This is a genomic window from Salinispora fenicalii, from assembly GCF_000514815.1.
GTDB lineage: Bacteria > Actinomycetota > Actinomycetes > Mycobacteriales > Micromonosporaceae > Micromonospora > Micromonospora fenicalii.
This window is the reverse complement of the sequence record NZ_AZWQ01000018.1, coordinates 170,419-228,089: the sequence shown is the minus strand read 5'-3', so window position 1 is coordinate 228,089 and position 57,671 is coordinate 170,419. Positions and strand designations below refer to the sequence as shown.

The 57,671-nt window shown below is 70.4% G+C and carries 42 protein-coding genes, 2 pseudogenes and 3 riboswitches (2 of these 47 only partly in view); of the genes and pseudogenes, 29 read left to right on the top strand and 15 right to left on the bottom strand.

Annotated features, from left to right (window positions below; genetic code table 11):
- Window positions 1–715 carry the 5' portion of a right-handed parallel beta-helix repeat-containing protein gene (locus B116_RS24865; RefSeq protein ID WP_027659881.1) on the bottom strand. Its footprint begins 848 nt before the window's first position, so the window shows 715 of its 1,563 coding nt (coding positions 1–715); its start codon is at window positions 713–715; its stop codon lies off the left edge, out of view.
- A 518-nt stretch (window positions 716–1,233) separates the two neighbouring features.
- Here B116_RS24865 and B116_RS0109065 point away from each other — a divergent pair.
- The 5 genes from B116_RS0109065 (at window position 1,234) to B116_RS0109045 (ending at window position 5,735) form a co-directional block, all read left to right on the top strand.
- Entirely contained in the window at window positions 1,234–1,617 is a 384-nt protein-coding gene (locus tag B116_RS0109065; protein WP_027659880.1) for an RNHCP domain-containing protein, read from the top strand.
- Between the two features lie 20 nt (window positions 1,618–1,637).
- A complete protein-coding gene (locus B116_RS0109060) occupies window positions 1,638–2,069 on the top strand; it encodes an RNHCP domain-containing protein (protein WP_026322025.1) in 432 nt (143 codons plus the stop codon).
- Window positions 2,070–2,266: 197 nt separating this feature from the next.
- Complete coding sequence (locus B116_RS0109055; protein ID WP_027659879.1) at window positions 2,267–3,415, top strand: cytochrome P450 family protein; 1,149 nt, start codon at window positions 2,267–2,269, stop codon at window positions 3,413–3,415.
- A gap of 122 nt (window positions 3,416–3,537) precedes the next feature.
- On the top strand, window positions 3,538–4,368 hold the full coding sequence (locus tag B116_RS0109050; protein WP_027659878.1) for a helix-turn-helix domain-containing protein: 831 nt from the start codon (window positions 3,538–3,540) through the stop codon (window positions 4,366–4,368).
- Window positions 4,369–4,784: 416 nt separating this feature from the next.
- Window positions 4,785–5,735: an alpha/beta fold hydrolase gene (locus B116_RS0109045; protein WP_027659877.1), complete on the top strand. Its 951-nt coding sequence runs from the start codon at window positions 4,785–4,787 to the stop codon at window positions 5,733–5,735.
- Between the two features lie 155 nt (window positions 5,736–5,890).
- Here B116_RS0109045 and B116_RS29095 read toward each other — a convergent pair whose 3' ends face one another.
- The gene (locus B116_RS29095) at window positions 5,891–8,020 is read right to left on the bottom strand and encodes a cellulase family glycosylhydrolase (RefSeq protein ID WP_027659876.1); all 2,130 of its coding nucleotides are present in this window, start codon (window positions 8,018–8,020) and stop codon (window positions 5,891–5,893) included.
- Between the two features lie 238 nt (window positions 8,021–8,258).
- Between B116_RS29095 and B116_RS0109035 the strand changes: the two genes are divergently transcribed.
- From B116_RS0109035 to B116_RS0108985, 11 genes are all read left to right on the top strand, one after another.
- Window positions 8,259–8,894, top strand: coding sequence for an ABC transporter ATP-binding protein (locus tag B116_RS0109035; RefSeq protein WP_027659875.1), 636 nt, complete (start codon window positions 8,259–8,261; stop codon window positions 8,892–8,894).
- On the top strand, window positions 8,891–10,420 hold the full coding sequence (locus tag B116_RS0109030) for a DUF6297 family protein (protein WP_027659874.1): 1,530 nt from the start codon (window positions 8,891–8,893) through the stop codon (window positions 10,418–10,420). Before B116_RS0109035 ends, B116_RS0109030 begins: the two co-directional genes overlap by 4 nt.
- A gap of 443 nt (window positions 10,421–10,863) precedes the next feature.
- Complete coding sequence (locus B116_RS0109025) at window positions 10,864–11,073, top strand: MbtH family protein (RefSeq protein WP_027659873.1); 210 nt, start codon at window positions 10,864–10,866, stop codon at window positions 11,071–11,073.
- A gap of 347 nt (window positions 11,074–11,420) precedes the next feature.
- Window positions 11,421–16,556 (top strand): non-ribosomal peptide synthetase, encoded by a 5,136-nt coding sequence (locus tag B116_RS0109020; protein WP_027659872.1) that lies wholly within the window; start codon window positions 11,421–11,423, stop codon window positions 16,554–16,556.
- Window positions 16,553–17,914, top strand: a complete 1,362-nt coding sequence (locus B116_RS0109015) for an FAD-dependent oxidoreductase (protein ID WP_027659871.1) — start codon at window positions 16,553–16,555, stop codon at window positions 17,912–17,914. The genes B116_RS0109020 and B116_RS0109015 overlap by 4 nt, the downstream gene beginning before the upstream one ends.
- Window positions 17,915–17,919: 5 nt before the next feature.
- The gene (locus tag B116_RS0109010) at window positions 17,920–18,654 is read left to right on the top strand and encodes a DUF6875 domain-containing protein (protein ID WP_018723974.1); all 735 of its coding nucleotides are present in this window, start codon (window positions 17,920–17,922) and stop codon (window positions 18,652–18,654) included.
- Window positions 18,651–21,965 carry a non-ribosomal peptide synthetase gene (locus B116_RS0109005; RefSeq protein ID WP_027659870.1) on the top strand — a complete coding sequence of 1,105 codons (3,315 nt, stop codon included), beginning with the start codon at window positions 18,651–18,653 and terminating at the stop codon, window positions 21,963–21,965. The genes B116_RS0109010 and B116_RS0109005 overlap by 4 nt, the downstream gene beginning before the upstream one ends.
- A complete protein-coding gene (locus B116_RS0109000) occupies window positions 21,962–26,464 on the top strand; it encodes a non-ribosomal peptide synthetase (protein ID WP_027659869.1) in 4,503 nt (1,500 codons plus the stop codon). Before B116_RS0109005 ends, B116_RS0109000 begins: the two co-directional genes overlap by 4 nt.
- Window positions 26,457–27,863, top strand: coding sequence for an MFS transporter (locus tag B116_RS0108995; RefSeq protein WP_027659868.1), 1,407 nt, complete (start codon window positions 26,457–26,459; stop codon window positions 27,861–27,863). The genes B116_RS0109000 and B116_RS0108995 overlap by 8 nt, the downstream gene beginning before the upstream one ends.
- A 12-nt stretch (window positions 27,864–27,875) precedes the next feature.
- Window positions 27,876–28,940, top strand: a complete 1,065-nt coding sequence (locus tag B116_RS0108990) for a methyltransferase (RefSeq protein WP_018723978.1) — start codon at window positions 27,876–27,878, stop codon at window positions 28,938–28,940.
- 62 nt (window positions 28,941–29,002) lie between these two features.
- A complete protein-coding gene (locus B116_RS0108985; RefSeq protein WP_027659867.1) occupies window positions 29,003–30,751 on the top strand; it encodes a galactose-binding domain-containing protein in 1,749 nt (582 codons plus the stop codon).
- Here the strand turns inward: B116_RS0108985 and B116_RS0108980 are convergent.
- Window positions 30,673–31,176, bottom strand: a complete 504-nt coding sequence (locus tag B116_RS0108980) for a helix-turn-helix domain-containing protein (RefSeq protein ID WP_027659866.1) — start codon at window positions 31,174–31,176, stop codon at window positions 30,673–30,675. The two genes, B116_RS0108985 and B116_RS0108980, sit on opposite strands and share 79 nt — an antisense overlap.
- 176 nt (window positions 31,177–31,352) lie before the next feature.
- Here B116_RS0108980 and B116_RS0108975 point away from each other — a divergent pair, with 176 nt between their 5' ends.
- Window positions 31,353–33,392 carry an ABC transporter ATP-binding protein gene (locus B116_RS0108975; RefSeq protein WP_033667444.1) on the top strand — a complete coding sequence of 680 codons (2,040 nt, stop codon included), beginning with the start codon at window positions 31,353–31,355 and terminating at the stop codon, window positions 33,390–33,392.
- Between the two features lie 71 nt (window positions 33,393–33,463).
- Here B116_RS0108975 and B116_RS24860 read toward each other — a convergent pair.
- Window positions 33,464–33,742: pseudogene (locus B116_RS24860) on the bottom strand (hypothetical protein); the annotation flags it as partial.
- A 112-nt stretch (window positions 33,743–33,854) separates the two neighbouring features.
- On the opposite strand from B116_RS24860, the gene B116_RS0108965 reads away from it, so the two are divergent.
- The 4 genes from B116_RS0108965 (at window position 33,855) to B116_RS0108950 (ending at window position 39,829) form a co-directional block, all read left to right on the top strand.
- Window positions 33,855–36,536 carry a penicillin acylase family protein gene (locus tag B116_RS0108965; protein ID WP_027659864.1) on the top strand — a complete coding sequence of 894 codons (2,682 nt, stop codon included), beginning with the start codon at window positions 33,855–33,857 and terminating at the stop codon, window positions 36,534–36,536.
- A 149-nt stretch (window positions 36,537–36,685) separates the two neighbouring features.
- A complete protein-coding gene (locus B116_RS0108960; protein WP_027659863.1) occupies window positions 36,686–38,098 on the top strand; it encodes an alpha/beta hydrolase in 1,413 nt (470 codons plus the stop codon).
- A gap of 178 nt (window positions 38,099–38,276) precedes the next feature.
- Window positions 38,277–38,687, top strand: coding sequence for a YciI family protein (locus B116_RS0108955; RefSeq protein ID WP_027659862.1), 411 nt, complete (start codon window positions 38,277–38,279; stop codon window positions 38,685–38,687).
- On the top strand, window positions 38,684–39,829 hold the full coding sequence (locus B116_RS0108950) for an RNA polymerase sigma factor (protein WP_027659861.1): 1,146 nt from the start codon (window positions 38,684–38,686) through the stop codon (window positions 39,827–39,829). The genes B116_RS0108955 and B116_RS0108950 overlap by 4 nt, the downstream gene beginning before the upstream one ends.
- A gap of 15 nt (window positions 39,830–39,844) precedes the next feature.
- Here the strand turns inward: B116_RS0108950 and B116_RS0108945 are convergent, their stop codons facing one another.
- On the bottom strand, window positions 39,845–40,315 hold the full coding sequence (locus B116_RS0108945; RefSeq protein ID WP_027659860.1) for a Dps family protein: 471 nt from the start codon (window positions 40,313–40,315) through the stop codon (window positions 39,845–39,847).
- A 187-nt stretch (window positions 40,316–40,502) separates the two neighbouring features.
- Complete coding sequence (locus B116_RS0108940; RefSeq protein WP_027659859.1) at window positions 40,503–41,336, bottom strand: alpha/beta fold hydrolase; 834 nt, start codon at window positions 41,334–41,336, stop codon at window positions 40,503–40,505.
- 353 nt (window positions 41,337–41,689) lie between these two features.
- On the opposite strand from B116_RS0108940, the gene B116_RS0108935 reads away from it, so the two are divergent.
- Window positions 41,690–42,082: a winged helix-turn-helix transcriptional regulator gene (locus B116_RS0108935; protein ID WP_027659858.1), complete on the top strand. Its 393-nt coding sequence runs from the start codon at window positions 41,690–41,692 to the stop codon at window positions 42,080–42,082.
- On the opposite strand, the gene B116_RS0108930 is transcribed toward B116_RS0108935, so the two are convergent.
- Entirely contained in the window at window positions 42,083–42,490 is a 408-nt protein-coding gene (locus B116_RS0108930; RefSeq protein WP_027659857.1) for a RidA family protein, read from the bottom strand. It lies immediately after the preceding gene.
- 135 nt (window positions 42,491–42,625) lie between these two features.
- On the opposite strand from B116_RS0108930, the pseudogene B116_RS28970 reads away from it, so the two are divergent.
- A pseudogene (locus tag B116_RS28970) lies at window positions 42,626–42,808 on the top strand (hypothetical protein); the annotation flags it as partial.
- Here the strand turns inward: B116_RS28970 and B116_RS0108920 are convergent.
- From B116_RS0108920 to B116_RS0108895, 6 genes are all read right to left on the bottom strand, one after another.
- Entirely contained in the window at window positions 42,784–43,719 is a 936-nt protein-coding gene (locus tag B116_RS0108920; RefSeq protein WP_027659855.1) for an ECF transporter S component, read from the bottom strand. The pseudogene B116_RS28970 and the gene B116_RS0108920 overlap by 25 nt on opposite strands.
- Complete coding sequence (locus B116_RS0108915) at window positions 43,716–45,350, bottom strand: ABC transporter ATP-binding protein (protein WP_027659854.1); 1,635 nt, start codon at window positions 45,348–45,350, stop codon at window positions 43,716–43,718. The genes B116_RS0108920 and B116_RS0108915 overlap by 4 nt, the downstream gene beginning before the upstream one ends.
- On the bottom strand, window positions 45,347–46,495 hold the full coding sequence (locus B116_RS0108910; protein ID WP_027659853.1) for a CbiQ family ECF transporter T component: 1,149 nt from the start codon (window positions 46,493–46,495) through the stop codon (window positions 45,347–45,349). Before B116_RS0108910 ends, B116_RS0108915 begins: the two co-directional genes overlap by 4 nt.
- Window positions 46,488–47,417 carry a hypothetical protein gene (locus B116_RS0108905; protein ID WP_027659852.1) on the bottom strand — a complete coding sequence of 310 codons (930 nt, stop codon included), beginning with the start codon at window positions 47,415–47,417 and terminating at the stop codon, window positions 46,488–46,490. Before B116_RS0108905 ends, B116_RS0108910 begins: the two co-directional genes overlap by 8 nt.
- Window positions 47,414–48,859: a prenyltransferase/squalene oxidase repeat-containing protein gene (locus tag B116_RS0108900; RefSeq protein WP_027659851.1), complete on the bottom strand. Its 1,446-nt coding sequence runs from the start codon at window positions 48,857–48,859 to the stop codon at window positions 47,414–47,416. The genes B116_RS0108905 and B116_RS0108900 overlap by 4 nt, the downstream gene beginning before the upstream one ends.
- A 136-nt stretch (window positions 48,860–48,995) precedes the next feature.
- A riboswitch (cobalamin riboswitch) is annotated at window positions 48,996–49,134 on the bottom strand.
- A gap of 88 nt (window positions 49,135–49,222) precedes the next feature.
- Complete coding sequence (locus B116_RS0108895) at window positions 49,223–49,714, bottom strand: hypothetical protein (protein ID WP_018723998.1); 492 nt, start codon at window positions 49,712–49,714, stop codon at window positions 49,223–49,225.
- Between the two features lie 100 nt (window positions 49,715–49,814).
- Window positions 49,815–49,983, bottom strand: a riboswitch (cobalamin riboswitch).
- 147 nt (window positions 49,984–50,130) lie between these two features.
- Between B116_RS0108895 and B116_RS0108885 the strand changes: the two genes are divergently transcribed.
- Entirely contained in the window at window positions 50,131–50,523 is a 393-nt protein-coding gene (locus B116_RS0108885) for an SCO5389 family protein (RefSeq protein WP_018724000.1), read from the top strand.
- 272 nt (window positions 50,524–50,795) lie between these two features.
- Here B116_RS0108885 and B116_RS27385 read toward each other — a convergent pair whose 3' ends face one another.
- Both B116_RS27385 and B116_RS0108875 read right to left on the bottom strand, forming a co-directional pair.
- Entirely contained in the window at window positions 50,796–50,942 is a 147-nt protein-coding gene (locus tag B116_RS27385; protein WP_018724001.1) for a hypothetical protein, read from the bottom strand.
- Window positions 50,943–51,012: 70 nt separating this feature from the next.
- A complete protein-coding gene (locus tag B116_RS0108875) occupies window positions 51,013–51,489 on the bottom strand; it encodes a hypothetical protein (protein WP_027659850.1) in 477 nt (158 codons plus the stop codon).
- A 107-nt stretch (window positions 51,490–51,596) separates the two neighbouring features.
- On the opposite strand from B116_RS0108875, the gene B116_RS0108870 reads away from it, so the two are divergent.
- The 5 genes from B116_RS0108870 to B116_RS0108850 all read left to right on the top strand — a co-directional run.
- Entirely contained in the window at window positions 51,597–52,790 is a 1,194-nt protein-coding gene (locus B116_RS0108870) for a serine hydrolase domain-containing protein (RefSeq protein WP_027659849.1), read from the top strand.
- A 129-nt stretch (window positions 52,791–52,919) separates the two neighbouring features.
- The gene (locus B116_RS0108865) at window positions 52,920–54,128 is read left to right on the top strand and encodes a glycosyltransferase (RefSeq protein ID WP_027659848.1); all 1,209 of its coding nucleotides are present in this window, start codon (window positions 52,920–52,922) and stop codon (window positions 54,126–54,128) included.
- A 29-nt stretch (window positions 54,129–54,157) separates the two neighbouring features.
- Entirely contained in the window at window positions 54,158–54,958 is an 801-nt protein-coding gene (locus B116_RS0108860; RefSeq protein WP_027659847.1) for an inositol monophosphatase family protein, read from the top strand.
- 46 nt (window positions 54,959–55,004) lie between these two features.
- Window positions 55,005–55,802 carry an alpha/beta fold hydrolase gene (locus B116_RS0108855; RefSeq protein ID WP_027659846.1) on the top strand — a complete coding sequence of 266 codons (798 nt, stop codon included), beginning with the start codon at window positions 55,005–55,007 and terminating at the stop codon, window positions 55,800–55,802.
- Window positions 55,803–55,850: 48 nt separating this feature from the next.
- Window positions 55,851–56,070, top strand: a riboswitch (cobalamin riboswitch).
- 133 nt (window positions 56,071–56,203) lie between these two features.
- A protein-coding gene (locus tag B116_RS0108850) for a ribonucleoside-diphosphate reductase subunit alpha (RefSeq protein ID WP_027659845.1) crosses the window boundary here: on the top strand, window positions 56,204–57,671 show its 5' portion. Its footprint extends 1,019 nt past the window's final position; the window shows 1,468 of its 2,487 coding nt (coding positions 1–1,468); its start codon is at window positions 56,204–56,206; its stop codon lies off the right edge, out of view.

The window sequence follows — 57,671 nt, the reverse complement described above, 5'->3', positions numbered from 1 at the left end:
TGAGGGTGAGGTCGCCGCCGGTGTTGACGGTGAGGATTCTGAATTCGTCGACGGCGGCGGCGCGTTCGATGGTGGTGTGTTTGCCGCCGTTGAGGGTGATGGGGGTGGTGATGGCGGGGAGNCCGGCGCCGTCGATGTCGGCGGTGAGTAGGTAGGTGCAGTCTTTGGCGAGGTCGAGCACAGCGCCGCCGCGGGCGTTGGCCAGGGTGATGGCGGCGATGAGCGCGTCGGCGTCACAGGGCACGGGGGTGCCCTTGGGCTTCTGCCCCTTCTTCCCCTGGCTCTCTTCCTTGCTTCCCTTGTTCTTGTAGTCGTGCTGGTGTCGGTTGTCTTCCTGGTGTCGGTTGTCTTCCCGGTGCCGGTTGCTTTCCTGGTGCTGGTTGTCTTCCCGGTGCCGGTCGCCTTCCTGGTGCCGGTCGCCTTCCCGGTGCCGGTTGCTTTCCTGGTGTCGGTCGCCTTCCTGGTACTGGTTGTCTTCCTGGTGCCGGTCGCTTTTCTGGTCCCGGTCGTCGTGGGAGGGTTGGTGGGTTTTCTCCGTGCGGTCGTCGGTGGGGAGGGGGTCGGCGGCCGGGGTAGTGGCGACACCGACGGCGGTGAGGGCCAGGCCGGCTACCCCGACCAGTCCGATGGCCCACCACCGTCGTCGGGACCATGCCCGGTATCCGCCAGGGTGGTGGTCCGGTTCAGGTTCGTGGGTGTGCTCCTGCTGGTTCATCGCGGTTCGGTGTCCTTCCCCCATGGGCGGCGAGGAGGCGCCAACCCGGGGACAGGTCGGGTGGTGCCCCTCGGCTACCGGGCCGGCGGTAGCATCCACTCCGCACCGTAAACCGACAGAAGCCCACATTCCTGGACAAACGCGAAGAAAACGCCCTTATCGGGCATGCTGTGACTCTCGTTCCTGGGTCACGGAGGGTGAGGTGGACGCTTGATAATCCGGGTGACAGCGGCGGTGCGGGCTGCCTACCCTGACGAAAGTTCCGTCCACCCTGCTCTGGGCCGCTGCCCTGGGAGAGAGAGGTTTTATGTTCCAGCCCGCGCCGAGTGCGCCTCGCTGCACCGTCCAGTCGTCCGTCTCCTGACGCCGCTCCCTCCGAGCGGTGAGTGACCGGACGTTTACCCTCCGGTGCCTGACTCAGCCACCCATTCCCGGCCCGCGAATGCCACGGGTGGGGGCGAGGCTTGCTCGGCCTGCTCTTGCTGTCATTACCGACATCTCAGCAAGGAGCACCCCGGGTGTCCAACACCAAGAAGACTCTCTCGCGCACGTCGCAGAACATCCTGAAGATCGGTACGTTCTCCTGCATTCGGTGCGGCCTCACCGTGTCCGCCGCCGCCGGGGACGGCGTCCGGCGTAATCACTGCCCGTCCTGCCTACACTCCCAGCACGTTTCCGATCATATCGAGGGCGGTCCCAGTGACTGTCAGGGCCGAATGTCGCCGATCGCCATCGCCGTGCTCCGCACTGGCGACTGGATGGTCATCCACCGCTGCGTGCGCTGCGATGAGCTGACCTCCAACCCCGTCTGCGTCGACGACAACCAGCTCATCTTGATGCGTATCGCCGTGCGCCCACTGGCACAGCCCCCGTTTCCGCTCGAAACCTTCGGCGACCTCTGAAGTGACTGGAGGTATCGACGATGCCAAGGCGTAGCAGAAGCACGCACGAGCGGGCGCGAGCAAACCGGCGGCCACAGCGACACAAGGATGTTCTGCACCGTCCGGGCGGGCATCGGGCGAACGACTTCCGATGCGTGGGCTGTCGGCTGGACGTGTCGGTCGAGGCACCCGGCACCACGCACCGCAATCACTGCCCGAACTGCCTGGCCAGTCTGCACGTGGACCGGCGAATCCCCGGCGACCGGGCCGCGAGCTGCCGCGGCCGGATGGAGGCGTTGAGCATGTCGGTGCGGCCCGACGGTGAATGGATGATCATTCACCAGTGCCGCTCCTGCGGCGAGCTCAGCGCCAACCGGATCGCCGGCGACGACAACGCACTGATCCTCGTACGGTTGGCGGTCAAGCCGTTGCGGGATCCCGGCATCGCCCGGCGCATGTTTCTCGTACCGTGATTGACCGATCGTCAGCTGACCGTTGAGGTCGGTCGGCAGTGGGCTCGGCGAGCTGATCCTGACCGGTTCGGCTCGTCGAGCAGCCCCACGTCGGCTCGTCGAGCAGCCACGCCGGCTCGTCCGCCGGCTCCACGTCGACTCGCCGACCGGCCTTATGCCACTTCGGACTGTTGGCGGATCGCCGCTACTCTGGCGTGATGTCCCAAGACCAGCCGACGAGGGCTGAGCTGGCCCCGATTCCCCGTTCCGGCGCGCAACTCGGGCAGGAGTACGACGAGTTTCGAAATGCCGGAGACGTGCATCAGGTGCTGCTGCCGGACTCCTCCCTGGCCTGGCTGGTCACCAACCCGGAACTGGTCTCCCGGGCGCTGGCCGACCCCCGTCTGGCCCTCAACCGAAGGCACAGCCAGGGTGGCTGGTCCGGGTTCGCGCTGCCGCCGGCCCTCGATGCGAACCTGCTTAACCTGGACGCACCCGATCACACCCGGCTGCGCCGCCTGGTCGGCCCGGCGTTCAGCCCGCAGCGGGTCGCCGCGCTACGTCCCCGGATCCGGCGAACCGCCGAGCATCTGCTGGACATCTTGGTCGCCACGACCGATCCCGTTGACCTGGTCACCGGCTACTGCACGCCGCTCTCCGTCCGGGTCATCGCCGACCTGATGGGCGTACCGGAAGCTGGTCGCGCAGATCTGCGGACCTGGACCGACACGATGCTCACCAGCTACCCGCCGGACCGAGCTGCGATTCGACAGGCGGTCGTCGAACTGCACGGCTACGTCGTCAGCCTGATCGCCGCGAAGCAGCAGCAACCCGGCGACGACCTGCTTAGCGTCTTGGCCACCATCGAGCAGGACGGGGACCGACTCACCCGGGACGAGCTCACCTCACTGGCCTTCCTGATCCTGTTCGCCGGGTACGAGAACACCGCCAACCTGATTGCCTCGACCGTGCTACGCCTACTCGATCACGGTGGAATCCGCGACGTGCGAGTTCCTGCGGCGATTGAGGAGACGCTGCGTCTCGAACCTCCTGCACCCGCTGCCGTTCGTCGTTTCCCCACCGAGGAGATGACCATCGGGGGTGCCACCATCCCGGCCGGCGATACCGTGCTGCTCAGCATCGCCGCCGCCACCCGGGGGGCGGACGGCAGCACCACGCGGCTGGCCTTCGGCAATGGCCCCCACTTCTGCCTCGGCGCCGCCCTGGCCCGCGTCGAGGCTGAGGAGGCGCTGACCGTGCTGGCTCGGCGGCTACCCGGTCTGGCGCTCGCCGTACCCGTGGCGCAGGTCCGTTGGCGTCCGACCTTCCGCACGCACGGCCCCGCCGAACTCCTGGTCACCTGGTGACGGGTGGGGGCTGACCGGTGGCGCGGGACTGACCGGTGGCGCGGGGCTGACGGTGCGTGGCTGACCCGGTGGTGTCAGCCACTGGCTGGCCAGCGGGCGTATGGCGCGCTACCTCGCAGGTAATGGACAGCGAGAAGTCGGCGACGGACGATGCTGGCATGACCATGACGAGACCGGCCGTTGGCGTGATGTTGCGGGACTGGCGTCGTCGGCGCCGACTCAGCCAGCTTGAGCTCTCCATCCGGGCCGACATCTCCACCCGGCACCTCAGCTTCCTGGAGACCGGCCGCTCGTCGCCGAGCCGGGAGATGGTGTTGCAACTGGCGGATCGACTGGACCTGGCGCTGCGAGAGCGGAACCGGCTGCTGTTGGCCGCCGGGTTTGCGCCGGTCTATTCAGAGAACGCGCTGGACGCTCCGCCCATGACCGTTATCCGCTCCGCTATTCGACAGGTGCTTGACGGACACGAACCGTACCCCGCCGTCGTCGCTGACCGAGGCTGGAACCTGGTAGCGGCCAACGAGAGTCTGTCGGTGCTCACCGACCTGGTGGCACCCCGGCTGCTCGTACCGCCGGCGAATGTCCTCCGGGCGAGCCTGCATCCGGACGGACTGGCTCCGCACATCGTGAACCTTGGTGAGTGGCGGTGGCATCTGCTGCATCGGCTGAGCCGGCAGGTGGAGTTCAGTGGTGACCCGGATCTGGCCGACCTTGAGGAGGAACTGCGTAGCTATCCCGGCGATGAAACTCATGCCGACAATTCAACGGTAAACGACATCGTGGTGCCGGTGCGGCTGCGCCGAGACGGCCGGGTGCTCAACCTCTTTACTACGGTGGCAACCTTCGGTACGCCGTTGGACGTAACCCTCTCCGAGCTGTCGATCGAATCGTTCTATCCCGCAGACGAGGAGACCGCACGAGAACTGAGAGGCCGGCGCTCGGCTTCCGACTGAAACTGACCCTGTGGTTCCGGCACGGCGGCGGTGGTGTGGACTGCTGGCCGCGAGTGGTTTCCCGTGATGTGGGTAGGTCTTGCTGCCACCTTTCCGGCGCCGCAGGCAAGGTGGTGTGTGGGGTGCCGTCGAGCTGCCCTCGTGGATGGGGCGTGAAGATGCGCGGGCTGGCGGCGCTGGTGGAGTTTGGTGGTTCCGGTGGCGCGGCTCCACTCGGCGAGGTAAGGAAGGACGACGCTGTTCCCAGCGAGGCGGCTCTGGTCGCTGAAACGGGCTCACTACCTTGCAGGTAATCGACAGGGTGTTATTGGGCTGTCACTGTCGAGCCATGACATGCGTACTGCCGGCGGGAGTGGCGGTGCGTGCTCTCCTCCGGTGGCTTCGCCACGCCCCATTATCTTGATAGGAGTGAATCGATGCCTGATTTTACCGCCGCGCAGGCCGCCGATCTCTTCCGCGCCCGGCCGGACCGTTTAATTGATGTGGATCGAGGTCAGGTTGCGGTTCGCAGTATTGGGGAAGGGCCAGACGTGCTATTCGTGCACGGATGGCCAGTCAGCGGGGCAACGTTCCGCGGTCTGCTGCCCTTTCTCGTTCCACACCTGAGATGTCACATCATTGATCTTGTTGGAGCGGGTGATAGCCGCTTCGATCGGACCGCTCGCGTCGATGTTGCTGCGCACGTGGCGGCGGTGCGGCGCGTCGTGGACACCCTCGCCCTGGACGACGTGGCAGTTGTCGGCCATGACAGTGGTGGACTTATCGCACGATACGCCCTGGCGGGGGATCCTCGCGTCCGCTCCTGGGGCCTGATCGACACCGAGCAGCCGCAGGGGGCCCACTGGCGCCTCTCGCTGCTGATCGCCACCCGCCACCTACCCGGATTCGAGCGTCTGCTCACGGCGGCGTTGAATATTAGACGACTGCGGCGAAACAGGTTCGTTCTCGGCGATGCCTTTCAGGACCGAAACCTGCTGGACGGAGACTTCGCGGAGTTCTTCCTGCGGCCCCTCAAGGTGAGCGCTGACCGGCGTTGGGCCTTCGGCCAGTTCCTCCGGACCTTCGACTTCTCGGCCTTCGACGCTCTCGCTGACCTGCATTCCCGCATCACCGTTCCCGTCCAGCTGGTCTGGGGTGCCGACGACCCCTACTTCCCGGTGGGCTGGACCCGCGGGATGAGGTCCGGTTTCCGGGGTCACGCTCGCCTGCACGAAGTTCGGCGCGGCAAGCTCTTCGTCCACGAGGAGTTCGCCGAGGAAGTCGCCGCCGCGCTGACGCCCACGCTGGCCGCGCCCCGCCCCCCGGTCCCGGACCGCGGCGGCCACGGCTCAGGAAGAGTCACCCCGGATCGGACCACGCGCGGGTAGCCAGCTACGGCGGCAGCCACGCCGGGAAGTAGACCTACGCCCCCGTGGTGGCGGTAGGACGCGCCCGTACACCTACGGTGGCCGTGGCCGGCGGCGGGTCAGGCTGGAGAAAGCCACCCGCCGCCGGCCACGAGCCAACCGGCGTCAGGCCGAGGTCAACTCGTCGGGAAGTTGTCGGGGGTGCTGATCCGGCTGCGGAGGAGATTGCCGGAGGCGGTGAGGTTCGATGTCCCGGAGAAGTTGCCGCTGTTGCAGGTTCCGGGATTGAACGCTCCGCTGCCCTCGTTGGCGTCGGAGTAGGTCCAGTTCGCGTAGCCGATCTTCAACTGGTCGAGCAGGTTGATCCAGGCGTTGGTGCTGCCCACGTCGACCCCGCCGTCGCCGGTGTAGTCGACGGTGCCGAACTCGGTGACGAACAGCGGGAGTGTCGTCGCCGCACGCTGCACCTCGGCGCGGTAGAAGTCCTGGTGGGACGCGGCGTAGAAGTGGAACGCGTACATGATGTTGCTGGCGTTGACCGGATTGTTGATGACCTCGTCGGCGTTGGATCCCTCGGAGACGCCGAGTGAGGACCAGCCACGGGTGCCAACGATGATCACGGCGTCCGGATCGTTGGCCCGGATCACCGGGATGACCTGCTCGGCGTAGCTCTTGATGGTGCCCCAGCCGACCCCGTTGGGCTCGTTGGCGATCTCGTAGATGACGTTCTTCTTGTCGGCGTTGCGAGAAGCGACGGAGGCGAAGAAGGTCTTCGCCCGGTCGAGGTTGTACATCGGATCGCCCGGCGTCAGCGTGTGGAAGTCGATCATTGCGTAGAGGCCGCGCTCCTCGGCCTCGTCCACGAGCTCGTTGACCCGGTTGGTGAACCACGGTGGGTTGGTCTCGTAGCCCCCCTCCTGTACGTACATGGCGATCCGGAACAGGTCAGCCCGCCACTCGTCGGCCAGCACGTCGAGCGAGGCGTCGTTGTAGCAGTTGTTGAACCACTGCAGGCCGTGGGTGCTCATGCCGCGTAGCTGGATCGGCTGGTGGTACTGGTTGCACAGGTTCACCCCGCAGACGTACAGCTGGCCGTTGATCGCCAAGGGAGTCTGGTCGTCGCCCGGCGGCGTGCTGCCGCCGTTGACCGTCCAGACCTGGTTGGGCTGGGTGCCGCCACCGCCGAAGCAGTCCCAGATCTGGATCCGGGTGCCGTTGCCGGTGCCCCGCTCCACCGCGTCAAGGCACTTGCCCGACTGTGGGTTGGTGATGGTGCCGTCGCCGTTGACCTGCCAGTTCTGGGCTCCGGTGCCGTTACAGGTGTAGAGCTGTACCCGGGCGCCGTTAGCGGTGGAGCCGCCGGAAACGTCGAGGCACTTGCCGGTCTGCGGGTTGACGAAGGTGTTGCCGGTGCGGTTCCAGAGCTGGTTCCAGTTTGCGGTGCAGTCCCAGAGCTGGATCGGGGTGCCGTCGGCGGTGCCGAGGTCCAGGATGTCCAGGCATCGTCCGCTGTCCTGGCCGACGACCGTGCCGCCGTCACCGGGCGGGGGCGGGGGGCTTGTTCCGATGTTCACATCAGCGGAGAAATTGTTGACGGCCAGCCCGACGCCGCCGTTCCACGGTTCGAAGCCGGCCTGGAGGCTGGTCAGGTACCAGTCGTTGGTGACCTGGGTCCGCGCGACGACGTCGTCGATGAAGTCCTTGACGTTGAACGACCAGCTGTTGATAGTCGCGGGTGCGAGGTAGGAAACAACGTCGTTGCCGCCGTTGTTGCCCTGCCAGACCTCCCAGTTACGTCCCCCCACCGAGGTGTTGCCGACCGGACCGCCGATCGGCTGGATCGAGCCCTGTCGGTGAAACCAGATCATGATCTCCATCTGGCTTACTCCGTCAGTCTTCGGAGTCGGGTCCATCCAGATGTCGTACGTGGCGTTGTAGGTCCCGCCCGCGTATCCGTAACTGATCGCGGACGGGACGCTGCTGACCTGGCTGAGCTGCGCCGGCAGGTTGGTCCCGGGTGAGCAGTTCTGGTAGTGGCAGCCGAGCACCACCGACGGGAAGGAGAGCAGCGGTCCGGAGGTGGAGGTGGAGCCCTGCTGCGAGGTGATCCGGAAGCCACTGTTGGTGGTTTCGATGCACTGCTCGGCGGCGCTGCCCCAGCGGTTGTTTTGGACGATGTACTTGTCCTGGATGGTGGTGGTGCCGTACTGCTCGCAGATCGTTGCGGCTTGTGCCGGCGCTGCGGCGACCAGCGCAGCGGTGGCAGCGACCGCGAGTACGGTCAGCGCCTGGAACAGGCGTCTCATGCCCTACCTCCTAGTATCGGGTGTACATGGGAGCGCTCCAATCAACGACACATACAGATGTAACCATGTTGCTTCGGGATCGAGAAGAGCTGATGAAAACTTGTTCAGGCGAGTGTTGTGGGGGTCTGGTTGCCATTCACGCTGATCTGTTCCGGTTACCGGACTTCTGCCATGATGTCCGGGCGAAGCGCGCGAACTCGCGCGACGGGGATGGAGGTATGACGGTGAGATCGCGCCGATGACCATGGTGGTTGACGTTCGGCAGGTGACGGTCCGGTACGGCTCGACGCTGGTTCTGGACCGCATCGACCTCCAGGTCCCCGAGGGCGGCGCCGTCGCACTGGTCGGCGAGAACGGGGCCGGAAAGTCCACTCTGCTGCGGTGTGTCACCGGGCTGCAGGAGCCAACCGCCGGTGACATCTCCGTCTTCGCGGCGGTGCCGGGCCGTGGTACGGAGTTCTGGCGACAAGTCGCCACCACAGTGGAGTCTCCGAGCTGGTATCAGGGCCTGACCGTGCGGGAACATCTCGATCTGGTCCGGGTGGTCAACGGCGGCGACCCCGACGATGGACACATCGCCGAGCTCTGCGTCACCCTCGGTTTGTCCGGGCTCTCCGACAGCCTGCCCAGCACTCTCTCCTCCGGGCAGCGGCAGCGCTTCCTGCTCGCCGCGACCCTCGTGCGGCCCAGCCGACTCCTGGTCCTGGACGAGCCCGAGCAACGCCTCGACACCCGGATCAAGGGTGCGGTCGCCGCACACCTGCGTTCGTACGTGGCGGACGGCGGCACGCTCGTCATGGCCAGCCACGATGACGGGTTCCGGGTCGGCGTCGGCGCCGGCGAGGTCGTACTCGTCCGGCCGGAGGCGGAGTGACTCCGGTCGCGGCCCCGGCCCGGCCAACGGCCCCAGCCACGGTTGATGCCCGCCGCTGGGTGCGCCGCCGCCGGATCGCCGCTGAGGGCCGCGTCGAAGTCAGCACTGTCTACGTCGTGACCCTCACGGTACTGATGGCCGCCGCGCTGGTCGGGCAGCCGGTGGTGCGGGTGGTCTGGCCACCGGAGGTATCCGGCGATCCGGCGGTGACCCCGTTCGTCGGAGCGGCGGCTGCCCTCGCCGCCTTCTTCGTCGTGCTGCGCCAGCTCGGCCCGCTCTCGGTCAGCCGCAGCGATGCCACCTGGTTGCTGCTCGCGCCGATACCTCGGCGTACCCTGCTCGCGCCGGCGCTTACCCTCACCACCGTCGCCGCGCTCGTCGTCGGCGCTGCCATCGGGATCGCGGTGACCGGACGTAGCGTTTCTCGCCCAGCCGAGCTCCCGGTTCTGTGGGCCGGCGGCACCACCGGCGCGGCTGCGGCGGTCTTCGTGGCGTTGCTCGCCATCGCCGGCCAGCCGCGGCCCACCGCGGCCCGCTTCGCTGACGGCGGCGGCGTCGCGGTCGGCGCGGGCAGCCTCATCATGGCCGCCGCGCTAGGCGCTTCCGGCGGGCCTGGCCTGCCCGCCTTGCCGGTGCCACCCGTGGTGGTGCTCGCCGTCGGTGTCGGCGCCCTGGTCGCGGGGCTCTTCGCGGTCGGGTTGACCTCGCGGGCGGTGGAGGGTTGGCCCGCCGCGCCGATCGCCGAAGCGTCGATCAACGCGGGCGCGTATGCCGATGTCGTTTACGCGGTTGAACCCTCCTACCTGGCCGAGATGAGCGCCCGTCGGTTCTGGCGCGGCCGGACCCGGGTCCGGACGACACGGCTGCTGTTGGCCCGCTGGCTTCCTCCGCTCATCGCCCAGGATTTGATCATTTTGCGCCGGAAGGCGCCGCGGCTCTGGTGGCCGGTTGGCGCGGTAGCCGTCCCGGTCTACCTTGCCGAGGGTCCGGCCTGGCTGCTGCTCGGTGTGGTCCTGATCGGTGCGCTGGGCGCCGCCGGCTTCACCGGCGAGTCCACGCACAGTGACGCCGCGAACCCGGCGATGCTGCGGCTGCTCGGTGTCACGGGCCGTCGCGTGACCGCCGCGCGACTCGTGGTCCCCGCTGTCATCGCCGGTGGCTGGCTCGCGATCACCCTGGCCGTGTTGCAGGGCCTCGGGGCGCTCACCGGGCCGTGGTGGGCGCTCGGTCTGCTGGCGGGACCGGCTGTGGCGGCGGCTGCCTACCAGCGGGCGAAGGCGAGTGCCGCCTCGATCGGCACCATCCTGATCGATACGCCGCTCGGGGCATTTCCGGCCGGGATGCTGCTCTGGCTGCTCAACGGAGTTGATGTTCTCGCCGTGCTGACCCTGCCGGTCTCGGTCGGGCTAGTGCTGGTGCCGGCGCCGGAGGTGCTCGGTTGGCCCTGGCTGTTTGCCCAGGCAGCCAGTTCGGCGCTGGGGTGTGCCCTGCTGGTGCGACTCGGCACCAACCAGACCGGGGTTTGACTGATTGGAATATGTCGATCACACTTGAGAGCGCTCACTGTCACCACCGTCGATCTGGGGGCCCCATCATGCTGGCAGCTCGCCTGATCTCCCACCGTTCGCGTTGCTGTCCCGCGCTGGCGGTCGCGGTCTCACCTGTCCTGCTGTCACCCGGGTGGCGGTTGCGATGAGTGAACACCGTAGCTGTGGGTGCGATGCCTCCGTTCGTGCCACCTATTTGGCCTGACAAATATCTACCGACTTCTCAGATAGCTCGAATGACCTGAATCGGTCTTATAGCTATGTTTCCGAGTCTTTCCGCTTAACCGATTGCATTCCCATTCCCGGTCTGTCTTTCATGGACGATCGGATGGTTTAATGGCGACGATCGGTCAATCCGGCCCAGTCGAATAGGGCGTACAATTCCCGGCTAACTTATGGTTGTCTTCCCGTGGAGAATATCGATGGAAGAATCCGAGGATCCGCGCCGATATCACGTCGTGGTGAACGACGAGGAGCAGTATTCGATCTGGCCCGACGGGTCGGAGATTCCGGCTGGTTGGCGCATGGTGGGCTTCAGCGGCGATCGCACCAGCTGCCTTGCACGCATCGACGAGGTCTGGACCGACCTGCGCCCACGCGGGCTGCGAGAGTGGCTGGAAACCCAGAGCTGACGCCTGCCCGCACTGCAAACCGCCGCGGGCGCACCGGGAAACCGGGGCGCCCGCGGCTACTTATTTCGGCCCACTGTCACTTTCTTCGCCCGCGGTGCTTTCATGTGACATGGGGTCAGGAGATGGTTACCAACGTTCCGAAAATCGCGGATCGCCCGCCGGCTGGCCGCTAATGATCCAGGTCAGCGATGGTTGGTTGACAGATCCTGAAATTTTCTCGTAGCTTCTCTCCATCTCCGGCCCATGAGTTCCACTCAAGGCAGGGTCGGCGGAATTGCCATCCTCTGTTCCTCCGTTCCACTGTTTCTGTAGCTGTCTTTCGGTGTTGTGACGCTAAGGAGTGCACAGTGCGGGCAGGGCCCCTCGACACCGCCAACGACCCGACACCCACCGCCAACGACCCGACGCCCACCGCCGTCGGCGACACCGTGCCGGACCTCGTGGCCGCTGCGGCGCGGCGGCAGCCGAACGCGGTCGCGGTGGCCGATGGTGACGGGGCAACGCTCACCTACCGTGAGCTGATCGAGCGGGCCGACACCCTGGCCCACCGGCTCGTCGCCGGAGGCATCCGTCCGGACGAGCCGGTGGCGGTGGTCCTCCCCCGCTCGGTGGAGCTCATCGTCACCCTGCTCGCCGTACTCAAGGCCGGTGCTGCGTACCTGCCGCTGGACCCGGCCGACCCGCCAGCGCGGATCCGGCAACTGCTCGCCGTTGCCGGGGACCCGCCGGTGCTGGCTGCCGGCGAGGTGCCCGGCGCCGGGCGACTGTTCCGCCTGGACCAGCTCGGTGCCAGAGCAACGGGAGCCGCCGCGTCAACCGGTGCCGCGCCGCGGCGGCTTCACCCCGCCGGCCTCGCCTACATCAACTTCACCTCCGGCTCCACCGGCACGCCGAAGGGGGTCGCCGTTGCCCACTCCGCCGTGGTTCGCTTGGTCCACCAGCCTGGCTACCTGCGCCTAGGGCCCACCGAGACGGTCCTTCAACTCGCTCCGGTCGCCTTCGACGCGGCGACCCTGGAGATCTGGGGCGCGCTTTCCAACGGGGCTCGGCTCGTGCTGGCCCCACCCGGTGCGCTGGAACTCACCGAGCTGGCTCGGCTGCTCCGCCAGGAACGGATCACAGTCCTTTGGCTGACCGCCGGGCTCTTTCACCAACTGGTGGAGTTTGACCCGGACTGCCTCGCCGGGGTCGGGCAACTCCTCGCGGGCGGGGACGTACTTGCCCCGGAGGCGGTCCGCCGGGCACTGCGAGTGCGCGACGGGGCAGTCCTGATCAACGGATACGGGCCAACGGAGAACACCACCTTCACCTGCGTGCACCCGATGACCGATCCGGAGGCCGTGCCGAGCCCGGTGCCGATTGGCCGGCCCGTGCCTGGGAGCACCGTGTACGTTCTCGATCCGGCCGGACGGCAGGTGCCGGTCGGGGTCCCCGGCGAGCTGTACACCGGCGGTGCCGGGGTCGCCCGCGGATACCTCGGTCGCCCGGGGGCCACGGCGGCGGTGTTCCTTCCTGACCCGTTCGACCCCCGCCCGGGGTCCCGGATGTACCGCACCGGGGACCGGGTCCGCTGGCGGCCGGACGGCACCCTCGACTTTCTTGGTCGAATCGACGAACAGGTAAAGATCCGCGGGTTTCGGGTCGAGCCGGGCGAGGTCGCGGCGGCGCTGCGGGCCCACCCCGCTGTCGGGGACGCCGCTGTCCTGGTTGACGGGGAGGGGGAACGGCGCCGACTGCTGGCGTATCTGACCCCCCGTCCCGGCACGCCGGCCCCGACCTCGCAAGAACTGACCGAGTACGCGGCTGACCGGCTCCCGGCCCACCTCCGACCGGGGGCGTACCTGGTCCTTCCCAAGCTGCCCCTGACCCGTAGTGGCAAGATCGACCGGCGGGCGTTGCCCCGGCCGGAGCCGCCCGTGGCTCGGCCCGGTACCGAAGTGACCGATCCGGTCCAGGTACGTCTGGCGGCCCTCTGGGCCGAGCTCCTGGGTAGCAGCCCCTCCGCCCCGGACGACGACTTCTTCGCGCTGGGCGGGAATTCCCTGCTCGCCACTCGGCTGACTTTCGTCGTCGCCGACCGGTTCGGGGTGGACCTGCCGGTACGCCTCGTCTACGAACACCCGACCCTCGCCCGGCTGGCCGGCGTCCTCGACGAGCAGGCCGGCGCGCGGCCGGTCCACACCGGGATCCGTCGATCGGCGGATGAACCGACGGCAGCGCGGTCCGGTGCGGGTACGAGCACCGAAGCCCACCTCCCGCCGACGTCGCTGAGCCAGCGCCGATTGTGGATGCTCGATCAGCTGGCGCCGGGGACGGCGACCTACCACATCGCCTGGGCGGTCGAGCTGACCGGCCCGCTCGACGCGGCCGCGTTGGAATCGACGCTGAGCTGGCTGGTTGACCGGCATGAGACCCTCCGGACCCACTTCACCTCGGTCGACGGAGAACCGGCCCAGAAGGTCTTGCCCGCCGCACCGGTCCGGCTGTCGGTTGTGGATGCCGCCTCCGACGATGCCGAGCGGGAACTGGTGGACGCGGCGGCCCGCGAACCCTTTGACTTGACGGCCGGCCCGTTGGCCCGGTTCGGGCTCGTCCGACGGAGCCGTGGGAAGCACATTCTCACCGTTGTGGTGCACCACAGTCTCGCCGACGGATGGTCGTTCGGGATCTTCTTCCGTGAGCTGTCCGCTGGGTACGCGGCAGCGGTCGCCGGTGCCCGCCCCGACCTGCCCGCACCGGAGGTGCGGTACGCGGACTTCGCGGTCTGGCAGCGGGAACGGGCCGACCGCGGCGCCTTCGAGGCCGACGTCGACTTCTGGCACGCGGAGCTGGCCGGCGCCCCGACCCTGCTCGAGCTCCCCGCCGACCGGCCCAGCCCAGCTGAGCAGTCCGACGCCGGCGGCGAGCTGGTCTTCGACGTCCCCGACGAGTTGACCGCCCGGCTGCGGGCGAGCCGGGACGGCACCCTGTTCACCCGGCTTCTGGCCGGCTTCCAGACCCTCCTGCATCGGCTCACCGGGGTCGACGACTTGTTGGTGGCGGTCCCGGTGGCCGGGCGCACCCGACCCGAGACCCGGAACGTGGTGGGCTTCTTCGCCAACACCCTCGCCCTGCGGGCCCGCTTCGCCGACCAGTCCAGCTTCGCCGATGTCCTCGCCCAGGCCCGGGCCTCGAGCATCGCCGCACAGACGCGGCAGGACGTGCCCTTCGACCAGATCGTGGACCGACTCGCCCCGACTCGCAGCCTCGCCCACAGCCCGCTGGTGCAGGTGATGTTCGCCCTCGACGAGCCACCGCCGGAGACCACGTCGGCGGGGCTGCGGATCGCCCCCCAGCTCTGGGAGAACGGCACGGTCAAGTTCGACCTCACCCTCACCGTGGAGGACCGCCCCGAAGGGCTGCGCGGTCGCCTCACCTACCGCACCGATCGCTTCGAGGCGAACCGGATCCGTCACCTCGCGCAGCGGTATCTCACCCTGCTCACCAACGCCCTCGACCGGCCCGACATCCCCGTCCGTGAGCTCCCCCTGCTCGACCCGGCCGAACGGGCGCGGATCCTGCGGGACGGCAACGACACCGAACTGCCCCTACCTGACGTGGCCAACGTCGGTGAACTACTCGACCGGTTTCCACCGGCCGACCCGGGCGCGGTCGCGGTCATTGGCCCGGACGGCGCACTGTCCCACCGGGACCTCGCCATTCGCGTCAACCGCCTCGCCCACCTGCTCCGCGCCCACGGTGTCGGCCCGGATGTTCCGGTTGGGCTCTGCCTCGGCCGGCACACCGACCTGGTGGCCGCACTCCTCGCCGTCTGGCGGGCCGGCGGTGGGTATCTGCCGCTCGACCCGGCATTGCCCGTCGGTCGGTTGGCCACCGTGCTGGCCGACGCGGCCCCGCCGGTGCTGCTCACCGATCCTGCCGGGATACCCCTGATCAGCGATGCCATCGCCACTTCCGGCACCACCCCGGTGGTGCTCCGGGTCGACCAGCTCGACCCGGACCTGCCGACCGACCCGCCACCGGTCGTCGGCCACCCGGACGGCCTCGCCTACCTGCTCTACACCTCCGGTTCGACGGGTGCGCCCAAGGGTGTCGTGGTCACGCACCGCTCGGTGATCAACCACCTGGTCGGCTGTCACCGGCTGTTCGGGCTCACCGCCGACGACCGGGTCGCGGCGATCACCACCCCAGCCTTCGACATCTCCGTGGTCGAGCTGGTACTGCCGCTGTTGGCCGGGGCGCGCATCGAGATACTGGACGCGGCGACGGCCCGAGACGCCGTATTGCTGCGGGCTGCCTGCGCGCAGCGGGGTGTCACCGTCCTCCAGGCGACCCCGGCGACCTGGCGGATGCTGGTTACCGCAGCCGGTGTACCGGCCGGGGTGCGGTTGCGGATCAGCGGTGGCGAGGCGCTGACCCGCGACTTGGCCGACACGTTGCGCGTCGACGGTGCCCGGGTCATCAACGGGTACGGGCCGTCGGAGACCACCGTCTACTCCTCGGCAGGGCTGGTGGGAGAAGACGGACCGGTCGACCTGGGGCGTCCCCTCGCCAACACCCGGATCCAGCTGCTCGACTCCGCCGGCCAGCCCGTCCCCGACGGTGTGATCGGAGAGATCCACATTGGGGGCACCGGAGTGGCCCGGGGCTACCACGGTGACCCGGGCCGTACCGCAGCCCGGTTCCGCCCCGACCCGTTCGGCCCGATCCCCGGCGGACGGCTCTACGCCACCGGCGACCTGGCCCGTCGGCTCCCAAACGGGCGTCTCCTCTACCACGGCCGCGCCGACCAACAGGTGAAGGTGCGGGGATTCCGGATCGAACTCGGCGAGATCGAGTCAGCGCTGCGCGACCAGCCCGGCATCCGGGATGCCGTGGTGACCACCTGGGGCGCCGACTCCGACGTCCGGCTCGCCGCGTACGCGGTCACCGAACCCGCCGCCGCCGACCCGGCATCGGTCTGGCCGGCGCTCCGTGCTGGTCTGGCCCGGCGGCTGCCGGAGTACATGGTGCCGGCCACCCTGGTCCTGCTCGACACGCTTCCCCGCACCGCGAGCGGCAAACTGGATCGGCGGGCGCTGGCCGAGCCGACCTGGCGGGAGACCACCGGGAGCGGCCCGACCGCCCCCCGTAACCCGGTCGAAGCGCAGCTCAGCGCGCTTTGGCAGGACGTGCTCGGCCGCACCGAGGTCGGCGTGCATGACAACTTCTTCGCCCTGGGTGGACACTCCCTCACCGCGACCCGGCTGATCGCCCGCATCCGCGCGACTTTCGGTGTCGAGCTGGCGCTGCGGAGCCTCTTCACCGCGCCCACCGTCGCCGAACTCGCGGTCCATATCGCCGCTGCGGGCTCCCCCGGCGAACCGCACGGGATCGGTCCTGCCGATACCAGCCCCAAGCACCTGCTCGCCTCGCTCGACGACCTCTCGGACCGCGAGGTTGACGAGCTCCTGGAAAGTCTGATCGCCGAGGAGGGCGTATGAATAGGCGCAGAGAACGTGTGGTCGTCGTCGGGGCCGGCCTAGCCGGTTCGCTCGCCGCGCTATACCTCGCCCGTCAGGGCCACGAGGTGGATGTTTTCGAGAGACGTCCGGACCCCCGTTCCGCGCTGGCCCGACCAGAGGGTCGGTCGATCAACCTGGGGCTATCCGCCCGAGGCATGCGGGCGCTGGACGGGGTGGGGCTCCTTGCCGACGTACTCAAGCACAGCGTGCCGATGCGCGATCGGGTGGTGCACTCGCCGGATGGTGGAGTACGCGTCCAGCCGTACGGGGTACGCGAGCACGAGATTCTCCACTCGGTACTCCGGGAGGAGCTGATCTCACTGGTGGTGAACGCCGCCGAGGCCGAACCGGGGGTGCGGTTCCACTTCGATCGCCTCCTGACCGGCCTGGATCGGGAGAACGGCACCGTACACGTCACGCCCACCGCCGGCGGCGAGCCGACAACAGTCACCGCGGACCTGATCGTCGGTGCCGACGGGGCTTTTTCCACCGTCCGGCAACAGCTGCAGCACGGGCTGCGCGCCAACTACGCTCAGGAGTTCCTCCCCTGGGGATACAAGGAGCTGACCATCCCGGTCGGTGTCGACGGTCAGCCCCGGGTTCGGCTGGAGGCGCTGCACGTCTGGCCCGGTCACGAGGCGATGATGGTCGCTCACCCCAACCGGGACGGCTCGCTGACCTGCACGCTCTTCATGGCGCACGAGGGTCCGGTGAGCTTCGCCGCCCTCGACACCCCGACGGCGGTACGGGACTTCTTCCGCCGGCGCTTTCCCGACGCGGAGGAGCTGATGCCCGACCTGGTCCGGGACATCGCCGAGCACCCGGTCGGGCACCTGGTCACCGTTCGGACCGCTCCCTGGCGGTACGCGGACCGGGTGGTCCTGATCGGTGATGCCGCACACGCTGTCTACCCGTTCTACGGCCAGGGTATGAACTCGGCCTTCGAGGACTGCGTGGTCCTCGACGAATGCCTCACCGCCCACTCCGACCGGGCCACCGCGCTGGCCGCGTACGAGGCGGCCCGGAAGCCGCACACCGACGTGCTCGCCGACCTGTCCACCACGAACTTCGAAGACTTACGAGATCGGGTGCACCGGTTCGGCTACAGCGCCTCCGCTGCCGCCGATCGCCTGCTGGCCCGGCTGTTGCCGCAACACTGGGTGCCGCTGTACGCGATGGTGGCGCACAGCACCATCCCGTACGCCGACGCGCTGGCCCGCGCCAACCGTCAGAACCGTATTCTGCGGCAGGCCGGTGCCGGGCTCGTCCTGGCCATCGGCCTTGCCGCCACCGCCGGCGCCCGCCGCGTCGGCCGTCGTAGCGCGATTGGGCGGTGAGGGCTGTGCTGACGCATCCGATGAACGCCGAACAGATCCTGCTCACTGAGTCCGACCTGCACGCCGACCCGCTGCACCCGCTGTTGGTCGGGGCGGTCGACCAGGTGCGGTCCGTGGTCGCCTGGGCCCGGGAGTACCTCTGTCAACCCCATCCGGAGCTGGGCCGCAAGGGCCCGGTCTGTCCGTACGCCCAGGGCTCCCTGGACCGGAAGATCTTCTACCTGGCCGTTCATCGGGGGAAGACCGCCGACGAGGCCGAGCTGGACAAGGTGCTCGCCGTCTACCGGGAGTGGTTCCACCACTTGGACCCGCTCACCGGTCCGTCCGCCCAGTTCAAGACGATCTTGCTGACGCTCCCGGACCTGCCGGACGATGTCGCCCGGGAGGTCGTGGATCGGACCCAGGAGCGGCTCAAGCCGCACTACACCGATCAGGGGTTGATGCTCGGTGAGTTCCACGACGGACCGCCGGCCAAGGGCGGCCTGTGGAACACGGACTTCCGGCCGCTGCGGAGCCCGGTGCCGATGCTGGTGGTCCGGCACATGGTCGCCAGTGATCTGCCATTCCTCGCCGACGACCCGGCGACCTTCGCCAGCTACCTGCGGTATTTCGGGCACGGGGGCCCGGCGTCGCTGCGTGGGCAGGTCCAGGCGGCAGCGCAGCGGCATGGCCTGCCGATACCCGAACCCCGCGCCGATGCCGGCACCTCGCACGCGAACACGAATCAGGGGGTTCGATGACGACCGCCGACTCCACCACGCCCGGCAGCGGCGGCAAGCGTGCCCTGCTGGCCCGTTTGCTCGCCGAACGGGCCCAGGCGCCCCGTAGCTACCCGGTCTCCTTCGGCCAACAGCGGCTGTGGTTCCTGGACCGCTTCACCGGGGGCATCCCGGTCTACAACATCCCGGTCGCCTTCCAGGTGCACGGGCCACTGGACGTCGCGGCGCTGCGTACCGCGCTGACCACGCTCGTCAACCGGCATGCGGCGCTGCGTACCACGTTCAGCGAATCCGGCGGCGAACCGGTACAGGTGGTGCGACCGACCGGCGAGGTGGATCTCACCGAGACAGACCTGACCGGGCTGCCGGCGGAGCAGCGTGAGGTCGAGGCCACCGCGCTCGTTCGAGCGCACTCCGGGCAACCGTTCGACCTGGCCGCAGGCCCGCTGCTGCGGGTGGCGGTGATCCGGACGGACCCGGATCGGCATCACGTGGCGTTCTGCGTGCACCACATCGTCTTCGATGCCTGGTCGATCGGGGTGCTCTTTCAGGAGTTGGAGACCGCGTACGCGGCCGCACTGGCGGGTGTCCCGGCCGACCTGCCCGACCTGCCCACGCAGTACGCCGACTTCGCCGTCTGGCAGCGGGAGCGGCTCGCCGGTGACGCGCTGCGTCGACAGCTCGACCACTGGGTTTCGCATTTGCGTGGGGCGCCGGCCCTGCTCAGCCTCCCGACCGACCGGCCCCGCGCGGCCAATCGCTCGTATCGGGGTGCCTGTCACTACGTCACCGTCCCGGCGGCGACCGTTCGCCGCGTTGAGGAGTTCAACCAGGGTGCCGGGGTCACCATGTTCATGACCCTGTTCGCCGTGTTCCAGGCGGTGTTGTCCCGACACAGCGGGCAGGACGACATCGTGATCGGTACCCCGGTCGCCGGCCGGGAACATCCCGACCTGGAGCGGCTGGTCGGCTTCTTCGTCAACACGCTTGCCCTGCGGGTGTCGTCCGCCGGCTCCCCATCGCTACGGCAGCTTGTTGAGCGGGTACGGGAGGTCACCCTCGTCGGTCTCGGCAACGCCGAGGTGCCGTTCGAGCGGGTGGTTGAGGAGATGCAGCCAGAACGCAGTCTGGCCCACGCACCGATCTTCCAGGCCCAACTGATCCTGCAGAACGCACCGCAGAACGCCTTTAGTCTCGCCGGCTGTACGACCAGCCCCCTGCAGGTCGACAGCGGCACCGCCAAGTTCGACATCACCCTCGCCGGTGAGCTGACCGACAAGGGCGCCCTGCAGTTGGCCTTCGAGTACGACGCCGAACTGTTCGACGTCGGCACGGTTGACCGGCTGGCCCGGCACCTGTGCACCCTGCTGGACACGGCGGTCGCCGAGCCGGATCGTCCCCTGACGCGGCTTCCGCTGCTCAGCGGAGTGGAGCGGTGGCGTGCCGTGGTCGAGTGGAATCAAACCGACCGGGGTACGTTGCCGGTCGACACCCTCCTGGACCTGCTCCCCACCGACTCCGCCGAGCCCGGCGCTCCGCCTGCCGTCATCGGTCCGGACGGGGCCGTGGACCGGGCTGAGCTGCACCGGCGGGCCGGACAGATCGCCCGGCAACTGCTTGCCGCCGGTGTCGCCCCGGACACCCCGGTCGGCATCTGCCTGGATCGCGGGGTCGACATGGTCGCCGCGGTGCTGGGCGTGTGGCGGGCCGGTGCCGGCTACCTACCGCTCGACCCCACTCTGCCCCCGGATCGGCTGCGCCACCTGCTCGCCGACTCCGGCACCCGGGTCGTGCTGACCCACCGGGCGGTCGTCGCGCGGCTCGGCCCGGTGCTGGCGGGTTCGGTGACGGTGCTGCTCGACGATGCCACCGACGACCCCGGCCGGGCGGAGCCACTTCCGGCGGTCCCGGCGCATCCGGACGCACTGGCATACCTGATCTACACCTCGGGGTCGACCGGTCGACCGAAAGGGGTGGCGGTCCCGCACCGCAGCGTGACCAACCTCGTCGCCTCCTTCCACGATGACCTGGACTTGACGCCCGAGGACCGGTTCGCCGCGGTCACCACCCTGTCGTTCGACATCTCGGTGCTGGAACTGCTGGTGCCGCTGCTGCTGGACGTCCCGCTGCTGGTCGTGGGCGCCGACGAGGTCGGCGACGGGCCGGCCCTGCGTCGTCGGCTCACCGAAGCGGGGATCACCGCCATGCAGGCCACCCCGGCGACCTGGCGCCTGCTGCTGGCGTCCGGCGGGGTGCCGCCGGCGCTGCGGCTGCGCCTCTGCGGCGGTGAGGCCCTGCCCCGGGACCTCGCCGATGCCCTGCAGGCCGACGGCGTGACCCTGTGGAACTGCTATGGGCCCACCGAAACCACCGTCTGGTCCGCGGCGGCCCCCGTGGCGCCGGCCCCGGCCGCGGTGGACCTCGGCTCGCCGATCGCCAACACCCGGATCTACCTGCTCGACGAGGCGTACCAGCCGGTGCCGGTGGGTGTGGTGGGAGAAATTCACATCGGCGGGTCCGGTGTGGTGCGCGGATACCACGGCCGGCCCGGCCTGACCGCCGGTCGGTTCGTCCCCGACCCGTTCGCCGACCACCCCGGTGCCCGGCTCTACGCCACCGGTGACCTGGCCCGGCAGCGCGCTGACGGCCGGCTGGAGTTCCTCGGCCGCACCGACCATCAGGTCAAGGTGCGCGGGTTCCGGATCGAGCTGGGCGAGATCGAGTCCCTGCTCCGGGGCCACGATCTGGTCGCGGACGCGGTGGTCGGCACCTGGGCCGGCGGGGACGGCGACACCCGCCTGGTGGCGTACGCCGTGCCGGCGTCCGGGGCCGACCCGGAATCCCTCGCCGACCAGGTCCGCTCCGACCTGGCCGGCCGGCTGCCGGAGTACATGCTGCCCGCGACCCTGGTGCCGATGACCGCGTTGCCGCTCAACGGCAACGGCAAGGTGGACCGGAACGCCCTGCCCGCCCCCACGTGGACCGACTCGCGGGTGGAGCGGGTCGCCCCCCGCGACGCCCTCGAGCAGGTACTCGCCGGAGTCTGGCAGGAGGTACTGCAGGTCGAGCGGATCGGTGTGCACGACGACTTCTTCCGCCTCGGTGGCCACTCTCTCCTCGGCGCGCAGGCGTTGAGCCGGATCGGCGCCGCGCTGGAGACGGAGGTGCCGATCCGGATCCTCTTCGAGGCACCGACGATCGACGCGATGGCCCGCGCGTTGCGCTCCACGGAGGAGGTAGCCGGCCGGACCGATGCCGTCGCTGCCCTTCGGACGGAGGTGGCCGACCTCTCCGACGAGGAACTACGGGCCCTGCTGGGAGGGGCGGAATGAACGCCTCCGGGACCGACCGTGAACGGCTGATCCAGGAACTGATGGCCCGCCGGGGTCTGGCCCGCCAGGTGCAGCCGGCCGGGATTCCGCCTCGGGACCCGGATGCCCGGGTGCCGCTCTCCCCGATGCAGGAGGGCATGTGGTTTCTCGACCAACTCCAGCCGGGAAGCACGGCATACGTGCTCAGCCGGGCGGTGCAGGTCACCGGCCGGTTGGACCTCGTCGCGCTGCAGTCCGCGCTCGACGAGGTCGTCGCCGCGCACGACGCCCTCAGGACCAGGTTCGTGCAGCGGGATGGGGAGGTGGAGCAGGTCATCCTGCCCGCCACCGACCCGGCGGCCCGATGTCAGGTGGTCGTGGAGGACCTGACCACGGTGCCGCCCGCCGCCCGCGAGTCCGCAGTGGCCGAAGTTGCCAGCCGGGAGAGTGAAACACCGTTCGACCTGGGCCGGGGCCCCCTGCTGCGGGTCCGGTTAGGGCAGCTGGACAGCGACGAGCACCTGTTGGTGGTCGCCCTGCACCACATCATCGCCGACGAGCTGTCCTTCGACATCGTGCTCACCGGGCTACTCGACGGCCACCACCGCCGGCTCACCGGGGCAGCCGCCCCGACCACTCGGCCGGCCACGCACTTCCCCGACCACGTGCTCTGGCAGCGGGACTGGTTGGCCAGCGCCGCCGCCGACCGGTCACGCGAGTTCTGGACCGACCAGCTGGCTGGTTGTTCCGGCCTGCTCGACCTGCCGACCGACCGTCCGCGACCTGCCACCCTGACCTTCGCCGGCAGCAACCACAGCTTCGCTCTCACCGACGACCTGATCGCGGCACTTGACGGTGTGGCGCAGCGGACCGGCTGCACCCGCTTCATGGTTCTGCTCGCCGGTCTCCAGGTGCTGCTGGCCCGCCTCGCGGGCACCGACGATGTCTGCGTCGGTGCTCCGGTGACGCTGCGCACCAACCCCGAGCAGCAGCAGTTGGTCGGCCTGTTCGTCAACAGTCTGCCGCTGCGTACTGACCTGTCCGGGGACCCGACGCTGGCCGAGGCACTGGCCCGGGTCCGGCGTACCTGTGTGGAATCGATGGCGCATGCCGAGTTGCCCTTCGAGCGGATCATCGAAACCATGCGGTTGCCCCGCGACCCGAGCCGCAATCCACTCTTCCAGGTGATGCTGGTCCTGAACCAGGACAGTGCCGCCAGCCCGCCGGCGGGTCTCGCCGTCCGCCCGGTGCCGGTGCTGCGGAACACCGCCCGGATGGATCTCACCGTGGCGGTGTACGAGTCCCCGGCCGGCCTCAACGCCATGGTCGACTACAACACCGACCTCTTCGACCAGGCGACCATCGACCGGTTCGTCGACCGGTTCCGGTCCGTGCTCTGGGCGTTGGCCACCCGGCCACAACTGCCGCTCTCCGCGCTGGAGTTGGTCGGCCCCGCTGAGCGACACGACCTGGCCTCCTGGAACCACACCGACCGGGCGTACCCGGATGGCTCGGGGCTGCACGAGCTGGTCAGCGCGCGGGCGGCGGCCGACCCGGACGCGCCGGCCCTGCTGGACATCAGCCCGGGCGAGCCGGACCGGCCGGCCGTGACCTACGGGCAGCTGGACGCCGATGCCGACCGGCTCGCCGCACACCTGCGCCGCTGCGGGGTCCGCCCCGACCAGCCGGTGGGGCTCGCGTTGGCCGCCGGCCGTGCCGCCGTCACCGGCATCCTGGCGATCCTCAAGGCCGGCGCCGGCTATCTTCCGGTGGACCCCAGCCATCCCCCGGCCCGGCTGCGTGCCCTACTCACCGCCGCCGGTGCACCGGTCTGCCTGGCCGAGGTCGAGCTCGCCGCCACCCTGGCCGCCGCGCCGGACGCGCGCGACGACGACCCGCCGTACGTCGGTACCGTGCTCGCTGTTGGTGCTGATGGTCAACCGGCGGAAGCCGGCCCGACCGGGGAAACGGCGCCTGCTGCTCCCCGGGCGGTCCACCCGGACCAGCTCGCCTACGTCATCCACACCTCCGGCTCCACCGGCACGCCGAAGGGGGTGATGGTCAGCCACCGCACCGCCGTAAACCTGGCCCTGGCCTTCATCGACCTGCACCGCATCGGTCCGGGTGACCGGCTGCTCATGCTGCCCCCACTGAGCTTCGATGCCTCCGTCGGTGACCTCTTCCCGGCCCTGGTCAGCGGGGCCATGATCGTGGTACACCGGCAGCCGGCCGCGATCACCGGCGCGGGCCTGGTCGAGCTGTGCCGGGCACACGGCCTCACCCTGGTTGACACCGCCGCGCCGCTCTGGGCCCGCTGGGTCACCGACCTTGCCGCGCAGCCCGGTGCGCCGGACGTCGGCACGTTGCGCGCCATGATGGTCGGTGGGGAACCCGTGGACCTGGCGACGGTGCGCCGCTGGGCGGGACTCACCGCCGGCCGGGTCACCCTGCACAACCACTACGGCCCGACCGAGGCGACCGTCTGCGCCACCACCTACGCCACCGTGGACGGCGTCGAGCTGCCCGGCCTGACCCGGTTGCCGGTCGGCCGCCCGGTGCCCAACGTTCAGGTGCACGTCCTCGATCCCAACCTGCGGCCGGTGCCGATCGGCCTCGCCGGCGAGGTCTGGATCGGGGGCACCGCCCCTGCCCGCGGATACCTCGACAATCCCGGCGAAACTGCGAACCGCTTCGTCCCGAACCCGTACGGCCCCGCCGGGTCGCGGCTCTACCGCACCGGCGACCTCGCCCGGCATCGTGCTGACGGTAGCCTCGAATTCCTCGGCCGGACCGATCAACAGGTCAAAATCCGGGGCCATCGGATCGAGATCGGCGAGGTCGAGGCGGCCTGTGCCGCCCTGCCCGGGGTACGCCGTACCGCCGTGATTGTCGATCATGCCCCGGCCGGCCCTCGGCTCGTCGCCTACCTGGTCGGGGACGACGCCACCCCGATTGGCTCCGAGGCGAGGATCGCGCTGCGCCGCCGGCTGCCGGAGTACCTCGTCCCCACCGCCCTCATCCGGGTACCCGACCTGCCCACCAACCGGCACGGCAAGCTCGACCTGGCCGCCCTGCCCCGACCGGAGGAGACCGACCGACCAGCGCACGAGCCGCCGACCACCCCGACCGAGAAGACGCTCGCTGGTATCTGGGCCGAGCTGCTCGACACCGGCCAGGTGGGCCGGCACGACAACTTCTTCGACCTTGGTGGACACTCACTGCTCGCCGCGGGTCTGGCGACCCGGGTTCGGGCCGCGCTCGGGGTGGAGCTGCCGCTGCGGGCACTCTTCTCCACCGCCGACCTCGCCGACCTCGCCGCCGTTCTTGACGGAGTCGAGCCCGCCCAGGACAGCGGCGTTGACCTGCTCCGCGCCGAGGCGCGACTCCCCGCTGACCTGGTCGTACCGTCCGGGATGTCGGCTGCGCCGGTACGTGCGGTGCTCTGCACCGGGGCGACCGGATTCCTCGGGGCGTACCTGCTCGCCGACTGGCTCGCCAACAGCACCGCCACCGTGCACTGTCTGGTCCGGGCGGACACGCCGACCGCCGCACTTGACCGGGTCCGCGGCAACCTACGCCGGTACGGCCTCTGGCGGCCGGAGTACGCCGCCCGTCTGATCGGCGTCCCGGGCGACCTCGGCGCACCCCGGCTCGGCCTGAGCGGTGCGGACTTCGCCGAGCTGGGCGAGGGGCTGGACGCGATCGTGCACAACGGCGGCGTGGTCAACTTCGTCGCGCCGTACTCGACGCTGCGCCCGGCCAACGTCGGCGGCACCGTTGAGGTGCTCCGACTGGCCAGCACCGGTCGCCCGAGCGCGGTCCACTTCGTCTCCACCCTCGGGGTTTTCGTCACCCCGTCGCACCGGGGCACCCTCGTGCGTGAGGGCGATGTCCCGGCCGACTGCGACGGGCTCCCCGACGGCTACAACGCCAGCAAGTGGGTGGCCGACGAGTTGGTTCGGGCCGCCCGGGAACGGGGGCTGCCGGTCAGCGTGCACCGGCCCGCCCGGATCACCGGGGATGCCGGCAACGGCTGCGGCAACACCGACGACTACTTCAGCCGGCTGTTGAAGACCTGCGTGCAGCTCGGCGCCGTACCGGAGATCGACGACCCCGCCGACCTCGCACCGGTCAACTACGTCGGGGCCGGCATCGGGCACCTGACCCGGGCGGGGGCGACGACGGATCACCATTACTACAACAACCAGACCATGTCGTACGCCGCCCTGACCGCCGCACTGGCCAGCTTCGGTTACCCGGTGACCTCGGTGCCGTACCCGCGTTGGCGGGCGGCGCTGCTGGACCGGCCGGACGCTGCGTTGGCCCAGCTCGCCCCGCTCTTCGAGGTGGACACCCCGGTTCGGACGCAGCCGGACTTCGACTGCACCGGCACCGAGGCGACGCTCGCGGCGGCCGGGATCACCTGCCCGCCGGCTGACGAGCGGCTGCTGCACACCTACCTGTCGGCGTTCGTGGCCGCCGGTTTCCTCGACCCACCGCCCGGGAGTGCCCATGGTTGAGCGCACGGTGCCCACCGCCCGGTGGGCCGCGATCTGGCTCGGCCAGCTCGTCTCCCTGATCGGGTCGAGCCTTACCGCGTTCGTCCTCGGGGTCTGGGTCTATCAGCGCACCGGTTCGGTCACCCAGTTCTCGCTGATCTTCCTCGCCGCCACCCTGCCGGCGGTCCTGATCGCGCCGTTCGCCGGGGCGCTGGCCGACCGGCGGGACCGCCGCGGCTTGATGCTGGTCGCCGACACCGTGGCTGCCGCCGGGACGGCGGCGCTCGCCGCGCTGGTCGCCGTCGACGCCCTCCAGGTATGGCACATCTATCTGGGTACCGCGGTGAGCGCCACCGCATCCGCTGTGCATCAGGTCGCCTACCAGGCGATGACCCCGGCGCTGGTCGGCAAGCGGCAGCTGGGCCGGATCAACGGGCTGATGCAGATGTCCCGGGCGGTGCAGATCGCCGCGCCACTGATCGCCGGGGTGCTCGTGGTGACCGTCGGGATCGGCGGGGTGATGGCGATCGACCTGGGTACGTTCGTGGTCGCGGCCTCGACCCTGCTGTTGGTCCGGCTACCCGTCGAGGTGACCCGCCCGGCCGGATCCGGCCCCGCCGAGGCGGTACTACGGGGAGCCGCTGCCGGCTGGCGGTATCTGCGGCAACGGCCGAGCCTGCTTGCGCTCATGGTGGTCTTCGGCGCCTTCAACTTTCTCTTCGGCATCGCCGGGGTCCTGGTGCAGCCACTGGTCCTCTCGTTCGCCACGGCGGACACCCTCGGCCTGCTGATGTCAGCGGGGGGCGCCGGTCTCTTCGCCGGCAGCCTGGTGATGGGAGTGTGGGGCGGGCCGACGCGCCGGGTCACCGCTGTCTGCGGTGGACTCGCGCTCGGGGGAGTGGCGCTCGCACTGCACGCGGCGGCCCCGTCCGCCTGGCTGATCGGGGTGGTGGCCCCGCTCTTCCTCTTCACCCTGCCGATCGTGAACAGCTCCACCATGACCCTGATTCAGACCAAGACCGAGCCCTCCGTGCTGGGTCGGGTGCTCGCCACCGCCCGGGTGATCGGGGACGCCAGTGTGCCGCTGGCGTACGTGCTGGCCGGGCCGATCGCCGACGGCCTCTTCGAGCCGCTGCTGCGTCCGGAGGGGGCGCTCGCCGATTCGGTCGGCCGGGTGATCGGCACCGGGGAGGGCCGCGGTATCGCGCTGCTCTTCGCGGTCACCGGCGTGACGATGGTGCTCCTCGCCGCGTTCGCCTGGACCCGACCGGTGCTGCGCGCCGCCGACGATCTTCCCGACGCGCTGCCCGACGAGACCTCGGGTCCCGACGATCTCCCCGACCCCCCGGGGCCCGACGATCTCCCCGACGACACCTCGGGTCCCGAGCACGTCTCCGCCGACCGCCAACCCGCCACCTGAAGGAGTTCTGCCATGCCGGTGCCGTTGAGCCCGGAGGAGGCGCAGCAGTTTCACGCCTCCGACGCCGCCCCCGCCGCATTTCTCGACCTGCTCGACGCGGTTTCCTTCCGTAGTGCCGGCGCCGCACTTCGGCTGGGAGTCTTCGAGGAGTTGGCCGGCGGCCCGCTTCCGGTTGAGCGGCTCGCCGTCCGTATCGGCACTGATCCACTCGGTCTGCGGATCCTGCTCGACGCGTTGACCAGCTTCGGCTATTTGGTCCACGCCGACGATCAGTACGCCAACAGCGCCAACACGACCCGCTGGCTCCTGCGGGCCGCCCCGGACAGCTTCGCGCCGGTGCTCGCCTTCTGGTCGGCGTTGCTCACCGGTTGGTGGCATGACCTGGAGTCGTCGATCTGTTCCGGAACTCCGACCGGTGACTTCTACGCCTGGCTGGAGCAGCGACCGGAGGTCCTGGCGGACTTTCAGACCATGCTGCGTCGACTCGCCGACGGGCTCAGTGCGGAGATCGTCGAGCTGCTGCCGGTGCCGGCCGACGCGCGTAGCCTGCTGGATGTCGGTGGCGGGCACGCGAGCTATCCGGTGGCCTTCCTTACCGCACACCCGCAACTGCGGGCCACCGTGGTGGACCTGGCTGGTGCGCTGACCCAGGGGGCGGAGACCGTCGCCGCCGCCGGCCTGACCGACCGGTGCACGCTACGGGCGGGTGACCTCTTCGAGGCCGACTTTGGTACCGGTCACGATCTGGCGTTGCTCTTCAATGTCGTGCACGGATACCAGGCGGCCGAGACGCTGACCCTGCTGCGTCGGGTCGCCGCCTCGTTGCGCCCCGGCGGCCGGGTGGCCCTGCTCGAACCGCTCGCCACGGCGCCGGAGCAGCCGACGGCCGGTCTGGGCGCGGCGTTCGTCCGGATGTTCAGCCTGAACCTTTTCCACACCCAGGGCGGCCGGGCCTACGGCCACGACGAACTCGTCGGGTTGCTGCACGAGGCCGGCTTCACCGCCGTACGGCAGCAGGTGCTCAGTGGCTCGGAGACGGATCATCTGGTGATCGCGCAGCTCAGGCCGCTTGACTAATTCGAGTGTATCGATGACGCTGAGAGCGCTCTCTGCCACCATCACCCGTCCGGGAGCCCGTCATGCCGACAGCTCGCCTGATCTCCCACCGTCCCCGTTACCGCCTCGCGCTGGCGTTCGCGGTCCCGCTCATCCTGCTCGCCACCGTCCTGACACTGCCCGCCCAGCGGGCCCAGGCCGCAGCCGTCCTGCTCTCCCAGGGAAAGCCGACCACCGCCTCCTCAGTCGAACTAGCGGACACACCGGCCACCGCCGCCACCGACGGCGATCCGAACACCCGCTGGTCGAGCGAGTTCAGCGACCCGCAGTGGCTCCAGGTTGACCTGGGCAGCGCCGCCACGATCAGCCAGGTGACCCTGCGGTGGGAGGCCGCCTACGGAAGTGCCTTCCAGCTCCAGGTTTCGGCAAGCCCCGCCGGCCCCTGGCAGACGATCTACCAGACGGCCGCCGGGACAGGCGGCACCCAGAACCTCACGGTCAGCGGCACCGGGCGCTACGTCCGGCTCTACGGCACCGACCGGGGCACCGAGTGGGGCTACTCCCTGTGGGAGTTCGAGGTCTACGGCACGAGCGGCTCCACCTGCACGGGTAATGCCGCACTCGGTCGGGACGTGGCGGCCTCCTCGGTCGAGACCGCCGCCACCCCGGCCACGGCGGCCGTGGACGGCAACGTCGCCACCCGCTGGTCGAGCGCCTTCGCCGACCCGCAGTGGCTTCGGGTCGACCTCGGCGCGGTCCGGACCATCTGCCAGGTCGTCCTGAGATGGGAGGCGGCCTCCGCGCGGGCGTTCGAGCTGCAGACCGCCGACAGTCCGGCTGGACCGTGGACCACCCGCTACGCCACCACGACCGGCGCCGGCGGCGTGCAGACACTCGATGTCGCCGGCACGGGACGGTACGTGCGGATGTACGGCACCGCCCGCAACACCCCGTACGGCTACTCGCTCTGGGAGTTCGTGGTGCGTACGGCGGAGTCGGACCCACCGCCGAGCGACGACTTCTGGGGTGACACCAGCACGATCCCACCCGCCCAGAACGTCCTCACGGTCAAGATCCTGAACCGCACCAACGGACGTTACCCCGACAGCCAGGTGTACTGGAGCTTCGGCGGCCAGACCCGCTCCATCGCCGAACAGCCGTACATCGACATGCCGGCGAACTCGGCCGGCCGGATGTACCTCTACCTCGGCTCACCCAACAGCCAGTATCGGGACTTCGTCGAGTTCACCGTCGCCACCGACCGCTTCAACGGCAACACCACCCGGGTGGACGCGTTCGGGCTCCCACTCGCGATGCGGCTCCGCGCCGGTGGCGGATACGACAAAGCGGTCGGCGAGACCGAGGCGATCTTCGCCGAGGACCGCGACACGACGTTCCAGCGCTTCTCCGACGCGATGCCGGCCGAGTTCAAGCACCTCGCCACGATCGAGGCGCCCTATCGTGTGCCGTCCCCCGGCAACACGCCCCAGTTCCGCTCGGGCGGTCAATACGCCGACTACCTGAGCGGGTACGCGTCGTCGGTCGGTATCCCCGCCACCACCGCCCAGATCTTCGGGTGCTCCGGACCGCTGGCAAGTGACCCGGACGGTTGTGCCGCGTTGAACCGGCACGTCGCCCACCTGCCCCGGTCGCAGTGGGAGGACCCGAACCTCTTCTACCAGCAGGCACCGGCGAACTACTACGCGAAGTTCTGGCACGAGCAGTCCCTCGACGGCCTCTCCTACGGCTTCCCCTACGACGATGTCGCGGACCAGTCCTCGTTCATCTCCGCGGGCGACCCGGAGTGGTTGATCGTCGCGGTGGGGTGGTAGCCGAGCCAGGTCAGCGCGATGATCGCGCGGTCCACATCGTGGCGTAGGAGACAGAGCCGGTCCACGAGAGCGGCCGGTGAATAGCCTTCGGTGCCGTCCACGGTCTCCCGCCACGTGGCTGGGGGGCCGCTGGTCGGGGCGGCACCGCCACCGCGCGGCGGGACCGCGCGGTGGCGGTGCTCCCGGCTGGCGATGCGGTCATATTCGGCGGTGAGCACCCCGCCGGTGCGCAGCGCCTCGTCACAGCGGGTCCAGAAGGGCCGTTCCGGGTGCTGGCGACCGGTCTCGGTGTTCGCCACGGAGCTGCGTCCGTATTGGACCAGTCGAGCGAGACCGTGCTGGGTCTGCCCGGCGGCCCGGCGCAGCTCGGCGAGGCGACGGCCGAGGGCGCGACGGGCGGACCTGGTGTCGTCGGTGTCGCGCATCGCTGCCACCCCCGGGTCGCGGTCACGATGAGCGAACACCGTAGCTGTCGGCGGTGACACTTCCGTCCGCCGCCGCCGACGCGTTCGGGTGATGTCGGAATCGGTGTCGCGGCTGCCGACATTGTTGGCGCGCGGTGCTGCGGGCGTGTCCTCCTGGCCGGACCTACGTTTCCCGCATGCCGACAACCAGCCTGCCCGATCGCGCGTCCGATCAGCCCAAGCCGACCCAGCGAGACTCGTGTCCCGATGCCGAGGGTGTGCGGGGCCCGGCCTTACCGGAGCTCCGCCAGATGTGGTGGGAGACCGGGGTACGAGCGCGGGCGCAGGCCGGTCTCTTCGCGGTCTTCTCCGAGCTGCCCCGACTGGTGGGCGCGGCGCTGGCCGTCAGCTGGCGGGCCGACCGGCTCCGCACCTCGATCGTGGCGGCCACCACGGTGGGCGCCGGAGTGCTGGCCGCCTTCGGGCTCCTCGCCGCGCAGCGGGTGCTGGTGGAGTTGTTCGCCGGGGGCCCGACCGCCGACAAGGTGCTCGCCGCGCTGCCCGCCCTGGTCGCCCTCGCGGCGGTGACCGCGTTGCGCGCCAGCATGGCCACCGCGATGGGGTACGCCCAGAACGGCCTGAGCCCGAAGGTCGACCGGGAGGTGGAACGGGGCCTGTTCGAGGTGACCACGGCCGTCCGGTTGGAGGCGTTCGACGCGGACGCCTTCGCCGACGACATGGAGCGGGCCTCCCGGGGCGCGGACTCCACCACCGGTCTGGTGCAGGCGTCGGTGAACCTGCTCGCCGGCCTCACCGGCGTGCTCGCCGTCGCCGTCGCCGTCGTGGTGATCCACCCGCTGCTGCTGGTTGCCCTGCTGGTGGCCACGGTGCCGAACGGCTGGGCGTCGCTGCGCGCCGGGCACCTGCGCTATCAGACGTACGCGGCGGGGTCGGTGCGGCGGCGGCGGTTGTGGCTGCTGCACCGGTTGATGGCCGAACGTGACTCCGCCCCCGAGCTGCGCAGCTATGGGCTGCGGTCCTTCCTGCTCGACCAGTACGACCGGGTGATGGGGGTCGAGACCGGGATTCAGCTCGCCCTGGCCCGCCGGGTCACCACGACCACCACCGTCGGCGCGATGATCGGTGGGATCGCCACCGCCGTGGTCTACGTGCTGCTCGGCTTCCTGCTGGTCGAAGGGCACATTCCCCTCGCCGCCGCGGCTACCGGCGTCATCGCCGTGCAGTCCGCGCAGCGATCCCTGGCGGTGGTCACCTTCCAGATGGACCGCGCCTACACCGAGGGCCAGCACTTCCGCGACTACACCGGCTTCATGACCCGCGCCGCTGACTACCTGCCCGAGCCGCGTACCGGTGACGCTGACTGCCTGCCCGAGCCGCGTACCGGCGACGCCGGCCGCTCGGTGCCGCAGCGGTTGCGGGCGGTCGCGGTGGATGCGGTCAGCCTGCGCTACCCCGACCGGGACACCGCCGCCGTTGACCAGGTCAGCCTGAGTATCGCGGCGGGGCAGACGGTGGCGTTCGTGGGGGAGAACGGCTCTGGCAAGTCCACCCTCGCCACGATGATCGCCACCCTGCGGACGCCCACCGGCGGGACCATCCGCTACAACGGACGGCCCACCGACGACTGGGACACCGACGCGTTACGGGCCCGGATCGCGGTGGTGACGCAGGAATACCACAAGTGGCCGTTCACCGCCGCCACGAACATCGCCATCGGCGACCTCACCACCACCCCGCAGTCCGACCGCATCGAGGCCGCCGCCAGCCGTGCCGTCGCCCACAACATGATTAAAGAGCTGCCGCACGGCTACGAGACCCTGCTCGACCGGACCTTCGCCGGCGGGCAGGACCTCTCTGGTGGGCAGTGGCAACGCATCACGGCCGCCCGGGGCTTCCTGCGCGACGCCGACCTGCTCATCATGGACGAGCCCTCCTCGGCGCTCGACCCGCGGGCGGAGGACGCCCTGTTCCAGGCCATCCGCGACCGGCAGGGCCACGGGATCACCATCCTGATCACCCACCGGCTGGCCAACGTCCGCCACGCGGATCGCATCTACGTCCTGCACCACGGTCGGCTCGTCGAAGCCGGCAACCATGACGACCTGCTCGCCGCCGGCGGTCGGTACGCCGAGTTGTTCACCCTGCAGGCCGCCGGCTACGACACCCCCGCGCCGCTGCCCCGCCAGACCGCTGCCGCCGCCAAGAGCGCACCGTGACGCGGTCGGCGAGATCGTGATTCGAGGCGGCAGGTCGGTGCCGGTGCTGATCAGAGCAGCCGGGCGATCGCGGCGGCGACCTCCTCCGGTGGCCACCAGGAGGTCCAGACCGGCAGCTTGCCGTCCCGCCCGGTGCGGGTGTGCAGCATTTCCCGGAGGCCCTGCGGTGCCACCGGGGTGGTCCCCTGCTGAGGCGGGAGGATCGCGTCCTTCTCCACGGTGGTTCCGCTCGCTGTCTGCTCCCCGGTGACGATGACGTCTCGGCCGGCGGCGCGGAGTTGATCCCGCACCGGCTGCCAGACGGCGGGTCCGAGCAGTGCGCTGGGGAGAAGGGCGATCGTCGGATTCATCAGTTTCTTCCGCCATTCGGTCACGCCAATGGGTAGCCCTTCCGGTGCCCCGGGTACGTTACTCAAGTATTCAAGATCACCGCATGGGTCGCTAAACCCTTAGGATTCCGGTGTGAATCCTGCACGTATTTTTTCGCCCCGGGTGCGTAAGGTCGCGCTCTGGACCGTGGCGGTCCTCACCGCACTGGCTCTCGTGCTCACCCTCGCCGCCGTCTGGACGGTGCGGCGAGCGTTCCCACAGCACGACGGCGCGCTTCGGCTGCCCGCGCTCACCGCACCGGTCACCGTGCACCGCGACGAGCGCGGCATCCCGCAGGTGTACGCGGAGACCGCCGAGGACCTGTTCCGTGCCCAGGGCTACCTCCACGCGCAGGATCGGTTCTGGGAGATGGACTTCCGTCGCCATCTCACCGCGGGCCGGCTCGCCGAACTCTTCGGCGAGAGCCAGGTGGAGACCGACGTCTACCTCCGGACGATGGGGTGGCGTCGGGTCGCCGAACAGGAGTGGGACCTCCTCGGCACGGAAACCAAGCGCTACCTGCAGGTGTACGCCGACGGGGTGAACGCCTGGCTCGCCGAGAACGACGGGGGCCGGGCGAGTCTGGAGTACGCCGTACTCGGCCTGCAGAACTCGGGCTATGAGATCGAGGCGTGGCACCCGGTGGACAGCCTGGCCTGGCTGAAGGCGATGGCGTGGGACCTACGGGGCAACATGAAAGACGAGATCACCCGGGCGGCGCTGCTCGCCGAGGGGCTGACCCGTCCGCAGGTCGAGGAGTTGTATCCGGCGTACCCCTTCGATCGACACAAGCCGATCGTCGTCGATGGAGACGTCGTGGCTGGTGCCTTTGATCAGGAGGCCAGCCCGGCCGCCCCGGACCCGGTTGACAGCCCGGATCCCGCCGGGACCGGGACCGCCGGGACCGAGACCGCCGGAGCGGGCGGGGGTACGGAGATGGTCACCGCGCTGGCCGGCGGGCTCTCCCGGCTGCCGACCATGTTGGGCGCCGGTCGGGGCATCGGCTCCAACTCGTGGGTCATTGGCGGCGACCTGACCGACACCGGGAAGCCGATCCTCGCCAATGACCCGCACCTCGGCCCCAGCATGCCGAGCATCTGGTACCAGAACGGGCTGCACTGCGAGTGCGACATCAACGTCTCCGGCTTCAGCTTCTCCGGCATACCGGGCGTGGTCATCGGGCACAACGCCCGCATCGCCTGGGGCTTCACCAACATGAAGCCGGATGTGAACGACCTCTACCTGGAGCGGGTGGACGGCGACCGGGTACAGGTCGACGGAGAGTGGCAGCCGCTGGAGACCCGCACCGAGACCATCAAGGTCGCCGGTGGCGAGGACGTATCCATCACCGTACGGGCCTCCGGGCACGGCCCCCTGCTCTCCGACGCGTCGGCCGAACTGCGCGAGATCGGCCTAAACCCGCCGGTCGACCCGGCGGGCTCGCCGGTGTCGGTCGCCGCCACCCCGGAACCGCGCCCGGACGAGTCGGCGACCACCGACGACGAGCAGCGTGACGGCTACGCCATCGCGCTGAGCTGGACCGCGCTTGTGCCGGGCCGGACCGCCGACGCCATCTTCAAGCTGAACACCGCGACGAACTGGACCGACTTCCGCGCCGCGGCGGCACTGTTCGAGGTGCCCGCGCAGAACCTCGTCTACGCCGACATCGACGGCAACATCGGCTACCAGGCCCCCGGCCAGATCCCGGTGCGGGGCAAGGGAGACGGACGGTGGATGGCACCCGGGTGGGACTCGGCGTACGACTGGCAGGGTTTCATTCCCTTCGCGGAGTTGCCGAGCGTTCTCAACCCGCCCGACGGCTACTTGGTCTCCGCCAACCAGGCCGTCATCGGCCCCTCGTACCCGCACCTGCTCACCAACGACTGGGATTACGGCTACCGCAGCCAGCGCATCTATGAGCTGATCACCTCGGCCCGGAATGCCGGTGAGATCACCGTCGCGGACGTGCAGGCCATGCAGTTCGACAACCGCAACGGCTTCGCGCCGACGCTCGTCCCGGCGGTCAAGGCGGCTGTTGCCGCCGATGCCTCGGGCCTGGTCCGGTCCGCCACCGACCTGTGGACGGAGTGGGACTACCAGCAGCCGGCGGAGGGAGAGTCGGGCACCGAGGACGGGCGCCGTTCCGCCGCCGCGGCGTACTACAACGCCGTCTGGCGGCACCTGCTTCTGGCGACCTTCGACGAACTGCCCGCGGACTACCGGCTCGACGGCAACGACCAGTCGTTCGAGGTGGTGCGGGGTCTGCTCCGCCAGCCCGATTCGCCGTGGTGGGACCGGTCGGAGACCGAGGCTGTCGAGGGCCGGGACGACCTGCTGCGCGCGGCGGCCGAAGCGGCGGCCAACGAGCTCTCCCGGGACCAGGGCGACGAGCCGGCCGACTGGCGCTGGGGCCGGATGCACACGTTGACCGTGCGGAACCAGTCCTTCGGCACCTCGGGTGTGGGGATCATCGAGTGGCTCTTCAACGCGGACCCGATCGGCGTCTCGGGCGGCGGCTCGATCGTCAACGCCACCAGCTGGGACGCCGCCGACGGGTACGAGGTCAAGGCCGTTCCGTCCATGCGGATGATCGTTGACCTGGCGGACCTGGACGCCTCCCGGTGGATTCAGCTGACCGGCAACTCCGGGCATGCCTTCCACCGCAACTACGACGACCAGCTGGAGCTGTGGCGTACCGGGGAAACCCTGCCGATGCGCTGGGAGCGCGCCAGCATCGAGGCGGAGGCGGCGCAAACGCTCACCCTGGAGCCGTAGCGGCCAACCGGCTTCCGCGCGGCATGCGGGCCGCCGGAGCGGGGTGACCCTAAGGGGTGCGGCTCCGGGTCCTATCCGGAGCTACACCCATAGTCGAGGGTGATTTTGCTGTCTAATTTGGACGGCATGGTAGTTCTGAAGGAGGCGCCATGCCCAGCCGTACCCTGACCACCGCCGTCGCCGCGCTCACCCTGGTCGCAGGAGTGTCCGCGCCGGCCCGGGCCGACCCGCCCCCCGTGCCACCCACCCTGTCCTGGGGCGAATGCCAGGACGAGTTACCAGCGCCCGCCCCGGACGGCACGGTGGAGTGCGCCCAGCTCCGCCTGCCGGTGGACTGGTCCCGCCCGCACGGCCCGACCTTCGAGCTCTCCGTGGCGCGTCGGCCCGCGCGGGAGCAGGCGCAACGGGTGGGCACGCTGGTGTTCGGGCCGGGCGGCCCCGGAGACTCTGGAGTGCGCCGGATCCTCGAGGGATATCGGTTCAGCGAGGAGTTGCTCGACCGGTTCGACGTGGTCAGCTTCGACCCACGGACGGTGGCCCGCAGCGCCGCACCGGACTGCAGCCCGGACCCGACGCTGCCCAAGCCGCCGGTCCCGCTGGGCAGCCAGGCTGACTTCGATGCCATGGTGGCCTACAACCAGGCGTTCTGGGAGCGGTGTCGGCCAACCACACCGGTCTTCGACCACGCCGACACGCTCAGCACGGTGCGCGATCTGGAGGCGTTGCGGCGAGCACTGGGCGAGCGACAGATCTCCTTCCACGGCAGTTCCTACGGCACCCTGCTGGGCCAGCAGTACGCCGAGCAGTACCCGCACCGGGCGCGGGCCGTCGTGCTGGAGGGCGTGTTCGACCACAGCCTGGGGCTGCGCTCCTTCGTCCGCACCCAGGCAGCCACGCTGCAGGACTCGTTCGACGAATTTGTCTCCTGGTGCGACAGCTCAACCGAGTGCGTGCTGCACGGTCGAGACGTGCGGGCGGTCTGGGCCGAGGTGCTGGCCCGGGCGGATCGGGGTGAGTACGCGCCGCGTACCGCCTTCGACGTCACCGCCGTGGCGCTCAAGCTGCTTGCCGGTCCGGACTGGTCGGAGCTGGCGGTCGACGTGCGTGACATGGAGGCCGGCAGCCCGCCCGACGAGCCGAATCTTCCCCTCTCCTTCGCCGCCTTCTGCGCGGATTGGCCCGCCCCGGTCCGCGACTACACCGAGTACGCCGGCCTGGTCCGGGCGGCCGCGGCCGCCGGGCCGGATATCCGGTACGGCGGCGGGCTGCTGGCGGTGCAGACCTGCCTCGGCTGGCCGTCGCCGGTCCGGAACCCCCCGCACGTACCGCAGGTGCGGACCCGTACTCCGTTGCTGTTGCTCAACGCCCTGCACGACCCCCGTACCGGCTACAACTGGGCCACCAACGTCGCCCAGCACCTTGGCCGGCATGGGCGCCTGGTGACGTACGAGGGCTGGGGCCACGGCATCTACCAGCGCACCGACTGCACGAAGGCCGTGGTGGACCGTTACCTCGTTGACGTGACGCTGCCCGCCCCCGGCGCGCGGTGCCCGGCGGCGTGAACCGGCCGTCGGCTGGTCGGCAAGAAGTTCTTGCCGGTCCCGTGCGGCAGAAGGCCTGATCGATCGATTCGCAGTAGTCTCCGCGCGGGGGACGTGGAGTCTGCCCGCCCCCGCGCGGAGTCTGCCCGCCTCCCGCGCGGAATTACCGCCGGAGATGTCGCTTCGTCAGGAGAAGCTGATGGCCAAGTATCTGCTGCTCAAGCACTACCGGGGTGGCCCGGCGCCCGCCGTGGACCGGGCTCCGATGGAACAGTGGACACCGGACGAGGTCGACGCGCACATGCGGTTCATGCAGGATTTCGGGGCGCGGCTGAAGGAGACGGGCGAATTCGTTGACGCTCAGGCACTATCGCCCGGTGGTGCGTTCGTGCGGTACGACGGCGAGGGGCGGCCACCGGTGACCGACGGGCCGTTCGTCGAGACCAAGGACCTGATCGCCGGGTGGTACGTCATTGACGTGGAGTCGTGGGACCGGGCGGTGGAGCTGGCGGGGGAGCTGTCGGCGGCCCCCGGGCCGGGCGGTGAGCCGATCCACGAATGGCTGGAGGTCCGACCGTTTTACGGCGTGCCGGCGGCTATGGCGGAGTGAACGGGGAACTGCTGCGGGATCTCGTACCAGCGGTGATCGGGGTTCTCGTCCGGCGCGGTGCGGATTTCGCGTCGGCCGAGGATGCCGTGCAGGACGCCCTGGTCGAGGCGGTGCGCGGGTGGCCGGCGAATCCGCCGCAGGACCCCCGGGGCTGGTTGATCACCGTGGCCTGGCGCAAGTTCCTCGACGCCGCCCGCGCTGACACCTCCCGGCGGCGGCGCGAGGTCCGCGTCGAGGGCGGGCCCGTACCCGGGCCGGTCGAGGCGGTGGACGACACGCTGCAGCTGTATTTCCTCTGCGCGCACCCTGCTCTGACACCGGCCTCGTCGGTCGCGCTCACGCTGCGCGCGGTCGGCGGTCTGACCACGCGGCAGATCGCGCGGGCCTACCTCGTGTCGGAGGCGACCATGGCCCAGCGGATCAGCCGGGCCAAGCGGACGGTCTCGGGTGTCCGACTCAACCAGCCCGGTGATGTCGCCACGGTGTTGCGCGTGCTCTATCTGGTCTTCAACGAGGGCTATTCCGGGGATGTCGACCTGGCCGCCGAAGCGATCCGGCTCACTCGTCAACTGGCCGCCCAGATTGATCATGAGGAGGTCGCGGGCCTGCTGGCGCTGATGCTGCTGCACCACGCCCGGCGTCCGGTGCGCACCAGCCCGGACGGCCGGCTGGTGCCTCTCGCCGAGCAGGACCGCGGCCGATGGGACCGCCACCTGATCGGTGAGGGGGTCGAGGTGCTTCAGAAGGCCCTCGCCCGCGACCGGCTGGGAGAGTTCCAGGCGCAGGCCGCCATCGCCGCACTGCACGCCGACGCCCGGACGGTCGAGGAGACCGACTGGAGGCAGATCGTCGAGTGGTACGACGAACTGGTGCGCCTCACCGACAGCCCGGTGGCCCGGCTCAATCGGGCGGTCGCGCTCGGGGAGGCCGACGGCCCGCGGGCCGGTATGGCCGCTCTGGCGGGACTTGACCCCGCCTTGCCCCGGTACGCCGCCGTCGCGGCGTACCTGCACGAGCGGGCGGGCGACCCGGTAGCCGCGGCCCGGCTCTACGCCGAGGCCGCCCGTTCGGCGCCGAGCCGCCCCGAGCGCGACCACCTCGCGCGACAGGCGGCCCGACTCAACTCGCACCCGCGGAGTTGAGCAGCGGTCGACGTGTTATCGCTGGGAGCGCAGAAGCCAGGCTTGGTGTTCGATGGTGTGGCCGGCGGTGATGAGTAGGTCCTGGGTGATGGGGTCGTCGGCGGTGGCCTCGATTGCTTGGCGGATTCCGGCGCCGGTGGTGGTGAGGAGCTCGCCGATCTTGTCGATTACGGTGTCGTCCGGTAATACGCCGGTGTCCAACTGGGGTAGCCGGCTGGTAGCAGCGATGGTGGTGGCGCGTGCGTCGGGTGGTGTGCCGATGGCGGCGGCGCGTTCGGCGATGGTGTCGGCGTGTTCACGTGCCGCGTCGGCGAGGGCGTCGAGTTGCTGGTGTAGGGGCAGGAACCGAGGCCCGGTGACGTTCCAGTGGGCTTGTTTGGCCTGGAGGACGAGGTCGAGTAGGTCGATGAGGGTCTGCTGCAGGATGCCGCCGACACTGCCGGGAGTGGGTGTGGGCGCAACGGTGGGGGCGATGGTCGTGGACATCAGCGGATCTCTTTCAGGCGAGTAGGGAGCGGCCGGAGCCGGCCTCGGCTGTGGGGGTGAGGGTGGTTTCGGGGCTCATGTGGGCGCCACTGGCAGGCGTCGGCCCCGGGTGGGGTGCCGACGCCTGCCCGCGGCGTTCGGCCCGGTAGGGCACCTCGCCGGGCTGAGGCCTCTGTTCTCGGCAGGGTTACTTGGCGAGGAAGGTCAACAGGGCCTGGTTGACGTCGTCGGCGTGGGTCCAGAGCAGGCCGTGGGGTGCGTCGTCGATTTCGATGTAGTCGGCGTCGGGTAGCTGCTTGCGGAATTCGCGGGCGGTGGCGTCGATGGGCAGGATGTTGTCGGCGGTGCCGTGCAGGATCAGCGCTGGTACGTCGATCTTGGGGATGTCGGTGCGGAAGTCGGTGATCCAGGTGGGCACGGCGGCGCTGGAGGCGTGCCAGGACGCGCTGGCGGCGATGTTCCAGCTGTTGCGCAAGGCTTCTTCGGACAGGCGGGTGCCGAGGGTGTCATCGGTGTTGTAGAAGTTGCGGTAGAAGTCGGTGAAGTAGGCGTAGCGGTCCGCGGTGACCGCGGCGAGGATGCCGTCGAACACGTCCTGCGGCACCCCGGTGGGGTTGTCGTCGGTCTGCAGCAGGAACGGTTGCAGCGAGGCCAGGAACGCGGCCTTGGCAACCCGGGCCGAGCCGTAGCGCGACAGGTAGCGGGCCACCTCACCGCTGCCCATGGAGAACCCGACCAACACCACATCCGTGAGGTCCAGGGTCTGCAGGACGGTGTTCAGGTCCGCGGCGAAGGTGTCGTAGTCGTAGCCGACCGTGGGCTGGCTGGACTGACCGAAACCCCGCCGGTCATAGGTGATCACCCGGTAGCCGGCCTTGAGCAGGGCCGCGGACTGCTTCTCCCACGAGTGCCCGTCCAACGGGTAGCCGTGGATGAGTACCACCGGCTGTCCCTGACCGTGGTCCTCGTAATACACGTCGATGTTGGTGCTGTTCTCGGTCCCGACGGTGATGTACGGCATGACAGGCCTCCCAAACCAAAGGCGAGAACGATCGTTCTCGCGTCGTAAAGAACTCTAGAGAACGAACGTTCTCGGTGCTAGCTTTTGCTGATATACCCGCAGTGACAAGCGTCATACGACCAAATCACTGGGAGCTCTAACTACTGGTGAGGGCGGTCCACCCTCACCGTCACCGACCGACGAGGTGATCCACGGGCACTCGCTGAACACCCGCCGGCTCTACCGCGGCCGCGGCGTTCACGCCGTGGATGTGCCGTCGTGGTTGCGGCCAGGGCACTCTGCGGAGACGCCCTTTGTTCCTGTTTGACCACTACTCTCTTGTGGTTACTGGGGATCTGGTGGAGAGTGAACGGATGGGTACCCGACACGAGGCGAGCGAACTGCTGCCGGAGGCCGATCTGGCGCGTGCCGACTCGCTGGGGCGAGAGATCTTCTCCGACGTGGCCAACAAGTGGGCTTTCCTGATCATCGAGTTCCTCGGACAAGGCACCATGCGCTTCGGGGAACTACGCGACCAGGTCGGCGGCATCAGCCACAAGATGCTCACCCAGAACCTGCGGATGCTGGAACGCAACGGCCTGGTCGAGCGGACCGTGTATCCCACCATCCCGCCCCGGGTCGAGTACACCCTCACCGAGGCGGGTGAGGCACTACGTAGCGTCGTCGACGGCATGTGCGGCTGGACTCAACGCCACTTCAGCCACATCGAGTCCGCACGGCGCCGCTTCGACGCCTCACAGTCCTGATCAGTCGAGAACGGCGGTCGCCTCAACCTCGACCAGGTGTTCGGGAACATCCAACGCCGCGGCCCCGAACAGCGAGGCCGGAGCGAGGGGTGTGGTGCCCAGCTTGGCTGACGCCCGCGCGATGCCCTCGAGCAACTCCGGCATCCGCTCCGGGGTCCAGTCGACGACATGCACCGTCAACTTCACCACATCGGCGAAGGACGCCCCGACGCCAGCCAGCGCGGTGCCGATGTTGAGGTAGCACTGCTCGACCTGGGCAGCCAGGTCGCCTTCGCCGATCGTCTTACCGTCGGCGTCCCAGGAGACCTGCCCAGCGATGTGGATCAGCTTGGAACCGGTCGCCACCGACACCTGCCGGTACACGTCGACCACGGGAAGTCCGCTCGGGTTAACCAGGGTTACGGCCATGATGACTGCCTCCTTCGTAGCTCTCTTTCAGTTACTAGAACACCATAGGAAACCGGTCGTAAGCAGGGAAGAAGGCACTTTTCCGAACCCCAAGAACCTTTCGGTAACCAGCTAGCCCAGCCGTGTCCAGAGCCCGATCCCAACCTCTTGCGCGTGCACGAGCAGCGTGACATCGCCGTCGGCGGGGCGGAGGTCGTACGGCTGGTGACCGGTCGGGCCGCCACCACCGCCGAGGTGGCTGCCCTGGATCAGGGGGACGCCGTGGTCTTCAACGACGCCCTGGCCGAGAGCGGTCACGTCACCCTGCTGCCCAGCGGGTGGTGCTGGTCCCACCGGTGCTGGCGATCGTCGCGGCCCGCGGGCTGGCCCGCGGCGGGCTTCCCCGCCTGCGCGGCCAGGAGCGCGGTCGGTAGCGACGCCGGCAGTCCCGGCTCGGGTGCGGCGAAGGTCACCGGAGCACCGAAGGCGGCCTTGCGGGCGGCGCGGCGTAGCGCGGCGAGCACCGCCGGGCCGGCGAGGGCGATCAGCACGGCGGTGGTGATCGCCCGTCCGGTGTCCCAGCCGAAGGTCGAGGTCACCGCGGTGAAGAAAACGAAGCGGTGCAGGTTCTCCAGGATCGGCGCACCGGCCACGTAGGAGAGTTGGGTATCCGCGCCGGCGCTGAACGGCCAGAACCAGAGGTTCATCAGCAACCCGTAGCCGTAGGCGGCGACCGCGCCGTACCCGGCCAGCAGAGCTACCTCGGCGCGACCGCGGGGCCGGCGGGGAAGCAGGCCGGCGCCCAGACCCACCCAGGAGGCGGCGAGCATCTGGAACGGCAGCCAGGGGCCGACACCGGCGGTGAGCAACGCGGAGGCGAACAGCGATGTGGAGCCGAGCAGGAAGCCGAACCCCGGTCCGAAGACCCGGCCGGCGAGGACGAGCAGGAAGAACACTGTCTCGATCCCGGCGGTACCGGCACCGAGTGGGCGCAGCGCGGCGTTGACCGCGGCGAGCACCCCAAGCATCGCCAGGGCCTTGCTGTCGATTCCCCCGGAGGTGAGTTCCGCCAGTACCAGTGCCACCAACACCGGCAACATGACGACGAAGACCAGCGGCGCCTCCCCGGCGCGGGCGGTGTTCTCCGGCTGCACCGGGACGAAGAGCGGCCAGGTGAAGGTGGCCAGCGCGGCGACCGACGCGAGCACCAGCACCACGGCGGTGCGCGGAGCGACCCGCAGCACACTCACGCCGGCTCCCGCTCCGCCACCAGCGCGGCGGCGACCTGACCCACCGTCAGCCACGGCGCCGGGGCGAGCACCTTGGCGACCTGCGGGGCGAACGCGGGCGAGGCGAGCATGACCTCCGCGGTGCTGCCGTCGGCCACGATCTCACCGTCGGCCATCACGATCACCCGGTCGGCCAGCGCCGCGACCAGCTCCACATCGTGCGTCGCCACCACCACGCTGCGCCCGGCGGCGGCCAGCCCGCGCACCAGCGAGACGAACTGCTGCTTGGCGAGGTAGTCCAGGCCGCGGGTCGGTTCGTCCAGCAGCACCACCGGCGGGGCAGCGGTGAGCTGCACCGCGAGCGCGAGCGCCAGCCGCTGCCCCTCGGAGAGGTCCCGCGGGTGCCGGTCACCGGGCAGGCCAGGGGTGAGCTGGTCCAGCAGGGCACGGCAGGTGCCGGCCGCCGCCTCGGTCTCCTGGTCGGCCTGGTGACACTCGCCATCGACCGTCTCCAGGTAGAGCAGGTCGCCCGGGGTCTGCGGAACCAGCCCGACCTGCCGGCGGGCCTGGTGCGCCGGCAGGCTCTCGGGGTCGACGACGGCCCCCGTTGAGCCGGTCACCCTCACCGCGCCGCCCTGCCGGGGGCCGCTGCCCTGCACAGCCCAGAGCAGGCTGGACTTTCCGGAGCCGTTGCGACCCATCAAGGCGACGACCTGGCCGACCTGGAGGTCGAGGTCAACGCCGGCCACGGCGACGGTGCCCGGATACCGCACGACGATCTTCCGTGCGCTCAGCGCCGTGGTCGGCTCCGGGGCGGGAGTCGGCGCGGGGGGCGCTGCGTCGGCGAGCCGCCCACGCAGCTGTGCGGCGCGGCGGCGGGCATCGCGTACCGACAGCGGCAGCGGGTCCCAGCCGGCCAGGCGGCCCAGCTCGACCAGGGGTGGGGCCAGCTCCACGCCGGCCAGCACCGTCGCCGGCGGCCCGTTGACCACGCGCCCGTCACCGGGCAGGTAGAGCAGGCGGTCGGCGTACTGCATGACCCGTTCGAGCCGGTGCTCGGCCAGCACCACGGTGACGCCGAGATCGTGGACCAGCCGGGTGACCGCGGCGAGGACGTCCTCGGCGGCCGTGGGGTCCAGCGCGGAGGTGGGCTCGTCGAGTACCAGGACCCGGGGGTGGCTGGTGAGGACGGCGCCGATGGCGACCCGTTGCTGTTGCCCGCCGGAGAGGGTCCGCAGTGGCCGGTCGCGCAGCTCGGCGATGCCGAGGAGGTCCAGCGTCTCCTCCACCCGCTTGCGCATCATCGCCGGCGGCAGGGAAAGCTGCTCCATGCCGTACGCCAGCTCCTCCTCGACCGTGTCGGTGACGAACCCGGCGAGCGGGTCCTGGCCGACCACGCCGACGACATCGGCGAGGTCGCGGGGCGGGTGCCGGCGGGTGGCCCGGCCGTCCACGGTGACCGAACCGTGCAGGGTGCCGCCGGTGAAGTGCGGCACCAGCCCGTTGATCGCCCGCAGCAGGGTCGACTTACCGGCCCCGGTGCGCCCGGCGACCAGGCACAGCTCCCCCTCCTCGACGGTCAGCGTCACGTCCCGCAGCGGCGGTGGTCCGTCCTCGGTGTAGCGGACGGTCACCCGGTCAAATGTGATCATGCGCGATCTTTCGGGATAGGCGTCGGCGGTGGCGCGAGCCAGGCCGGGACAGCCGCGACGGCGACGGCGAGCAGCAGCAGGGGGGTCAGTTCGGGCCAGGTGAGCGGGCTCACCGGCGGGTAGAGCCGCTCCGGGTCGACCGTGCCGGCCAGCACCATCAGGCCGGCCGCGGCGATCCCACACCCGGCGACCAGCAGCTCGGCCAGCTGCCAGCGGTCCGGCCGGTAGCGGCTGCGGCGGACCCGGCGGCCGGCCAGCAGCATGCCCCCGACGGCGGCGGCCAGCCCAGCGAGGAGCAGCGGCAGCCCCAGATAGCCGGGCCCGGTGGTGTCGAGCAGCCCGTAGGTGCCGGCGCAGACGCCGAGCAGGCCGCCGAGCACCAACGTGCCGGTCACCGTGCGCTGCCCGGCGGGGACCGCCGCGGTCCGGCCGTAGCCGCGTGAGTCCATCGCCGCGGCGAGGGCCAGCGACCGGTCCAACGCGTCGGCCAAGACCGGAAGCGCGACTCCCCGAAACGCCCGCATCCCCCGCCCGGACGCGCCCCGCAGCCGACGCGCGCGCCGGACCCGCAGCACACTCTCCACCAGCTGCGGGGCGACCGACAGTGCGACCACCACCGCCGTGCCCACCGCATACAACGCTCCCGGTACGGCCTTGAGGAGCCGCTTCGGGTTCGCCAGCGCGTTCGCCGCCCCCAGGCAGATCAGCATCGTCGCTAACCGGAGCCCGTCGTAGAACCCGCCGAGGACCTGCTCGGCGGCGACCGGCCCGAAAAGACGGATGCCCGCCGCCCACTCCGGCAGCGGGATCTCCGGCAACCGGACCAACACGTGTTCGCCCTGCCCGCCACCGAGGACGATCCGGAACACCACCCGCATCGCGACGATCACCACGCCGAGCCAGACGTACATCCGGAACGCCAGCGCCCAGGGAGCGTGCCCACGTCGCTGGATGACCACCAGCGCGGTGACCGCGACCAGCAGGGTGAGCCCCAGCGGGTTGGTGGTGTGGCTGGCCGCGGTGGCCAGCCCGAGCGCCCAGAGCCACCAGGCGCCCGGGTGTAGCCCGCGGGGCAGTCGCCAGGCGGACCAGCGGGCCGACCACCGATCGACGGTCGGGGAGCTGCCCACCGCGGCGTCAGTCATCCGGGTCGGCGGCCCGCCGTCGACGGGCGGCGACCAGGCCTCCGGCGATGAGCGCGGCCAGCAGCAGTACCCCGGCCAGCGTGCCCAGCGGTACGCCCCCCTCCTCGCGGGAGGCGGTCAGCATGGGCTCGTCGGCGGAGCCCGGCTGCGCTGAGGCGGTGGCGGTCTCCGGGGACGGGAGGCCCGCCGCGCTGGCCAACGGCGCGGCGGTGGCCGAAGCCGACGGGCCGACGGTCTGGGTCGGTCCACCGGCGGCACCGGGCGGCCCGCCGGCCGCGTCGGGCTGGCCGCCGTCGGCGGCACCGGGTTGACCATCGTCGGCGGGTGGCGGCGCGACGTCTCCGCCCGCCGGCGGCGGTGCCACCGGTACGTCGTTCGGCGGCGGTGATGCCGGCGGTGCCGGTGGCGAGGTGGGCGGTGGTGGTGCGGGGCGGCTCGGGGTGACCCCCGGGCGGGGGGCGTCGTTGGGGTCGCGGTTGAGGGAGAACGACCAGCCCTCGAAGCTGCCCGCCGGGGGCGTCCGGTTGAGCACCCCCTTGTCGCTGTAGGTCCAGCTGCCCCCGTTCGGGGCGTGCCAGTACGACCAGTACGCACTGGCTGGTGGCGTGTCGACACACTTCTCCGCGTCGGCCGACGGCTTGCCCTCGATCCGGCAGATGAATCCCTCGCCCCAGCGCAGCGTGCCGGTGATCTGGAATCCGGCGCTCTTCAGCGCCGCCAACCCGGTGGCCTGGCTGCCGGGGGCGCAGCGGACGACGGTCCCGCCCCCGAGTTCGTTGAAGTCGACCACGACGGTGACGCCGGAGGCGTCCGGGCAGTAGCCGGCGGACCCGGCGGCCGCCGCCGGGCTCCCCGGCCCGATCACCGAGCCGGCGGCGACCAGGGCGACGGCTGCTGAGCCGCGGAGCGTCCTGCGGCTCAATTCGCCCGCCGACGGCCGAGGATGAGCAGCCCCACGCCGCCACCGAGCAGCAGCACCGCGAGCAATACGTAGCTGGTGATCGCCGCGCCCGTGGTCGGCAGCCCACCCAGGCTGGAGGTGGTCGGCGTCGGTGTCACCGGGGCGCTGCTGGTCGGCGACGCCGAGGGTGTCTCGGACGGGACGGTCCCGGTGGCGCTCGGCGTCGGGCTGGCGGTGCCGGTCGGGGTCGGCGATCCGGTGGCCGTCGGCGAGGCGGTGGGTGACGCGGTGGGCGAGGCGGTGCCGGTCGGGGTGGGCTGCCCGGTCGGCGGTGGGTCGAGGCCGAGCCGACCCAGCGGCACCTGGGCGAGCCCGAGCAGAGCCTGGGCGGTGGCCCGGCGCCATTGGTCCCGGTCGTTGTCGGCGAGCCCGTCGGCGACGGCAGCGGTGAGCCCGTCGGTGTTGTAGGCGATGGCACCCGCCTCCGCGGCAGCCGCCCCGCCGCCCGCCGCGGTCAGCTGTAGCGCGGCCAGCGCCACCGCCGCCTCGTTAGCCTCCGGGTCGCGGCCGGCGGCGGCGAGGGCCTGCCCGGCCAGGCCGGTGCTGTTGGAATTCGTCCCGGTGGTCGGTCCGGAGCCGCCGAACGATCCGTCGGCGTGCTGCTGGGACGCCAGCCAGTCCGCGCCCGCGTCGGCGGCGCCGGCGGCGCCGGCGGCGCCGTCCTCGGCGGCGCTCAGCAACGCCTGTACGGCCATCGCGGTCGAGTCGACGTCGAGGGTGGCGTCGGGTTGGTCGTCACAGGAGGGTGAGGGCCCGTTGGCGGTGTCCGGGTAGAGGCGGAAGCCGCCCACCGCGCACTGCTGCCGGATGAGGAAGTCCACCGCGTCCTGCGGTACGCCGCCGCTGCGGGTCAGGCCCAGCACGGCGAAGGACTGGTCGAAGGTGTTGCTCGGGTCCGGGCCGGTCTGTGGGGTGGTAGCGCTGGTGATCCGTCCCCGCTGGTGGTCGATGTCCGCTCCGGCGATCAGCGACAGGGTTTCGGCCCGTAGGTCGTAGCCGCCGAAGTCGGTGGGGTCGGCGCTGGAGGCGGAGGCGACGTAGAGCAGCTTCGCGGTCGCCCCGCCGTCGGTGAAGCCCTCGATGCCCCAGTGGTCGTAGCTGTTGTAGGCGCGCACGTTCGCCGCGACCTGCGCGGTCGCCGCCTGCCGGGTCGACGGGTCAACCCCGGTGGCGGCGAGCGCGAGGATGCCGTCGATGGTCAGCCCCCAGTCCTCCGGGTTGAACGGGCCGGGCAGGACGCCATCGGTGAATTCGTCTGCAAGCCAGGACGCCGCCGCGCGTGCCGCGGCGGCGTGGTGCGGGTCGGGGGCCGCCACCACAGTCAGGGGTGCGGCGGCTACCGCGGCGAGGGTGGTTGCCGCGACCGCGCCGAGACCGGTGGCGAGGCGCCGGGACAGGGCCATTGTGGGGGTGCCTTTCTAGAGCAGTCGGTGAGCTCCGGCAAGCACCCCGGGGTACGAAAACCCCGCTCCGCGTGCTGCGGTGAGCGGGGTGGACGGACCTCGGCGGACCGGACTTCACCCTGTAGACCTCGACAGTGGAAGCCGCTCGTCCCGGGCGGGGCATTCCGGCTCGCGAAAGGGTTCTCTCGCTCACGGCTGCGGGTCAGCGCCGGTATCGCACCGGCTTCCCCCCACACGGGACATATGCAGTTGTGACCCGGTGTGCACCCGGGCGCCCGTCACCGTATCGCCAGGACGTTCGACAACGCCAGGACGGAGGAGCACCCAGGGTGCACTACTGGTCACATCTTCGGCATGGGCGGCTCAGGGGGCGGGGATGCTCGGCGGGGTGCTCTCGCCGAAGGACCAACCCTCGATGCTGCCCGGGGCCGGGTCGTAGTTGAGTACGCCCTTGTCGCTGTACTCCCAGTCGCCGCCGCTGGCGGCATGCCAGTACGACCAGTAGCCGGTGGCCTGCGGGGTGTCGATGCACGGCTCGACAGCCGGGGTGGGCAGGCCATCCAGCCGGCAGACGAAGGCGAGTCCCCATCGGATGGTGCCCTCGACGGCGAAGCCGGCGTCCTGCAGGGCAGCCAGGCCGGTGTCCGGGTCACCGGGGGCGCAGGCGACTTCGACCTCGCCACCGAGCGCGGTGAAGTCGACCACCACGGTGACGCCCGAGGCGCCGGCACAGGCGTCGGCGTGCGCGGCCTGGGGGGCGGGCTCGACAGCGGTCAGGGCGATCCCGGCGACGGCGGCGGCCAACAGGCCGGCGACGCGGGTGCGGACGGTGGTTCGAAGGTGGGACACGACCATCAGGAGTGCCTTTCCGCCCTGCGGTCGTCAGAACCCGGACCGATCGCACATGGTCAGCGTCGGGTCGGGGCCTCCGACCCGTGGGCCACGACGGGTAGGTAGGGGGTGCGCGAGCGTGGCGGGTATTCGGGCTTGCCATCGGGATACACCTCGACGGCCTACCGTTGCGGGCCAGCGCCGGACTTTGACCGGACTTCCCCCGCACACACGCGTTGGTTGAGTTGTCGCGACAGTCTGAGCCGGCGCGAGCAGCACTGTCAAATGACCTTGAGGTGGGCACACGCCATCACGACCGCGAACCCACCGAATCCGACCGAGCCACACCACGTGGCGTCATTGACGCGGTGGACGTTGAGTGGTGTGCTCAAGAACGCAACGGTAATGAAAACCACGATCATTATCAACTAAGGAGGACTATGTCTCTCACCGTGCCACCGGATCTGTTGCAAGCCGCCGAGTCGGGCCCCGTTGCCGACGACGCCTTCGTCTCCTGCGTCCGCGACTCCCTGCCGTACGCCTGGCAGACCGTCAGCCGGGTGGCGGCGGAGCTGGCGTCCTCCGACGCCGAGTTCGCCGACAACGTCGTCCCGCCGCCGACCGAGGAGGAGCGAGGTCAGCTCCTGCGCGCGCTGGCCAGCGATGCCATCCGGTCCAGCCTCGAGCGCCACTTCGGCGTCAAGCTGGCCTTCCAGAACTGTCACCGGGTCGCGGCGTTCCGGCACTCGGCAGTGGACTCGGAGACCTACCGCCGCTTCATCTCCGTCCGTGGTCAGCTGCTCAACCAGTCTCCCGAGCTGCGCAACTGTTGATTCCGGCTACCGCCCGGGTGGCCGGCGGGGTGATCCACCTCCGCCGGCCGCCGGGCACCCCGATCAGCCGCCGCCGCGCTCCTGCCTCGGCTGCGTCCGCGTCGTCCGGTGCCGACTAACCTGCCGGGCGCTCTCTGAGCCGGTTGCGCAGCGCATTGGTGGCGATGCCGAGCAACCATGGCCGAAGACTCTCTCCCTCCGGGCGCAGGGATTCGTGGATCCGCCACGCCTCAGGAAGGTCAGCTCACGCCTGCGATCGCCGCGTCTGGCGTTCACTCGCTGTCCGGGAGATCGACCGGCCCGAAGTCGTCGGAACTCGGCGTGGCGAGGATTCGGTGAGGGTCGGGGTCGGCGTGGACTTCGGCCGTGCGCCGCCACTCGGCGAGTAGCTGTGACAACGAGGCAGGAACCGCACCCATGGCAATCGGAACTGACTCTAACGGCATCGACATGACCTCTCCACTACTTCAGTAGTAGTGGAGATGCCGGCTAGCTGGAGGGTTTCGGCGGGGCGATGTTGCGGAACCGTTCGTGCGCGGACTGGCGGCTGATGCCGAGCGCGTTGCCGATCTCGGCCCAGGAGAGCCCGGTCGTCCGTGCCTGTATTACAGCCTGTTCGATGAGGGGCCGTTGCCAGCGCTCCACCTGGGCGAGGATGCCGAGCGCCTGTAGCGGCCAGGTGGTGGCGAGCTCGGCGACGCCGTCTCGCAGCGTGTCGGAGCGGTTGAGCAGCCAGCCGGGCGGAGTGGCGGCGAGGAGGGGGCGGATGTGCCCGCCCCATTCGGAGGTGGCCATCCAGCGCCCCTCGTCGGCCGCCGGGTAGTCCTGGGTGCCGACCCAGCCGCAACTACATCCGGCCCGGTAGCCGACCGCGTCGGCCGGCGCTGTGGTGTCGGTCTTCAGCGCCCCGTCCGGCAGCCGGAATCCGACGAGCTCAGCATGCCCCGGAACCATCTCCTCCGTCATCGGATCAGCATAGGCCTGTCAGGGTTTCCTGACTCTCGAAGGCAGGCTAACCTGACGGCGTGCTTCGGGTAGTTGGCACCCGGAGCCGGCACTCCGGAGAGGAATCCATGCCCGTGGCACATGGCACCGTCGCGTTGGGATACGAGCCGGTTCGAGCGGCGTTCCAGACGAACTTCGACGCAGGCTCCGAGATCGGCGCCGCTCTCAGCGTCTACCGACACGGCCGAGAGGTGGTCCGACTCTGGGGTGGGGTCGCCGACCCCACCACCGACCGGGCGTGGCGGGAGGACACCCTCCAACTGGTCTACTCGGCGACCAAGAGCGCACCCGCCGCCTGCGCGCACCTGCTGGCCCAGCGCGGACAGCTCGACCTGGACGCCCCCGTAGCCGCGTACTGGCCGGAGTTCGCGGTAGCCGGCAAGGGCGGCATCCCGGTCCGCTGGCTCCTGTCCCACCAGGCAGGGCTGCCGGTGCTCGACCGTCCGGTCCCGCTCGCGGCGGCGCTCACCGGGGAGCCGGTCGTCGCCGCGCTGGCCGCCCAGGCACCTGCCTGGCCGCCGGGAACGGCACACGGCTACCACGGGCTCACCTACGGCTGGCTGGTTGGCGAGGTGGTACGCCGCGTCTCCGGCCGTAGCCTCGGCACCTACTTCGCCGACGAGATCGCCACTCCACTCGGCCTGGACTTCTGGATCGGCCTGCCGGCCGCCGAGGCGCACCGGGTCGCCCGGATCACCGAGCAGCCAGTCGCCCCGCCCGCCTCCATCGAGGCGATGCCGGCGGCGCTGCGGGAGGCGCTGGCCGCTTACACCGATCCCACCTCGCTGGCGGTCCGGTCGACGATGGTGACCGACCCGCCGCTCGACCTCGCCGACCCCCGCGCCTGGGCGGCGGAGATTCCCGCGGTAAACGGCATCTGCACCGCCTCCTCCCTGGCCCGCTTCTACGCGGGCCTGATCGGCGAGGTGGACGGCGTCCGGATCCTCGACCCGGCCACCCTCGCGGCCGCCACCCGGGAACAGGCCAACGGCGTCGACCAGGTGCTGCGGGTGCCGACCCGGCCGGCGCTCGGCTTCGGCCTGCCCCTGCCGGAGCAGCCTTGGTGGTCGCCGACCGCCTTCGGCTTCCCTGGCCACGGCGGCTCACTCGGCTACGCCGACCCGGCCAGTGGGATCGCCTTCGGCTACGTGACGAACGGGCTGCACGTCACCATGGCCCCGGATCCCAGGACGACGGGCCTGATCAAGGCCCTCCAGTCGGTGCTTCCCCACCAGCCGGTGCTCTCCCGCCAGTCGGTCTGACCCCGCGGGCGGTTTCCCCGCTCCCCGGCGGGGAATCCCCCGTCCGGGTGCGCGGCTGCGCCCGGTCTGGACCACGACGCACGCGCTACTCCACCGAACGTGGCGGCTCAGCCGGGAGGTACAGCGGGCATGCGGATCGCGATGCTCTCGGAGCATGGCAGTCCGCTGGCCGTCCTGGGCGGCACGGACGCCGGAGGCCAGAACGCGCATGTCGCTGAACTCTCGGCCGCCCTCGCCGCCGCTGGGCACGACGTTCGGGTCTACACCCGCCGCGACGATCCGGCACTACCGACCACCGTCGGAGACGCCGACGGTTACGACGTGGTGCACGTACCAGCGGGGCCGGCAGAACGGCTGGCCAAGGATGAGCTGCTGCCGTACCTGCCGGAGTTCAGCCGGTGGCTCGTTGACCGGTGGCGGAGTGGGAACTGGCAGCCCGAGGTCATCCACGCGCACTACTGGATGAGTGGACTCGTCGCACTGACCGCCGGCCGGCAGGTCGGACGGCCCGTCGTGCAGACGTACCAGGATCTCGGGGTGGTCAAACGCCGGCACCAGGGCGCGCAGGACACCAGCCCGGCCTGCCGGATAGCCAGCGAGCGTGAGCTGGGCTGCCGGGTGGATCGGGTGGTCGCGCAGTGCTCCGACGAAGTCGGTGAGCTGGTCCGGCTGGGAGTGCCGCGGTCCCAGATCGTGGTCGTGCCCGCCGGGGTGAACGTGGCCGCCCTCGCGCCGCGACCGGGCTCGGCCGTGGCGCGTGCGGCCGGCAGGTTCCGGCTCCTCACCGTCGGCCGTCTCGTGCCACGGAAAGGCTTCGAGACCGTCATCCGCGCGATGGCGCCGCTGCCCGACGCGGAGTGCGTCGTGGTCGGTGGTCCGCCGGGCGCACTGGAGGCTGATCCGTCGGCCCAACGGCTGTGGGCGCTGGCGGAGGAGTGCGGCGTCGCCGACCGGGTCCAGTTGGTCGGCGCGGTGCCGCGGGAGGCGATGGGCGACTGGTACCGCTCGGCGGACGTGTTGGTCGCGGCCCCCTGGTACGAGCCATTCGGGCTCACCCTGCTGGAAGCGATGGCCTGCGGTCTGCCCGTCGTCGGCACCGCGGTCGGGGGACTGCGGGACACCGTGGTGGACGGGGTGACCGGTGACCTCGTGCCAGCCCGGAGCCCGCGGGCGCTGAGCACCGCGCTCCGGCGGCTACTCGATGATGAACCCCGCCGATCCGCGTACGCCAGCGCGGGCCGCGAGCGGGCTCAGACGTACTCCTGGTCGGCCACCGCGGAGCGGCTGGCGGAGCTCTACGCCGAGGTCGCGGCGGTGCGGCGATCGACGCTGGGATGAGGGTGGCCGCCGACCCTAGAGTGTCAGACATGTCGATCACAGATCAGGCGTTGGCAATCGAGGCGGCGGAGGCGGGAGCGACGGTCGTTCGCTCCCACTACGGGTCGGCGCTGACCCAGTTCTCGAAGGGCGGGGACGACTTCGCCACCACAGCGGACCTTGCGGCAGAGAAGGTGATTCTGGAGACGCTGCGCGCTGCGCGTCCGGATGACGTCCTGGTGGGGGAGGAGAGCGGGCGCACCGGCGCCGGGGACAGCGAGCGGATGTGGCTGGTTGACCCCTTGTGCGGGACCTTGAACTTCGCCGCGCGGACCATGCTGGTCTCGGTCAACGTGGCACTGCGGAGTGGGACGCAGCCCACCGTTGCCGCCGCCGCGGACCCGTTCGGCGACGAGGTGTTCTGGACCGACGGCACCGCCGCCTACGTCCGTCAGGGCGGCGTAGACGAGCGGCTCGTCCCATCAGCTGACTCGAAGCTGGTGGACCTCAACCTCTACCCGCCGTTTCCGAACGAGGGCGAGTTCCAAGTCGCGCGGATGCTCGCCGACAAGAGCTTCGTCGCGCGGTTCCATCCGCGCGTGGTCGCCAGCACCCTGGCCGTGACGTGGGTGGCCGCTGGCCGCCGCGCCGGCTACGTCACCGACGGCCACCAGCTGCGCGACAGCGTGCACTTCGCGGCCGGGATCGCCCTCTGCGAGGCGGCGGGTTGCGTGGTCTCCGGAATCGACGGACAACCACCACACACCGGGCTGGGTGGTCTTGTCGTGGCTGCCGACGAGCGGACGCACAGCGCACTGCTGAAGTCCATTGAGAACCAAAAGCCGGCCTGAATAGGGTTACGGCGGCTTGGGGTCGCCAGGCGAGGGAGTTCGTGCGGTGCAGCGGGTGACGATCCATCGGGACGGGGTGGCGCTGTCCTGCCTCGTTGGCGGCTCCGGCGACGACGTGGTCGTGCTGCTGCACGGGCTGGCCGGCAGCGCAGCGGAGTTGGTGCCGACAGCGGAGGTGCTACTACCGGAGCACCGTGTGATCGTGCTGGATCAGCGTGGGCACGGCCACTCGACCCGCCGGCCGCAGGACCTCTCCCGCCGGGCGTACGTCGAGGACGTGGCCGCCGTCGTCACGGAGCTCGCCGGGGGTGCACCGGTGACGGTCGTTGGCCAGTCGATGGGCGGGCACACCGCGTTGCTCTTCGCCGCCGAGCATCCCGAGCTGGTGCGTCGGCTGGTGCTGCTGGAGGGCGGGGTCGGGGGCCGCGAGGATCGGGAGGACTACCCGGCTGAGCTGGGCGCCTTCTTCGCCTCGTGGCCGGTGCCGTTCGCCGATGTCCGCCAGGCCGCCGAGTTTCTGGGCGACACCCCGGTGGCCCAGGCCTGGCTGCGGGACCTGGACCGGCGCCCGGACGGGCTCTGGCCGCGATTCGAGCCGGCGGTGATGCGGGACGCCATCGCCGCCGTCGCCGACCGGGCCTGCTGGGACGAATGGCAGCAGGTGCAGGCCCCCACCCTGCTGGTGTTGGGCGAGCACGGGATCACCCCCGCCGCCGAGGTGCGGCGCATGGTGTCCCTGCGTCCGGACGTCGAGCAGGTCGTCGTTGCCGGCGCCGGGCACGACGTCCACCTGGAAGACCGGGACGCCTGGGTGCGCGCCCTGCGGCAGTTTCTCAGCCGCTGACACGCCGACACGACATCTGGTGTTGCATGCGGGGTAGGGCCGGCATATATGGTGTCTCCCGCAGCTGGTTCGGCGCTCCCACCGGGGAGTGGCCGAGGCAAGAGGGAACCCGGTGGAAGTCCGGGACTGCCCCGCAGCGGTGAGTGGGAACGACCGCCGTCATCACGCACTGGGCTGAGCGAAGCCTGGGAAGCGACGGCCAGTAGGCGCCCGGGATCCCCCGGGCGTGCCCGCGAGTCCGAAGACCTGCCAGCGCGCCGCACGCGACGCGTGCGGCGGTCGGCGGCCGCGCGGGACGGCCGACGCCCGCAGCCGCCCGGTGTGGTTACCCCACCGGGTTGAGTGATCGTGGCGTCCCCCTGCGCGTTCGTCGACCTTGTCGACAGGCGGAGGAGGGGGAGATGACGACGACACGGGAACGCGCCACGAACGGCCCGGCCGGGGAGACGACGGCGCCGCGGGAAGGCACCACGAACGGCCCGGCCGGTGCGGAGCAGCAGCAGCGGCGGCAGGTGATGGAGGTCCGCAAGCGCAACGGCGACACCGAGCCGGTGGACGTCAACAAGATCGTCCGCGCGGTGGAGCGGTGGGTCACCGACCTGAACGAGGTGGACCCGCTGCGGGTGGCGACCAAGACGATCAGCGGCCTGTACGACGGGGCGACGACGGCCGAGCTGGACCGGCTGTCGATCCAGACGGCGGCGGAGCTGATCGGCGAGGAGCCGCAGTATTCGAAGTTGGCGGCGCGACTGCTGGCCGCGTACGTGGACAAGGAGGTCCGGGGGCAGCAGGTCGCGAGCTTCAGCCAGTCCATCCGGTACGCCCATGGCCTCGGGCTGATCAGCGACGCCACCGCCGCCTTCGTGTCCCGCAACGCCCGCAAGCTGGACGACGCGGTGGATCCGGCCGGCGACCTGCGGTTCGAGTACTTCGGGCTGCGTACCGTCGCGGACCGCTACCTGCTGCGGCACCCGCAGTCGCGGCTGGTGGTGGAGACCCCGCAGTACTGGCTGCTGCGGGTGGCCTGTGGGCTGTCCCGGACGCCGGCCGAGGCGATCGGGTTCTACCGGCTGATGTCGTCGCTGGCGTACCTGCCCAGCTCGCCGACGCTGTTCAACTCCGGCACCCGGCACACCCAGATGTCGTCGTGTTTCCTGGTCGACTCGCCCCGCGACGAGCTGGACTCCATCTACCAGCGGTACCACCAGGTCGCGAAGCTGTCGAAGTTCTCCGGCGGTATCGGCATCGCCTGGTCGCGGGTACGCGGCCGGGGCGCGCTGATCCGGGGGACGAACGGCCGGTCGAACGGCATCGTGCCGTTCCTGAAGACCCTCGACGCCGGCGTCGCCGCGGTCAACCAGGGCGGCCGGCGAAAGGGCGCGGCCTGTGTCTACCTGGAGCCCTGGCACCCCGACATCGAGGAGTTCCTGGAGCTGCGGGACAACACCGGCGAGGACGCCCGGCGTACGCACAACCTGAACCTGGCCAACTGGCTGCCGGACGAGTTCATGCGCCGGGTCGAGGCGGACGGCGACTGGTCACTGGTTGACCCGTCCGACGCCCCGGAGCTGCCCGACCTGTACGGCGCCGAGTTCGACGCCGCCTACCGGGTCGCGGAGAAGAAGGCGGTCCGTACGGTCAAGGCGCGGGATCTGTACGGGCGGATGATGCGCACCCTGGCGCAGACCGGCAACGGGTGGATGACCTTCAAGGACCGCTCGAACACGCTGTCCAACCAGACCGGGGAGCCCGGCAACACGATTCACCTGTCGAATCTCTGCACCGAGATTCTTGAGGTCAACAACGACGCCGAGACCGCGGTGTGCAACCTGGGCTCGGTCAACCTGGGCGCCCACGTCAGCACCGACG

Coding starts and splice junctions, on each gene's coding strand:
- B116_RS0109060 (WP_026322025.1), top strand. CDS start 1,638: ATGCCAAGGCGTAGCAGAAGCACGCACGAGCGGGCGCGAGCAAACCGG.
- B116_RS0109055 (WP_027659879.1), top strand. CDS start 2,267: ATGTCCCAAGACCAGCCGACGAGGGCTGAGCTGGCCCCGATTCCCCGT.
- B116_RS0109050 (WP_027659878.1), top strand. CDS start 3,538: ATGGACAGCGAGAAGTCGGCGACGGACGATGCTGGCATGACCATGACG.
- B116_RS0109045 (WP_027659877.1), top strand. CDS start 4,785: ATGCCTGATTTTACCGCCGCGCAGGCCGCCGATCTCTTCCGCGCCCGG.
- B116_RS29095 (WP_027659876.1), bottom strand. CDS start 8,020: ATGAGACGCCTGTTCCAGGCGCTGACCGTACTCGCGGTCGCTGCCACC.
- B116_RS0109035 (WP_027659875.1), top strand. CDS start 8,259: ATGACCATGGTGGTTGACGTTCGGCAGGTGACGGTCCGGTACGGCTCG.
- B116_RS0109025 (WP_027659873.1), top strand. CDS start 10,864: ATGGAAGAATCCGAGGATCCGCGCCGATATCACGTCGTGGTGAACGAC.
- B116_RS0109015 (WP_027659871.1), top strand. CDS start 16,553: ATGAATAGGCGCAGAGAACGTGTGGTCGTCGTCGGGGCCGGCCTAGCC.
- B116_RS0109005 (WP_027659870.1), top strand. CDS start 18,651: ATGACGACCGCCGACTCCACCACGCCCGGCAGCGGCGGCAAGCGTGCC.
- B116_RS0109000 (WP_027659869.1), top strand. CDS start 21,962: ATGAACGCCTCCGGGACCGACCGTGAACGGCTGATCCAGGAACTGATG.
- B116_RS0108995 (WP_027659868.1), top strand. CDS start 26,457: ATGGTTGAGCGCACGGTGCCCACCGCCCGGTGGGCCGCGATCTGGCTC.
- B116_RS0108990 (WP_018723978.1), top strand. CDS start 27,876: ATGCCGGTGCCGTTGAGCCCGGAGGAGGCGCAGCAGTTTCACGCCTCC.
- B116_RS0108985 (WP_027659867.1), top strand. CDS start 29,003: ATGCCGACAGCTCGCCTGATCTCCCACCGTCCCCGTTACCGCCTCGCG.
- B116_RS0108980 (WP_027659866.1), bottom strand. CDS start 31,176: ATGCGCGACACCGACGACACCAGGTCCGCCCGTCGCGCCCTCGGCCGT.
- B116_RS0108975 (WP_033667444.1), top strand. CDS start 31,353: ATGCCGACAACCAGCCTGCCCGATCGCGCGTCCGATCAGCCCAAGCCG.
- B116_RS0108960 (WP_027659863.1), top strand. CDS start 36,686: ATGCCCAGCCGTACCCTGACCACCGCCGTCGCCGCGCTCACCCTGGTC.
- B116_RS0108955 (WP_027659862.1), top strand. CDS start 38,277: ATGGCCAAGTATCTGCTGCTCAAGCACTACCGGGGTGGCCCGGCGCCC.
- B116_RS0108945 (WP_027659860.1), bottom strand. CDS start 40,315: ATGTCCACGACCATCGCCCCCACCGTTGCGCCCACACCCACTCCCGGC.
- B116_RS0108940 (WP_027659859.1), bottom strand. CDS start 41,336: ATGCCGTACATCACCGTCGGGACCGAGAACAGCACCAACATCGACGTG.
- B116_RS0108935 (WP_027659858.1), top strand. CDS start 41,690: ATGGGTACCCGACACGAGGCGAGCGAACTGCTGCCGGAGGCCGATCTG.
- B116_RS0108930 (WP_027659857.1), bottom strand. CDS start 42,490: ATGGCCGTAACCCTGGTTAACCCGAGCGGACTTCCCGTGGTCGACGTG.
- B116_RS0108915 (WP_027659854.1), bottom strand. CDS start 45,350: ATGATCACATTTGACCGGGTGACCGTCCGCTACACCGAGGACGGACCA.
- B116_RS0108910 (WP_027659853.1), bottom strand. CDS start 46,495: ATGACTGACGCCGCGGTGGGCAGCTCCCCGACCGTCGATCGGTGGTCG.
- B116_RS0108900 (WP_027659851.1), bottom strand. CDS start 48,859: ATGGCCCTGTCCCGGCGCCTCGCCACCGGTCTCGGCGCGGTCGCGGCA.
- B116_RS0108895 (WP_018723998.1), bottom strand. CDS start 49,714: ATGGTCGTGTCCCACCTTCGAACCACCGTCCGCACCCGCGTCGCCGGC.
- B116_RS0108885 (WP_018724000.1), top strand. CDS start 50,131: ATGTCTCTCACCGTGCCACCGGATCTGTTGCAAGCCGCCGAGTCGGGC.
- B116_RS27385 (WP_018724001.1), bottom strand. CDS start 50,942: ATGGGTGCGGTTCCTGCCTCGTTGTCACAGCTACTCGCCGAGTGGCGG.
- B116_RS0108875 (WP_027659850.1), bottom strand. CDS start 51,489: ATGACGGAGGAGATGGTTCCGGGGCATGCTGAGCTCGTCGGATTCCGG.
- B116_RS0108870 (WP_027659849.1), top strand. CDS start 51,597: ATGCCCGTGGCACATGGCACCGTCGCGTTGGGATACGAGCCGGTTCGA.
- B116_RS0108865 (WP_027659848.1), top strand. CDS start 52,920: ATGCGGATCGCGATGCTCTCGGAGCATGGCAGTCCGCTGGCCGTCCTG.
- B116_RS0108860 (WP_027659847.1), top strand. CDS start 54,158: ATGTCGATCACAGATCAGGCGTTGGCAATCGAGGCGGCGGAGGCGGGA.